Annotated in this window: 43 protein-coding genes; 15 read left to right on the top strand and 28 right to left on the bottom strand. The window is 55.2% G+C overall.

The genetic code is table 11. The features are described from left to right. Positions 1–146: 146 nt before the first annotated feature. The 4 genes from hemG to pepQ are packed head-to-tail and all read right to left on the bottom strand — an operon-like array spanning position 147 to position 4,120. Positions 147–683 (bottom strand): menaquinone-dependent protoporphyrinogen IX dehydrogenase, encoded by a 537-nt coding sequence (hemG, locus tag IFU29_RS21325; RefSeq protein ID WP_191935672.1) that lies wholly within the window; start codon positions 681–683, stop codon positions 147–149. A gap of 14 nt (positions 684–697) precedes the next feature. Next, positions 698–2,149 (bottom strand): Trk system potassium transporter TrkH, encoded by a 1,452-nt coding sequence (gene trkH, locus IFU29_RS21320; RefSeq protein WP_191935671.1) that lies wholly within the window; start codon positions 2,147–2,149, stop codon positions 698–700. A gap of 28 nt (positions 2,150–2,177) precedes the next feature. Beyond that, a complete protein-coding gene (locus IFU29_RS21315; protein ID WP_191935670.1) occupies positions 2,178–2,789 on the bottom strand; it encodes an IMPACT family protein in 612 nt (203 codons plus the stop codon). Further along, a complete protein-coding gene (gene pepQ, locus IFU29_RS21310) occupies positions 2,789–4,120 on the bottom strand; it encodes a Xaa-Pro dipeptidase (RefSeq protein ID WP_191935669.1) in 1,332 nt (443 codons plus the stop codon). The genes IFU29_RS21315 and pepQ overlap by 1 nt, the downstream gene beginning before the upstream one ends. Before the next feature lie 187 nt (positions 4,121–4,307). Between pepQ and fadB the strand changes: the two genes are divergently transcribed. Both fadB and fadA read left to right on the top strand, forming a co-directional pair. Further along, entirely contained in the window at positions 4,308–6,494 is a 2,187-nt protein-coding gene (gene fadB / locus IFU29_RS21305) for a fatty acid oxidation complex subunit alpha FadB (protein ID WP_191935668.1), read from the top strand. A gap of 10 nt (positions 6,495–6,504) precedes the next feature. Then, entirely contained in the window at positions 6,505–7,668 is a 1,164-nt protein-coding gene (gene fadA / locus IFU29_RS21300) for an acetyl-CoA C-acyltransferase FadA (RefSeq protein ID WP_191935667.1), read from the top strand. Positions 7,669–7,767: 99 nt separating this feature from the next. On the opposite strand, the gene fre is transcribed toward fadA, so the two are convergent. After that, positions 7,768–8,469, bottom strand: coding sequence for an NAD(P)H-flavin reductase (fre, locus tag IFU29_RS21295; RefSeq protein WP_191935666.1), 702 nt, complete (start codon positions 8,467–8,469; stop codon positions 7,768–7,770). A 45-nt stretch (positions 8,470–8,514) separates the two neighbouring features. Beyond that, entirely contained in the window at positions 8,515–9,999 is a 1,485-nt protein-coding gene (gene ubiD, locus IFU29_RS21290; RefSeq protein WP_062748669.1) for a 4-hydroxy-3-polyprenylbenzoate decarboxylase, read from the bottom strand. Between the two features lie 354 nt (positions 10,000–10,353). Here ubiD and rfaH point away from each other — a divergent pair, with 354 nt between their 5' ends. Then, the gene (gene rfaH / locus IFU29_RS21285; RefSeq protein ID WP_191935665.1) at positions 10,354–10,842 is read left to right on the top strand and encodes a transcription/translation regulatory transformer protein RfaH; all 489 of its coding nucleotides are present in this window, start codon (positions 10,354–10,356) and stop codon (positions 10,840–10,842) included. A gap of 41 nt (positions 10,843–10,883) precedes the next feature. Here rfaH and tatD read toward each other — a convergent pair whose 3' ends face one another. The 9 genes from tatD to udp all read right to left on the bottom strand — a co-directional run bounded on the left by tatD (position 10,884) and on the right by udp (position 18,968). Beyond that, positions 10,884–11,663, bottom strand: a complete 780-nt coding sequence (gene tatD, locus IFU29_RS21280) for a 3'-5' ssDNA/RNA exonuclease TatD (protein WP_191935674.1) — start codon at positions 11,661–11,663, stop codon at positions 10,884–10,886. Positions 11,664–11,743: 80 nt separating this feature from the next. Then, positions 11,744–12,505 (bottom strand): Sec-independent protein translocase subunit TatC, encoded by a 762-nt coding sequence (gene tatC, locus IFU29_RS21275; RefSeq protein WP_062748661.1) that lies wholly within the window; start codon positions 12,503–12,505, stop codon positions 11,744–11,746. A 2-nt stretch (positions 12,506–12,507) separates the two neighbouring features. Further along, positions 12,508–13,041 carry a Sec-independent protein translocase protein TatB gene (gene tatB, locus IFU29_RS21270; RefSeq protein ID WP_191935664.1) on the bottom strand — a complete coding sequence of 178 codons (534 nt, stop codon included), beginning with the start codon at positions 13,039–13,041 and terminating at the stop codon, positions 12,508–12,510. Between the two features lie 3 nt (positions 13,042–13,044). Beyond that, a complete protein-coding gene (gene tatA, locus IFU29_RS21265; RefSeq protein ID WP_062748656.1) occupies positions 13,045–13,296 on the bottom strand; it encodes a twin-arginine translocase TatA/TatE family subunit in 252 nt (83 codons plus the stop codon). Positions 13,297–13,415: 119 nt separating this feature from the next. Further along, positions 13,416–15,053 carry a ubiquinone biosynthesis regulatory protein kinase UbiB gene (gene ubiB / locus IFU29_RS21260; protein WP_062748654.1) on the bottom strand — a complete coding sequence of 546 codons (1,638 nt, stop codon included), beginning with the start codon at positions 15,051–15,053 and terminating at the stop codon, positions 13,416–13,418. Continuing rightward, positions 15,050–15,655 carry a ubiquinone biosynthesis protein UbiJ gene (ubiJ, locus tag IFU29_RS21255; protein WP_191935663.1) on the bottom strand — a complete coding sequence of 202 codons (606 nt, stop codon included), beginning with the start codon at positions 15,653–15,655 and terminating at the stop codon, positions 15,050–15,052. The genes ubiB and ubiJ overlap by 4 nt, the downstream gene beginning before the upstream one ends. Positions 15,656–15,667: 12 nt before the next feature. Next, a complete protein-coding gene (ubiE, locus tag IFU29_RS21250; protein WP_062748649.1) occupies positions 15,668–16,423 on the bottom strand; it encodes a bifunctional demethylmenaquinone methyltransferase/2-methoxy-6-polyprenyl-1,4-benzoquinol methylase UbiE in 756 nt (251 codons plus the stop codon). 74 nt (positions 16,424–16,497) lie between these two features. Continuing rightward, positions 16,498–18,030, bottom strand: a complete 1,533-nt coding sequence (gene rmuC / locus IFU29_RS21245) for a DNA recombination protein RmuC (protein ID WP_191935662.1) — start codon at positions 18,028–18,030, stop codon at positions 16,498–16,500. Positions 18,031–18,206: 176 nt separating this feature from the next. Continuing rightward, on the bottom strand, positions 18,207–18,968 hold the full coding sequence (udp, locus tag IFU29_RS21240; RefSeq protein WP_062748645.1) for a uridine phosphorylase: 762 nt from the start codon (positions 18,966–18,968) through the stop codon (positions 18,207–18,209). Positions 18,969–19,264: 296 nt separating this feature from the next. On the opposite strand from udp, the gene IFU29_RS21235 reads away from it, so the two are divergent. Further along, positions 19,265–20,101 carry a dienelactone hydrolase family protein gene (locus IFU29_RS21235; RefSeq protein ID WP_062748643.1) on the top strand — a complete coding sequence of 279 codons (837 nt, stop codon included), beginning with the start codon at positions 19,265–19,267 and terminating at the stop codon, positions 20,099–20,101. A 40-nt stretch (positions 20,102–20,141) separates the two neighbouring features. Here the strand turns inward: IFU29_RS21235 and metE are convergent, their stop codons facing one another. Then, a complete protein-coding gene (metE, locus tag IFU29_RS21230) occupies positions 20,142–22,430 on the bottom strand; it encodes a 5-methyltetrahydropteroyltriglutamate--homocysteine S-methyltransferase (protein WP_191935661.1) in 2,289 nt (762 codons plus the stop codon). Positions 22,431–22,565: 135 nt separating this feature from the next. On the opposite strand from metE, the gene metR reads away from it, so the two are divergent. From metR to glpQ, 4 genes are all read left to right on the top strand, one after another. Continuing rightward, the gene (gene metR / locus IFU29_RS21225) at positions 22,566–23,504 is read left to right on the top strand and encodes an HTH-type transcriptional regulator MetR (RefSeq protein WP_191935660.1); all 939 of its coding nucleotides are present in this window, start codon (positions 22,566–22,568) and stop codon (positions 23,502–23,504) included. Positions 23,505–23,634: 130 nt separating this feature from the next. Further along, entirely contained in the window at positions 23,635–24,108 is a 474-nt protein-coding gene (locus IFU29_RS21220; protein WP_191935659.1) for a DUF1456 family protein, read from the top strand. Between the two features lie 366 nt (positions 24,109–24,474). After that, positions 24,475–25,821: a glycerol-3-phosphate transporter gene (gene glpT / locus IFU29_RS21215; protein WP_191935658.1), complete on the top strand. Its 1,347-nt coding sequence runs from the start codon at positions 24,475–24,477 to the stop codon at positions 25,819–25,821. A 15-nt stretch (positions 25,822–25,836) separates the two neighbouring features. Beyond that, a complete protein-coding gene (gene glpQ / locus IFU29_RS21210; RefSeq protein WP_191935657.1) occupies positions 25,837–26,886 on the top strand; it encodes a glycerophosphodiester phosphodiesterase in 1,050 nt (349 codons plus the stop codon). A gap of 122 nt (positions 26,887–27,008) precedes the next feature. On the opposite strand, the gene yigL is transcribed toward glpQ, so the two are convergent. Together yigL and pldB are read right to left on the bottom strand one after the other, a co-directional pair. Continuing rightward, entirely contained in the window at positions 27,009–27,809 is an 801-nt protein-coding gene (gene yigL, locus IFU29_RS21205) for a sugar/pyridoxal phosphate phosphatase YigL (RefSeq protein ID WP_191935656.1), read from the bottom strand. A gap of 62 nt (positions 27,810–27,871) precedes the next feature. Further along, positions 27,872–28,864, bottom strand: a complete 993-nt coding sequence (gene pldB / locus IFU29_RS21200; protein ID WP_191935655.1) for a lysophospholipase L2 — start codon at positions 28,862–28,864, stop codon at positions 27,872–27,874. A 114-nt stretch (positions 28,865–28,978) separates the two neighbouring features. On the opposite strand from pldB, the gene rhtB reads away from it, so the two are divergent. After that, entirely contained in the window at positions 28,979–29,602 is a 624-nt protein-coding gene (gene rhtB / locus IFU29_RS21195; RefSeq protein WP_062748625.1) for a homoserine/homoserine lactone efflux protein, read from the top strand. Positions 29,603–29,701: 99 nt separating this feature from the next. Here the strand turns inward: rhtB and recQ are convergent, their stop codons facing one another. Both recQ and pldA read right to left on the bottom strand, forming a co-directional pair. Continuing rightward, positions 29,702–31,534: an ATP-dependent DNA helicase RecQ gene (gene recQ, locus IFU29_RS21190; protein WP_191935654.1), complete on the bottom strand. Its 1,833-nt coding sequence runs from the start codon at positions 31,532–31,534 to the stop codon at positions 29,702–29,704. 67 nt (positions 31,535–31,601) lie between these two features. Then, a complete protein-coding gene (pldA, locus tag IFU29_RS21185; RefSeq protein ID WP_191935653.1) occupies positions 31,602–32,480 on the bottom strand; it encodes a phospholipase A in 879 nt (292 codons plus the stop codon). A 177-nt stretch (positions 32,481–32,657) separates the two neighbouring features. On the opposite strand from pldA, the gene IFU29_RS21180 reads away from it, so the two are divergent. Together IFU29_RS21180 and rarD are read left to right on the top strand one after the other, a co-directional pair. Next, complete coding sequence (locus IFU29_RS21180) at positions 32,658–33,128, top strand: thioesterase family protein (protein WP_062748619.1); 471 nt, start codon at positions 32,658–32,660, stop codon at positions 33,126–33,128. 4 nt (positions 33,129–33,132) lie between these two features. Beyond that, complete coding sequence (gene rarD, locus IFU29_RS21175; RefSeq protein ID WP_191935652.1) at positions 33,133–34,032, top strand: EamA family transporter RarD; 900 nt, start codon at positions 33,133–33,135, stop codon at positions 34,030–34,032. A gap of 50 nt (positions 34,033–34,082) precedes the next feature. On the opposite strand, the gene corA is transcribed toward rarD, so the two are convergent. The 8 genes from corA to IFU29_RS21135 form a co-directional block, all read right to left on the bottom strand. After that, on the bottom strand, positions 34,083–35,042 hold the full coding sequence (gene corA / locus IFU29_RS21170; RefSeq protein ID WP_191935651.1) for a magnesium/cobalt transporter CorA: 960 nt from the start codon (positions 35,040–35,042) through the stop codon (positions 34,083–34,085). Between the two features lie 292 nt (positions 35,043–35,334). Next, positions 35,335–37,497 (bottom strand): DNA helicase II, encoded by a 2,163-nt coding sequence (gene uvrD / locus IFU29_RS21165; protein WP_191935650.1) that lies wholly within the window; start codon positions 37,495–37,497, stop codon positions 35,335–35,337. A gap of 60 nt (positions 37,498–37,557) precedes the next feature. Next, positions 37,558–38,274, bottom strand: coding sequence for a 5-amino-6-(5-phospho-D-ribitylamino)uracil phosphatase YigB (yigB, locus tag IFU29_RS21160; protein WP_191935649.1), 717 nt, complete (start codon positions 38,272–38,274; stop codon positions 37,558–37,560). Then, a complete protein-coding gene (xerC, locus tag IFU29_RS21155; RefSeq protein ID WP_191935648.1) occupies positions 38,274–39,182 on the bottom strand; it encodes a tyrosine recombinase XerC in 909 nt (302 codons plus the stop codon). The genes yigB and xerC overlap by 1 nt, the downstream gene beginning before the upstream one ends. After that, positions 39,179–39,886, bottom strand: a complete 708-nt coding sequence (locus IFU29_RS21150; RefSeq protein WP_191935647.1) for a DUF484 domain-containing protein — start codon at positions 39,884–39,886, stop codon at positions 39,179–39,181. Before IFU29_RS21150 ends, xerC begins: the two co-directional genes overlap by 4 nt. Beyond that, positions 39,883–40,707: a diaminopimelate epimerase gene (gene dapF / locus IFU29_RS21145; RefSeq protein ID WP_191935646.1), complete on the bottom strand. Its 825-nt coding sequence runs from the start codon at positions 40,705–40,707 to the stop codon at positions 39,883–39,885. Before dapF ends, IFU29_RS21150 begins: the two co-directional genes overlap by 4 nt. 31 nt (positions 40,708–40,738) lie before the next feature. Beyond that, entirely contained in the window at positions 40,739–40,939 is a 201-nt protein-coding gene (lptM, locus tag IFU29_RS21140; RefSeq protein ID WP_191935645.1) for an LPS translocon maturation chaperone LptM, read from the bottom strand. Positions 40,940–41,183: 244 nt separating this feature from the next. Then, a complete protein-coding gene (locus IFU29_RS21135) occupies positions 41,184–43,739 on the bottom strand; it encodes a class I adenylate cyclase (protein WP_191935644.1) in 2,556 nt (851 codons plus the stop codon). A 292-nt stretch (positions 43,740–44,031) separates the two neighbouring features. On the opposite strand from IFU29_RS21135, the gene hemC reads away from it, so the two are divergent. The 4 genes from hemC to hemY are packed head-to-tail and all read left to right on the top strand — an operon-like array spanning position 44,032 to position 48,055. Next, entirely contained in the window at positions 44,032–44,973 is a 942-nt protein-coding gene (hemC, locus tag IFU29_RS21130; protein WP_191935643.1) for a hydroxymethylbilane synthase, read from the top strand. Continuing rightward, a complete protein-coding gene (gene hemD / locus IFU29_RS21125) occupies positions 44,970–45,716 on the top strand; it encodes a uroporphyrinogen-III synthase (RefSeq protein ID WP_191935642.1) in 747 nt (248 codons plus the stop codon). Before hemC ends, hemD begins: the two co-directional genes overlap by 4 nt. 6 nt (positions 45,717–45,722) lie before the next feature. Further along, complete coding sequence (gene hemX, locus IFU29_RS21120; protein WP_191935641.1) at positions 45,723–46,862, top strand: uroporphyrinogen-III C-methyltransferase; 1,140 nt, start codon at positions 45,723–45,725, stop codon at positions 46,860–46,862. Positions 46,863–46,864: 2 nt separating this feature from the next. Beyond that, positions 46,865–48,055 carry a protoheme IX biogenesis protein HemY gene (gene hemY, locus IFU29_RS21115; protein WP_191935673.1) on the top strand — a complete coding sequence of 397 codons (1,191 nt, stop codon included), beginning with the start codon at positions 46,865–46,867 and terminating at the stop codon, positions 48,053–48,055. The last annotated feature ends 159 nt before the right edge of the window (positions 48,056–48,214 follow it).

Raw genomic sequence — 48,214 nt, 5'->3', positions numbered from 1 at the left:
GAGACTTCCTGAACCTCCTGAGCCGCTGGCCTGTAAGCCGTTGTGCCGTCTCAGTGGTTGCGCATTATAGGGAGTTCTGGACAGGTGACAAGGGTTTATTGCAAAAAAATGACTGGGCGCGTTATTTTTCAGCGAAGCGTCTTTTTTTACGACAATTTGCCTGGGAAATCAGCAAATTCATGAGCAAAACGGGCAACCTGCTGCCAGTCGGTATACTCAACTTCTTTACTGGTATCCGTTTCACCTTTAGTCATACGCATAATCAGCTTGATCATGAAACGGTCAAAGAAGCCGTAACGCGGATAGCGCAGCGCACCGGCGAATACGGCACAGCAGTCCGGTTCCCACGGAGACTGCAAAAGAAACTTACGCGTATAAGCATTTGTCTGAGGGGTACGCTTCTCGGGTTTACGAGCGGTCAGATTGACAGAGTAAAAACCACTAACGCGCTGCTGCAACGACGTAAGATGTGTTTTGACAAATTTCGCTACCGCTGGTTGGAAGTGACCATAACGAATAGAAGCACCAATGAGCACCCGATCGTACTGTGACCAGTCAATCTCGTTAACCAGCTGGATATCGAACACATCACACTCCCGCACCTCCTTCAGCTGGTTAGCAATATAGAAGGCGATTTCGCGGGTCTGACCATCACGGCTGGAAAAAAGGATTAATGCTTTCATTGTTGCACTCTCACTCATTCACGCCAGAAAGTTGGCGTAAACAGAACTAACAAGGTGAAGACTTCAAGACGCCCGAACAGCATCGTCAAAATCAGTATCCATTTGGCAGTATCATTCATTGACGTAAAGTTGTCTGCTACCACCCCAAGTCCTGGCCCAAGGTTATTCAGCGTTGCTGCAACGGCAGCAAATGCGGAGAAGTCATCAACGCCAGTGGCGATGATCGCCAGCATGCTGAGAATAAAGACCAGTGCATAGGCAGAGAAGAACCCCCACACGGCTTCGAGAATACGTTCAGGTAAGGCACGGTTACCCAATTTAATCGTGTAAACCGCATTTGGATGGACCAGTCTCTTCAGCTCACGCGACCCCTGCTTAAATAACAGTAGAATACGGATCACCTTCAGACCACCGCCGGTCGAGCCCGCACAGCCGCCAATAAAGGCCGAACAGAGTAACAATACCGGAAGGAAGAGTGGCCAGCGGGCAATACTGTCAGTCGTAAAGCCCGCCGTCGTCGCCATCGAGACCACCTGGAAGAAGGCCTGGTTAAGCGTTTCCATTCCGGTCTTGTAGACATTGTGGAACCACAGTACCAGCGTACAGATGATCACCAGCGTAATCTGCACCCCAATAAACATGCGAAATTCAGGATCGCGCCAGTAGACGCGCAGACTGCGTCCGCTCAGCAGTGAGAAGTGCAGGCCATAGTTACAGCCGGAAATCAGCAGGAAAACCGCGATGATGGTATTAATAGTGGGGCTGTTGAAGTAGCCTACGCTGGCGTCATGGGTGGAAAACCCCCCTATGGCAATGGTCGAGAAACTGTGCCCAATCGCATCAAACATCGGCATGCCTGCCATCCACAGAGCCAGCGCACAGGCGACCGTCAGCAGGACATAGATCAGCCAGAGGGTTTTCGCCGTTTCCGCAATACGCGGCCGCATCTTGTTATCCTTCAGCGGCCCGGGCATTTCAGCACGATAAAGCTGCATTCCGCCGACGCCCAGAATAGGCAAAATCGCCACGGCCAGCACAATGATCCCCATCCCACCGAGCCATTGCAGCATCTGCCGGTAAAACAGAATTGCCTTTGGCAATGAGTCCAGTCCCACCAGCGTGGTCGCTCCGGTCGTTGTCAGGCCGGAGAAAGACTCAAAGAACGCATCCGTAATGGACAAGTTAGGCTGCTCAGAAAAAATGAACGGCATGGCACCCACGCTGCCCAGTACCGTCCAGAACAGCACGACAATCAGGAATCCTTCTCTTGGCTTCAGCTCACTTTTCTTTTTACGATTCGGCCACCACAGCAAGGTGCCAATCATCAGTGCCATGAAAAACGTCTGAGTAAATGCTCGCCCTGCACCATCGCGGTAAATCAATGCCACCAGCCCGGGCACGATCATGGTGCCTGAGAACAAGATGACCAGTAAACCCACTATGCGGGTGATGGCGCGAAAATGCATTCTGCCGTTCCTTTCCTGACATGAAGTGTTATTTGAGCGAGGCTAACTGCAAAGCGCCCCGGCTAAAGTCTGACAGATTTTGTCTGAACCCGGCCACCTGTGCATGAGGTAAGGCAAGGTGAAGCGTTATATTCTGCAAAAAATCCGTATTGAGTACCTGGCCGTCGAAACGCGCCACCATACGTTCAATCTCCCCCAACTGAGCATAATCACAGACGAGGCTAAAAGGCAGCATGGGAACTTTAATTTTGCGGGGCAGTAAACGCAGCGCCTGCTGTACCCCACCGCCATAGGCTTTGACCAGCCCACCGGTACCCAACTGGATGCCACCATAATAGCGCACGACCACCGCCGTAATTTCGCCAATGTTGTTGCCCATCAGTTGGGCCAGCATGGGCTTACCCGCCGTACCCGAAGGTTCCCCGTCATCGGAGAACCCAAGCTGTTGCGAATCATCCGGTGCGCCGGCCACAAAAGCCCAGCAATGATGCCGGGCCGTGGGATGCTGTTGTTTAACCTGCTGAACGAAGCCCCTCGCTGCCTCCACGCCTTCTGTATGCGCGAGCAGCGTGATAAAGCGGCTTTTTTTTATCTCTTCGCTGAAGCTAAAGTCCTCAGCAGGAATGTCGTAAGCGTCCATCAGTCCAGATGCAGATCGCGCGTCATGTTTTCCACGCCGTTAGCCTGGATCACCACGTTATCTTCGATTCGAATCCCGCCGTAAGGCTTAAGAGCATCAATTTTTGCCCAGTCAAAGTGCTGGCTGAACTTACCAGAACGCCACGGTGCCAGCAGAGAGTCGATAAAGTAAATACCCGGTTCAATCGTCAGCACCATGCCAGGCTCCAGCATTCGGGTACAGCGCAGATACGGATACTGCGCGGGAGCCGCCAGATGGGTTCCCCTGTCGTCCTGCATAAAGCCTGCGACATCGTGTACCTGAAGCCCCAGCGGATGGCCAATACCGTGTGGCATAAACGGCCCGGTAAGATCCTCTTTAACCATCGCTTCTGCACTCATTCCCTGCACCAGTTGGTGCTTCAGCAGCAGGCTGGCAATACGATAGTGCATCTGCTGATGATACTCGGTATAGCGCACACCCGCTTTCAGGGTGGCGATTAACGCAAGCTCTTCGGCGTTCATATCGCGGATAAGCTGCGCATATTCACTTTTATCACTGGCCGCATAGGTACGGGTCAGGTCAGCAGCATAGCCGTTATATTCGGCCCCGGCGTCGATCAGGAAGCTACGACTCTGCTCGGGAGGTTGATGGTCAAGCCGGGTGTAGTGCAATACCGCCGCATGTTCATTAAGAGCAATGATATTACCGTAGGGGACATCCGTATCCCGGTGGCCGGTGGCACTGAGATAAGCAACATTAATATCGAACTCGCTCATCCCGGACAGAAAAGCTTCCTTCGCGGCACGGTGGCCGGTCACGGCCGTCTTTTGCGCCTGACGCATACAGTACAGCTCGTAACCGGTTTTATAAGCGCGATGATAGTGCAGGAAGTCGATCACGCCCTGCGGGTTAATCGCCTCGGCCTTTAGCCCAAGCTGAGTCGCTCGCGCAGGGACCGGACCGATATACGCAACGTTCTGCCGCTGCGCAGGAAGCTGCTGTGCAATATCATCCGCGTTTTTCAGTGCAATAATGTCGATTTCACCGGTCCAGAAACTGTGAGGTAACGGCTCGACGTTATGCCAGTAATCAACCGGTGAATAGAACCAGAGCCTGGGTTTATTCACGCCATCGATCCACAACCAGCAATTCGGTACCTGAGTCACCGGCACCCACGCCTTAAACTGCGGATTGACCTTAAACGGATAGGTGTGATCGTCGAGAAATACCGTCAGTAATTCCCCGGAATGAATCAGCATGGCATCAAGATTGTGCCGTGCCAGCACCTGCTGAGCGCGCTGCTGTAACGTATTCACATGCTGCTGATAAAGCGTAACCAGTGACTCCATTATCCTGCCTCCGATATCACGAAATTGTCGGCATCTTATCACAGCCTGCAGGGGGATGGCGTTTTGCCGCAGTTGTGATCTTGTTTGCAAATCGACAACGTATCGTTTGCAAATAATTAACACGGCTTCCACACTCACGATCATCTGGTATGACCAGATCCCTTTTATCGCAGCTCAGGAGACAGACATGCTCTACCAAGGCGAAACCCTTTCCCTCGACTGGCTGGAAGACGGCATTGCCGAACTGGTATTTGACGCGCCCGGCTCGGTGAACAAGCTGGATACAAAGACAGTGGCCAGCCTCGGTGAAGCCCTCTCTGTGCTGGAACAGCAGCCCGGGCTGCGCGGTGTACTACTGAGTTCGCGTAAGCCTGCGTTTATTGTCGGGGCCGATATTACCGAGTTTCTTTCGCTGTTTACGGCCAGTGAGGAAAAACTGGCCCAGTGGCTGACCTATGCCAACAGCATCTTCAACCGCCTGGAAGACCTGCCGGTTCCCACCGTTTCTGCCATCAGCGGCTATGCGCTGGGTGGCGGTTGTGAATGCGTACTGGCAACGGACTTCCGCATTGCGACCCCTGATGCACGCATTGGTCTGCCAGAGACGAAACTCGGCATTATGCCAGGCTTTGGCGGCTCGGTTCGTCTTCCCCGTCTGTTGGGCGCTGACAGCGCACTGGAAATTATTGCCGCCGGTAAGGATATCGATGGCTCTGAGGCGTTGAAAGTAGGACTGGTCGATGCCGTTGTGGTGGCAGATAAGCTGCAGGCGGCGGCACTGTCCGTATTGAAAGAGGCCATTTCAGGCAGGCAACCGTGGCGTGAGCGCCGCCAGCCAAAGCTGGAACCGTTAAAACTGAGCAAAATTGAAGCCGCCATGAGCTTCACGACAGCCACGGCGATGGTGATGCAGACCGCCGGAAAACACTATCCGGCTCCCGTGACTGCCGTCAAAACCATTGAAGCTGCTGCCCGTCTGGGCCGAGACGAAGCCCTGAGACTGGAAACGGCGGCCTTTGTGCCACTGGCACGCTCCAGTGTGGCGCGTGCGCTGGTAGGTATTTTCCTTAACGATCAGGCCGTCAAAGCCAGCGCAAAAAAACTCACCCGCGATGTGGAAACACCGAAACGGGCCGCCGTGCTGGGTGCAGGGATTATGGGGGGCGGTATTGCCTACCAGTCAGCCTGGAAAGGCGTACCGGTTATCCTGAAAGACATCAGTGAGCAATCACTGGCGCTGGGAATGGGCGAGGCCGCTAAATTGCTGAACAGGCAGCTGACGCGCGGCAAGATCGACGGGATGAAGCTGGCTGGCGTGATTGGCACGATCCAACCCACCCTGCACTATGCTGGCTTTGAGGGTGTCGATGTGGTGGTCGAAGCGGTAGTGGAAAATCCACAGATTAAAGCCGCCGTGCTGGCGGAAGCAGAAAGCCACATCCGACCCGATGCTATCCTGGCCTCGAACACCTCAACCATCCCCATTAGCCAGTTAGCCAAGGCATTAACCCGCCCGGAAAACTTCTGCGGGATGCACTTCTTTAATCCTGTGCCGCGTATGCCGCTGGTTGAGGTGATCCGTGGGGAGAAAACCGCCGGGTCCACCATTGCCAAAGTGGTGGCCTGGGCCAGCAAAATGGGGAAAACGCCCATTGTGGTCAACGACTGCCCGGGATTCTTTGTCAATCGCGTGCTGTTCCCCTACTTCGCCGGCTTCAGTCTGCTGCTGCGCGACGGGGCGGACTTCCGCCAGATTGATAAAGTGATGGAAAAACAGTTTGGCTGGCCAATGGGCCCTTCCTGGCTGCTGGACGTCGTGGGTATTGATACGGCGCATCACGCTCAGCAAGTGATGGCGGAAGGTTATCCAGATCGTATGCAGAAAGCTTACCGTGATGCTGTCGACGTACTGTTTGACGCTAAACGTTTCGGCCAGAAAAATCAGCAGGGTTTCTGGCGCTGGGAAACCGATGCCAAAGGCAAGGCAAAAAAAGTCGCCGACGCGGAGACCGACCGCCTGCTGGAAGGCGTCTGTCAGCCCAAGCGGATCTTCAGCGATGAGGAAATTATCGCCCGCATGATGATCCCGATGATCAACGAAGTGGTTCGCTGTCTGGAGGAAGGGGTGATTGCCAGTCCGGCAGAAGCCGATATGGCGCTGGTCTATGGTCTGGGGTTCCCGCCGTTCCATGGAGGAGCATTCCGCTATCTCGACATGCTCGGGAGTGCAACATTTGTCGCCATGACCGAACCTTTTACCTCTCTTGGTGCGCTTTATCAGGTACCGGACACATTACGCGAAAAAGCGGCACAGGGGGGAAGCTGGTATCCCCTGGCAGCCCCGCTCGACGATTTATCTCTGAAAACGGCGTGAGGAAAAAAAAATGGAAAAAGTTGTCATCGTTGATGCCATCCGTACGCCGATGGGACGATCAAAAGGCGGTGCGTTTCGTCATGTACGGGCGGAAGATCTCTCTGCCCATTTAATGCGCAGCCTGCTGAGCCGTAACCCGGCGCTGAATGCCGCAGCCCTGGATGATATTTACTGGGGCTGTGTACAGCAAACACTGGAGCAGGGCTTTAATATTGCCCGTAACGCCGCACTGCTGGCAGAAATCCCCCACAGCGTGCCTGCAACGACGGTCAACCGCCTGTGCGGCTCGTCGATGCAGGCACTGCACGACGCTGCCCGTGCGATTATGGTGGGTGATGCCCGTTCCTGCCTGATTGGCGGCGTTGAGCATATGGGACACGTCCCGATGAACCACGGCGTGGACTTTCACCCCGGTCTGAGCCGCAGCGTGGCGAAGGCCGCAGGTATGATGGGCCTGACGGCTGAAATGCTGGCGAAAATTCACGGTATCAGTCGGGAAATGCAGGATCAGTTTGCAGCGCGCTCGCATCAGCGGGCATGGGCTGCGACGGAAGCCGGGCACTTTGCCCGCGAGATCGTACCGGTGTCAGGTCACGATGCCGACGGCGTGTTGAAACGCTATGACACCGATGAGGTGATCCGTCCGGATACGACGGTAGAGAGCCTGGCAGCACTGCGTCCGGCCTTTGATCCAGTCAGAGGGACCGTGACTGCAGGGACAAGTTCAGCCCTTTCCGACGGTGCCGCAGCGATGCTGGTGATGAGTGAGTCGTTAGCGCAGGAGCTGGGCCTGAAGGCCCGCGCACGGATCCGCGCCATGGCCGTCGTGGGCTGCGATCCCTCCATTATGGGATATGGACCGGTTCCGGCTTCACAGCTTGCATTAAAACGTGCCGGTCTGACTATCAGCGATATCGGAGTCTTCGAACTGAATGAGGCTTTTGCCGCGCAGACCCTGCCGTGCATTAAAGACCTGGGGCTGATGGAGAAACTTGACGAGAAGGTCAATCTGAACGGCGGAGCCATCGCGCTGGGCCATCCACTGGGCTGTTCCGGGGCACGTATCAGTACCACCCTGCTCAATCTGATGGAAAGGAAGGATGCCCAGTTCGGTCTGGCGACCATGTGCATTGGGCTGGGACAGGGGATCGCTACCGTATTCGAACGGGTTTAATACGTTGATCTGGAAGTACTATTGCATGTTATTACCGCCTGTCAGGGGCGGTTTTTTTGCTGACAAGAAACGCAGGGGCAGCGGGACTGCCCCTGACGGTCAGATAAAGGCAAACGCATCGCCAAACATACGGGCTTCCTGCGCACCCCGTTCAGCACAGAAGCGCTCACGGGCAATTTTTGCCATCTCGAAACGACCCGCAATATAGATATCGTGATCGGCCAGAGAGCCATAATCCTGCATTACGGCGGTCAGAACCGTACCGTTACGACCGGTGAACCCCTCTTCAGGTTGTTCAACCACCGGAATGACACTCAGGTTAGGATGCTTAATCGCCAGCGCATTCAGTTCATCCAGATCGTACAGGTGCTTCAACTCCCGTCCGCCCCAGTAGATCGCAATATGCCGATCGGGCTGCTGCGACAGTGCGGTCAGCAGAATAGAGCGCGCGTAGGAAAAGCCGGTGCCGCCAGCAATCAGAACCAGCGGGCGGTCGTTCTCTTCACGCAGCCAGGCATCACCGTGGGGAATATCGACGGTGATCTCGCGCTGCTGTTGAATACGTTCCATCACCGCCATGGCATAGAGATTCAGTTCAGAGGCCCCGATGTGCAGCTCAATGATGTCTTTTTCCATGGGCGTTGAAGCCAGAGAGAATGGACGCTTGTCACGCTCATCCATCACGACCATCAAATATTGACCCGCTTTAAAGCTGAAATCAGCTTCCGGGATCAGTCTTACGCGGTACACGGTATCGGTAATCGCCTCTACTGAGGTCACTTTACAGCTTAAGGTTGTCATGCGTTCCCTCTGTCGGGTCGTCATTATCATTTGACCACCTGCGCGTCAGCGCGCAGGTGTATCACTCAAGATGCCTAACTCATCCCAAATCGCATCAATGCGTGCGGTGACGGCAGGATCCTTACGGATCGGCGTACCCCACTCGCGCTGGGTTTCACCCGGCCATTTATTGGTGGCATCAAGCCCCATTTTTGAGCCAAGGCCAGAGACCGGCGACGCAAAATCCAGGTAATCAATCGGCGTATTTTCTATCAGCACCGTATCACGTGCCGGATCCATTCGCGTGGTGATTGCCCAGATAACATCGTTCCAGTCGCGTGCATTAATGTCATCATCGCAAACGATAACAAATTTGGTGTACATAAACTGTCGCAGGAACGACCAGACGCCCATCATGACGCGTTTAGCGTGCCCGGCATACTGTTTCTTGATGGTCACAACCGCAAGCCGATAGGAGCATCCTTCCGGCGGCAGATAGAAATCCACGATTTCCGGGAACTGCTTTTGCAGGATCGGCACAAAGACTTCATTCAGCGCGACGCCCAGTACGGCAGGCTCATCCGGTGGACGCCCGGTAAAGGTCGAATGATAAATCGCATCACGGCGCTGGGTGATATGCGTGATGGTAAACACCGGGAAACTGTCCACTTCATTATAGTAGCCCGTGTGGTCACCGTAGGGTCCTTCAGGGGCCATTTCACCGGGTTCAATATACCCTTCCAACACGATTTCCGCGCTGGCGGGTACTTCCAGGTCGTTGGAAACGCACTTCACCACTTCCGTTTTGGTTCCGCGCAGCAGACCGGCGAAAGCATATTCTGACAGCGTATCGGGCACCGGCGTCACTGCCGCCAGAATGGTCGCCGGGTCAGCCCCCAGGGCTACAGAGACGGGGAAGCGCTCCCCGGGGTGCTGCTGGCACCACTCCTGGAAATCCAGCGCACCGCCACGGTGTGAGAGCCAGCGCATGATCAACTTGTTTTTGCCAATCACCTGCTGACGGTAGATCCCCAGGTTCTGTCGTTCTTTCAGCGGCCCACGGGTGACGGTCAGTCCCCATGTGACCAGGGGGGCGGCATCATCCGGCCAGCATTTCATGACCGGGATACGGCTTAAATCAACGTCATCTCCCTGCCAGATTTGCTCCTGACAGGGGGCACTGCGCAGCCGTTTCGTCGGCATGTTCAGCACCTGCTTCCACTGCGGCATTTTATCGAAGAAGTCGCGGAAACCACGCGGAGGTTCAGGCTCTTTAAGGAATGCCAGCAGACGGCCAACGTCACGCAGCGCTTTAACATCCTCCTGGCCCATTCCCATCGCGACGCGGTCCGGTGTACCAAAGAGATTACACAGAACCGGCATGCTGTAACCTTTTGGGTTCTCAAACAGCAGTGCAGGGCCACCGGCACGCAGCGTGCGGTCGGCAATTTCGGTCATTTCCAGATCGGGATCGATCTCTTGTTTGATGCGTTTTAATTCCCCACGCTGTTCAAGCAGAGAAAGGAAGTCGCGTAAGTCGTGGTATTTCATGACTTTCCATCAGTACGGTCAGTGAGAAGGCCATTATAGTGCCGATCTCTGCCAGGGGGGTAGTTTTGTTACCAGGTTTACGCCACAGCCAAAAATCAGGCTGCTTCCAGACCGCGCTGCCGGTGGATCTCAGCCATCAGAGCCGCCGGTGGCTATAACGCAGATCGGGAAGCACTATTTATCGGTACGAAAAGGTTATTACCCGATCCGATAATTACTGCTAATTTGAAGTTATCCCGACAGCAGCCGGTTGAATAAGGCAGCAGGTGAAAACGAACGGATACCGCCAATCTCGCTATATCTATCTTAGCGATTTTGATATCCTTATCGACCAGATAATTGGAAAGCGATGTTATGGAATCCTGGTATTTACTTTACTGCAAACGAGGTCAGCTGCTGCGAGCAAAGGAGCATCTTGAGCGCCAGGCCGTACACTGCCTGAGCCCGATGATTGCTTTAGAGAAAACCGTGCGTGGCAAACGTACCCGGGTGGATGAGCCGTTATTCCCTAATTACCTGTTCATTGAATTCGATCCCGAATCCATTCATACCACGACCATTAGTGCGACGCGTGGCGTCAGTCATTTTGTCCGTTTTGGTAACCAACCTGCTACTGTACCTTTGGATGTTATTACCGCCCTGCAGAGCGATCCGGTTGATGTGGTCATCGACAGTGAACTGCCGCAGCCGGGTGACGCCGTGCTTATTACTGAAGGGGCATTTGAAGGACTGAAAGCCATATTTACCGAGCCGGATGGTGAAGCCCGCTCAATGTTATTGCTGAACCTGCTCAATAAGCAGGTGGTACGCAGCATAGGTAACCGCCAGTTCCAGAAGCTGTAACGGAAAGCGATCGGGGAGCAATGGTGCCCCCTCTGACCGGCTTAAAGACGAAACAGTTTCCGCGCATTTAATGCCGTTTGTTCTGCCAGCTCACCGGCATCCTCCCCACGCAACAGCGCCACCTGCTGTACAATATGCGGTAAAAAGCAGGGTTCATTGCGACGTGAAGCCGGGCGTGGATGCATATCTCTTGGCAATAACCACGGCGCATCGGTTTCCAGCAGCAGACGATCTGCCGGGATTAACGGCATCAGCTCCCGCAACGCCTGTCCCCGCCGCTCATCACATACCCAGCCGGTAATGCCAATGGATAATCCCATCGCCAGACAGGCCTCCAGCTCCTCGCGCGTTCCGGTAAAACAGTGCAGCACAGAAGCAGGCAGCTGAGGCAGCCAGGGAGCCAGAATGGCGATAAACCGTTCATGGGCTTCGCGACAGTGTAGGAACACCGGCAGCGACAGCTCGGCCGCCAGCGCCAGCTGAGCATTAAAGGCATATTCCTGCTGGTCAGGTTCTGAGAAATTGCGGTTGAAATCAAGCCCACACTCGCCGATGGCAACAACCCGATCGTTTTCAGCCAGCCGGCGCAGCGTGGCGGCAGTTTCCGCCGACCACTCGCTGGCATGATGAGGATGAACACCCGCCGTTGACCAGCAATAGTCCGGGTGCTGCTGCGCAAGGCTGCGGGCCTGCTGACTTTCCAGCGCGTTGGTGCCCGTAATTAACATGCCGGTGACACCCGCCTCGCGCGCACGTTTAACCACCTTTTCACGATCTTTTGCGAACTGCGTGCTGGTCAGGTTTACACCAATATCAAACATAGTTTCATCCATACAGTAACCGCCCTGACGGGCGGTTAATCAATTCAAACTGTTCTGCCGTGGCAGCCGTTCGCGCAACGTTACTCTGATTCTGCGTCCTGCTCTGCATCTTCATCGCGGCGGTTTTTGCCAACGTAGAAACGGGAAACAAACACCCCCACCTCAAACAGGCAATACATCGGAATGGCCAACAGCGTCTGGGAAAAGATATCCGGCGGTGTCAGCAACATGCCAACCACAAAGGCCCCTACCAGCACATACGGGCGTTTCTCACGCAGGTCTTCCGGAGTGGTGACCCCCGTCCAGCACAACAGTACGATAGCAATCGGTACTTCAAACGACACGCCAAACGCCATAAATAACGTCATCACAAAATCGAGATAGTTATTAATGTCGGTGGCAATCTGTACACCCTGTGGCGCCGTCTTGGAAAAGAAACTAAACGCCAGCGGGAAGACAATAAAGTAGGCGAAAGCCATCCCCAGGTAGAATAGGAATGAACTGGAAAACAGCAGTGGCATAACCAGCTTGCGCTCATGACGATACAGCGCAGGGGCGACAAAGGCCCAGACCTGGTAAAGAATGACCGGCACTGACAGGAACAGTGAAACAATGATCGTCAGCTTAATCGGCGTAAAGAACGGAGAGGCCACATCCGTTGCGATCATGCTGGCCCCGGCAGGTAACTGTTTGATCAGCGGGGCCGAGACAAGCTGGTAAATGTCGTTAGAGAAATACACCAGACACAAAAAAATGGCCAGAACAGCGATGATGCTGTTCAGCAGGCGCTTACGTAGCTCAATCAGATGACTGATAAGCGGTTGGGTATCATCAACAGCCATGTTTATCGTTCATCGCTTGGTTGTCCAGGGGGTACGGATGCACGCGGAGCGGCGGACGCTGGCGGCTCCTGAGGTTCCGGCGGAGGTGAAGAGGCAGACTGGGTGACCGTTACCGGTGCCTGTGCTGGCGCACTGGCCTGGTGGTCCGCTGCCGCAGGGGTCACACCATCATGCGATTCCTGCGGATCTTTCACTAACGGATTATGGATAGTGTGCGCTTCATCGTCGGCTTTTTCATTTTCGCCCAGGTAAGAACGCTTCATCGAATCGGCCGTCTGCTTCAATTCCTCTACCGAGGCTTTAAGCTCAGGAGAAAGGCTGTCTTTGCTGGCCTGTTCAATTTTCTTCAGACCGTCCTGCAGCTCCTGAATCTTCAGCTCCTGAGCCAGTTCATTCTGAACGCTGGTTGCAAGAGAACGCAGCGCACGGATCCAGCCCATCACCGTTCTGACTGCTACGGGTAAACGCTGCGGGCCCAGTACGACCAGGCCAATAACGAATACCAGTACCAGTTCACTAAAGCCTATGTCGAACACGGTTTATACCTTGTCGTTCTTGACGTCTTCTTTCTTTGCTTCTGTATGCTGTTGATCAGCCAGTTTGGCATTGAAGTCAGCATCGTTAGCGTTCGCTTTGTCTTTCTCTTTATCGTCTTCATCGCTCATCGCTTTTTTAAAGCCTTTGATGGACGAACCGAGATCAGACCCCAGGGAACGGAGCTTTTTGGTGCCGAACAGCAGGACGACGAGTACGGCGATGATTAACAAGTGTGGAAGTGTAATGCCACCCATTATTACCTCTGATATCAATAATTGATGCGAGTTTCGAGTATATAACAGCTTATGTCGTGCTGACGATGTACAAACCACACCCCCCGCGCAATAAGCTGCCTATTTACCTTTCATGACAATCAGTTTGTTCTGCGCCAGCCAACCAGCCAGGCAACAACGCCTGCGGCCATCAGTCCGGCAGAGAACACGTCCCATTCCGGGCGCGACAGCAGGATTGCCGTCCCACTGAGCAACAATGTTGCGCCGACACCAAAGAGATAACGTGACTGATGCTGCTTAGCACGCTCCCCTTTCAGATCGTTCGCCAGCCGGTCAACGCTGTGCCGTAAATGCTTGTGCTGACGCAGGCTGTCATAAAACAGCTCGGGCAGCTCAGGCAGTTTTTCCGCCCAGAATGGCGCTTTTTCTTTCAGTGCCCGCACGATGGCAGGGATACCGACCTGATCTTTAATCCAGTCTTCCAGGAACGGTTTGGCCGTCTTCCACAAATCCAGCTGTGGATAGAGCTGGCGACCGACGCCCTCAACATACAGCAGCGTTTTTTGCAGCAAAACCAGCTGAGGCTGGACTTCCATATTAAAGCGACGTGCCGTATTGAACAGGTTGAGCAGCACATGTCCGAACGAAATTTCGGCCAGCGGCTTCTCAAAAATAGGTTCACACACGGTGCGTATAGCGAACTCAAAATCTTCCACGTTGGTATCCGGCGGCACCCAGCCCGAATCAACGTGAAGCTCGGCGACTTTGCGGTAGTCACGATTAAAGAAGGCAATGAAGTTTTCAGCCAGGTAGCGTTTATCTTCTTTGTTCAGTGACCCCACGATGCCGCAGTCGATGCCGATATATTGCGGGTCTTCCGGGTGTTCATAGCTGACAAAAATGTTCCCCGGGTGCATATCCGCATGGAAGAAGCTGTCACGGAACACCTGGGTAAAGAACACCTGCACACCGCGCTCAGCCAGCAGTTTCATATTGACACCATGCTGTTCCAGCGTCACCACGTCGGAAATGGGAATGCCGTAAATACGCTCCATTACCATCATGTTTTCCGTGCAGTAGTCTGAATACACTTCCGGCACGTAAAGCATGCGGCTGCTGTCAAAGTTACGTCTGAGCTGGATCGCATTCGCCGCTTCACGCAGCAGGTTCAGTTCATCAAGCAGTGTCTTTTCGTAATCCGCGACCACTTCCCGTGGCCGCAAACGTCGCCCGTCAGGCAGCAAACGCGGCACCCAGCGTGCCAGGCGATAAATCAGCCGCATATCCGCTTTTATCACCGGTAAAATGTCAGGGCGAATCACTTTGATCACCACTTCACGACCGTTTTCTTTCAGCGTGGCGGTATGAACCTGGGCGATGGAGGCGGAGGCCAGCGGGACGATATTAAAATCGTCGAACTGGGTTTCGATCGGCGCACCCAGTGACTGTTCGATCAGTTTAAGGGCTTTTTTACCGTCAAATGGCGCAACACGATCCTGCAACATGGCCAGTTGATCGGCGATCAGCGGCGGGAACAGGTCGCGCCGGGTCGACATCATCTGACCAAACTTAATCCACACCGGCCCCAACTGCTCAAGCGCCAGGCGTAAACGCTCACCCAGTGGCCTGTCTTTATGGCGATTAGGCATCCAGAACAGGCATTTACGGCCGAAGCGTAATGGCAGTGTGAGGCGTATTTTGGGGATCAGTTCATCCAGGCCATAGCTGAGGAAAACCCGAATAATCAGATAAAGACGACGCAGTTCACCAAAGGTCATTTGGCCTCCATCTGGTTAAGGCGTGCGTCCAGCGCATCCAGTGAACGGGACACGGCATCCACTTCTTCAGCAAACCAGGCCAGCTCAAGGGAGCCGGGTGCCACACGCCACTCTTCAGTCAGCGTTTGTGACAGGTAGTTCTGCTTGCGCTGCACATCACGGCGTACGGCATTGAAGCCGCGACGGGCAAACTGAGTCATCCCCTGAGCAGCAATATCGCCGGTCCAGGGGGCAAGATATTCGGCAGGATCGAGTTCAGCCAGGTCAAGGAGCGCGGAAAACTGCTGCACCACCTGGAGATCACCGTCAACGTCGAGTTCACCGCTGCGTATCAGCGTGGTCAGTTGCTGACGGTCACGCAGTTTTGACAGCGTAGAAAAGCGTGTTTTCACCGTACAGTCCGGCGTATCACCCCACTCACCTATCACATCAACCTGCTGTTCACTGAAAATAAAAATCAGGGGCTGCTTCAGCTCAGCCAGCAAGATGGCCAGACTGCGACCATTGAGACGTTGACGCGCCGCCTTAAGGCCACGATCGCGGTAGAGCAGATGATTGAGCGCGGTCTCCAGACTGGCAGTTAATAGCGGCGTTAATGTCATGCGTTTCCCTGCTTAAAACTTGAATCCGCGGTGCAAGGCAACGATGCCGCCCGTCAGATTGTGATACGTCGTATTTTCAAAGCCCACATCCATCATCATCTGCTTCAGGGTTTCCTGATCGGGATGCATACGGATGGATTCAGCCAGATAGCGATAGCTGCCGGCGTCTTTTGCCACCATTTCACCAATGCGCGGCAAAATGTGGAAGGAGTAAGCATCGTAGGCTTTGCTCAGGGGTTCGAACTGCGGCTTGGAGAACTCCAGCACCAGCAGACGCCCGCCTGGCTTAAGCACGCGAAACATCGAGGCCAGGGCCTTCTCTTTTTCGGTGACGTTACGCAGGCCGAACGCAATGGTAATACAGTCAAAGTAGTTATCGGGGAACGGCAGGGCTTCTGCATTCGCCTGAACATAATTCACATTACCGATAATGCCTTTGTTACGCAGCTTATCGCGGCCCACCTTCAGCATTGAGCTGTTGATATCCGCCAGTACCACCTCACCGGTTTCCCCCACCAGACGCGAGAATTTTGCGGTGAGATCGCCCGTGCCACCGGCCAGGTCCAGCACTCGCTGCCCGCGGCGCACGCCGCTGGAATCAATGGTGAAACGCTTCCAGATACGGTGAATACCGAATGACATCAGGTCATTCATCAGATCATATTTGGCCGCAACGGAATGGAAAACATCAGCCACCATATCGGCCTTTTCGTCTTTCGCAACCGTGCGATAGCCAAAGTGGGTAGTGTCCTTTGATTCATCTGCCATTTGTTTTGCCTGCTCTACAATCAAATATTTGCCAAGTGTACCAGAGTCATGAAGACCAGGCACTTGCCGAAGGTTTATTCATTGACGCGGCGAGTGAGGGCATCTGCCGCAAACTCCGGCTTGTCAGCAGGCGAGTCGTCGTCCTCGTCTCCCTCGTCATCAGCTTCAGGCAGCGCCTGCCCCACCAGCCGGGGGTTGATCGGACGCTTCACTTCAACGCCCATCTGACGGAACCCTTCGGTCTGGGCAATCAGATTACCGCGCCCTTCCGACAATTTTTTCATTGCCTGGCGGTAGCTGTCCTGAGCCTTATCAAGGTTCTGACCGATTGCACTCATATCATCGACAAACAGGCGCATTTTGTCATACAGCCTGGCGGCGCGATCGGCAATACGCTGGGCGTGGCGGCTTTGATGTTCATAACGCCACAGATTATTAATCGTGCGCAGCGCCACCAGCAGCGTGGTCGGACTCACCAGCATGATATTCTGATTCAGCGCCTCGTTGATCAGCTCCGGCTGCCGATCGATGGCCAGCAGGAATGCCGGTTCAACCGGGATAAACATCAACACATAATCCAGTGAACGTAAACCAGGTAATTGTTGGTAATCTTTTCGACTCAGCAGCCGCAAGTGCCCGCGTATCGCGGCAATATGCTCGCTAATGGCCAGCTCACGTGCGGCGTCGTCCTCGCCGTTAAAATAGCGTTCGTAGGCGACCAGCGTCATTTTTGCATCGATCACCACATCTTTGCCCTGGGGTAGCCGCACTATCACATCCGGCTGCATTCGCCCTTTCTGTTCAAGCTGAATATTCACCTGGGTTTCATACTCATGGCCTTCCCGCAGCCCGGACGCTTCCAGTACCCGGCTAAGGATCACCTCACCCCAGTTCCCCTGGGTTTTGTTATCCCCTTTCAGCGCTTTCGTCAGGTTTATCGCTTCCTGTGCCATCTGAGCATTGAGCTGTTGCAGGTTACGAATTTCATGCGCGAGGGTATGCCGCTCACGCGCCTCCTGCCCAAAGCCTTCCTGTACCTGACGGCGGAAACCCTCCAGCTGTTCACGCAGCGGTGTGATCAGACCGTGCAGGCTTTGCCGGTTTTGTTCATCCACCCGCCGGCCGCTGTTCTCAAAGATACGGTTCGCCAGGTTTTCAAATTGCGCATTAAGGCGTTGTTCACTATTAACCAACAGGCGCTGCTTTTCTTCGGCCGCCATCCGCGTCTCTTCCAGCCGGATAGTGACTTCCCGCAGTTCGGCTTCCTGAGACGCATTAATTTCCAGCTGATTTCGCAGTTCCCGGGTCAATTGCTCTGCTTCCCCACGCCAGTGATCGAGCTGATGCAGCTTCTCACCGGCGGCCGCCAGCGAACCGTGCAGCTGACGCAGCTCCTGTTCATTCTGTTTCTGCGTGTGGAGGTGAGCATCCAGTAACTGCTGCTGGCGCTGAAGTCCGGACTGAGCCTGTTCAGCTGCCTGCTGCTGTAGACGACGTTCCGTTTCGGCCTTCGCCAGCTGTTGCTGGCTGCGGATCCCGGCTATCAGCCAGCCAGCCAGTAACCCGACCAGGCCAATCCCCGCGCCATAAATGATTGATACATCCACCTTACTTCTCCTGCTGAAACCCTGACAGGGGAAAAATAGAGGCGCACTGTATGAATGTCCAGATAAAAAGCAGCGGTCTGGTCTGTAAACGCAGAATTATCGAGAGGGATCTGAATTCAGAGGCAGGAAAACGGGAGAGTAAAGGCCGTGCCACAGCACGGCCAAAGCATAAGCTATCAGATCAGGCGACGTGCGGCCTCGACGACGATTTTAACGGCATCGCTTTCGGTACGTTTCATGGTTTCCGCATCAGGGATTTCCTGCTGGGTGCGGTTCACAATCACCCCGGCCACCATCCCGGCGCGCAGGCCCTGGCTGGCGCACATGGTCAGCAGCGTTGCAGACTCCATCTCGTAGTTCAGTACGCCCATCTGCTGCCACTCTTTCATTGAGTTCTGGAAGCGGCTCACTACGCGTCCGGAGAAGGTGTCGTAGCGTTCCTGGCCCGGATAGAAGGTATCCGACGAGGCGGTGATACCAATATGGGTGGTGGCACCCGCCGCTTTCGCGGCCTCCACCAGCGCCGTGGTGCAGGTAAAGTCGGCGACGGCCGGGAATTCCAGTGGAGCAAAGTGCAGGCTGGCCCCGTCGAGGCGAACGGAACCGGTGGTCACCAGCACGTCACCGACATTAATACCCGGCTGGATCGCACCGGTGGTCCCGACGCGCAGGAAGGTCCGCACACCCAACTGCGCCAGTTCCTCCACCGCAATGGAGGTCGACGGGCCGCCGATGCCGGTGGAACAGACGATCACTGGCGTGCCAGACAGTTCAGCACGCCAGGTAGTGAATTCACGGTGTGAGGCCAGGTGGACAGGATTGTCCATCAGGGCGGCAATTTTCTTCACGCGCTCCGGGTCACCCGGCACGATGGCCAGCGTGGCGCCCTGAAGGTCGGCTTTAGTTAAGCCAAGATGGAAAACGTCAGACTGTGCCATTTGAAACTCCTGTCACGGGAAGAGGGAAGAATGAACTTAAGACTACTGTAAGGAAATCCGTCGCACTTTTATGTGATAAGCGTCGACAATACAAATGAAAATTACATTGATTACATTATAAATAGTGACACCCATCACATCATACAACCCAGCCTGACCGCTTTCACACGCCTGACCCTGTCGTTTGGGGTGATCTGATGATAAGAGATACCAGAGGTGATGTCTGACCCCGGCGCATTTCGGGCTATAGTTAAACCCTTAATGCCGATCGTATTTGTGCACGCATGGAGAGGATAATGAAAACCGACGATAACACGACGCAAGAACAGAACAATAACGGCTTCGCGCCAGCCACGCTTCCCACTGCCGCCACTACGATTACCACGGACAGCGCGGATATTCTTTCGGGTGAGACGTCAATTCCGACCCAGGGTGAGAACATGCCTGCCTTCCATGCAAAACCGCGTCATGCCGAAGGGCTGCTGCCGGTGGTGCTGGTGATTCAGGAGATCTTTGGGGTTCACGAACATATCCGCGATATCTGCCGTCGTCTGGCGGCTGAAGGTTACCTTGCGGTAGCGCCTGAACTCTATTTTCGCCAGGGCGACCCGGCGGACTATAACGATATTCCGACCTTGTTCAGTGAACTGGTGAGTCAGGTTCCGGATACTCAGGTGCTGGCCGATCTTGACCATGTTGCCAACTGGGCATCCCGTCATGGCGGTGATATGCGCAATATGGCCGCTACCGGCTTTTGCTGGGGGGGACGAATTACCTGGCTGTACGCCGCACACAATCCCCAGCTTAAAGCGGCGGTAGCCTGGTACGGCAAACTGGTGGGTGAAAAAACCATGAAACAGCAGAAACAGCCAGTCGATATCGCGGTGGATCTTAACTCCCCGGTGCTGGGCCTGTACGGCGGCAAAGACGACAGCATTCCGCAGGAGAGTGTGGAAACCATGCGCCAGGCACTGCGGGCGGCCAATGCCACGGCGGAAATTATCGTTTATCCTGATGCCGGCCATGCCTTTAATGCCGACTATCGCCCGAGCTACCATGCCGAATCCGCTCAGGACGGCTGGCAGCGTATGCTGGCCTGGTTTAAGCAGCATGGCGTTGCGCCAAAAGCGTAAAAAAACAGGGGCGCCATGCGCCCCTCGTTGATAACCGCCATCACAACACCGGGAATGATGCGCTCTGTGCATTACGCAGGTTGTGCGCCGCTTTGACCATGTTGGCCAGTGCCTGACGGGTTTCAGTCCAGCCGCGGGTTTTCAGGCCGCAGTCCGGGTTCACCCACAGTCGCTCAGGCGGAATGCGCTGTGCGGCCTTGCGTAGTAGTGCTTCCATCCACGCCACATCAGGCACGTTCGGCGAGTGAATGTCGTACACCCCGGGGCCGATGTCATTCGGATACTCAAACTCCTCAAACGACTCCAGCAGTTCCATATCCGAACGTGAGGTTTCGATGGTGATCACATCCGCATCCAGGGCGGCAATGGACTCCATGATGTCATTGAACTCGCAGTAACACATATGGGTGTGGATCTGGGTGTCATCCTTCGCCACGGCGGCGTTGAGGCGGAAGGCGTCTACCGCCCATGCCAGATAGGCAGACCAGTCGGAACGGTGCAGCGGTAACCCTTCGCGCAGGGCCGGTTCGTCGATCTGAATAATACCAATGCCGGCGTTTTCAAGATCTACCACTTCATCACGCAGCGCCAGTGCAATCTGTTTAGCAATGGTTTCCCGGGACACATCTTCGCGAGGGAACGACCAGCACAGAATGGTGACCGGACCGGTCAGCATGCCTTTCACCGGTTTATCAGTCAGGGACTGTGCGTATTTCGCCCACTCAACGGTGATCGCGTCAGGACGGCTGACGTCACCGATAATCACCGGCGGTTTCACACAGCGTGAACCGTAGCTTTGCACCCAGCCATTCTGGGTGAAGATGAACCCGTCGAGGTTTTCACCAAAATACTCCACCATATCGTTACGCTCTGCCTCTCCGTGAACCAGCACGTCCAGCCCCAGTCGCTCCTGCTCTGCAATCGCCTGTCTGATGTGGCTGGCGATGCCGGTACGATAGTGGCTGCCGTCCAGTCTTCCCTGTTTAAAATCAAGCCGCAGGCCGCGAATTTCAGTGGTTTGTGGGAAAGAACCGATAGTGGTGGTGGGCCAGGCTGGCAGCTGAAAACGCTGGCGCTGGGCATGCGCACGTACCGGATAGGGGCTGTTACGCTGGCTGTCTCGGGCCGTAATAGCGGCCAGGCGCTGACCCACTGCCGCATTGTGTACGCGGGAGGAGTGCTGACGGGCACGGATCGGCGCGCTCCAGGCTTCCAGGGAGCCAGGATCATTATGATTCAGGGCGTTACTTAACAGCGACAGCTCGGCACACTTTTGCAGGGCAAACGCGAACCAGCTTTTCACTTCATCATCGAGACGGGTTTCGACGCTGAGGTCAATGGGGCTGTGCAGCAGCGAACAGGACGATCCGATCCACAGCTGTTTGCGCGTGGCCACCAGCGGCTGCAGGCGCTCAAACCAGCGGCTCAGGTCGGCACGCCAGACATTACGGCCGTTAATCACACCAACGGAGAGTACCCAGTCTGCCGGCACCGTACGGTTCAGTACCGTGATGTCGTCTTTGCCGTGAACCAGGTCAACGTGCAGGCCCTGTACCGGCAGCGCGGTAATGGTGTCGAGGTTCTGACCGATGCTGTCAAAGTAGGTGGTCAGCAGCAGTCGCGTCTCCCCCTGCAGGGCAGTGTAAGCAGGTTTAAAGGCCGCCAGCCACTCAGGGGGCAGCTCCAGCGCCAGGGCAGGCTCGTCGATCTGCACCCATTCAATACCCCGCTTAGCCAGTTCGGCCAGCACCTGCTGGTAGACCGGCAGAATATCGTTCAGCAGGCTCAGGCGGTCAAAAGCGTCCCCTTTCACCTTGCCCAGCCACAGATAGGTCACCGGACCAAGCAAAACGGGTTTCACGTTATGTCCCAACGCCAGTGCTTCATCCACTTCCTCCAGCAGCTGGGCCCAGGTCAGTCTGAACTGCTGGCCCTGAACAAACTCCGGAACCATATAGTGATAGTTCGTGTTAAACCATTTGGTCATTTCTGCCGCTGCCGCCGGTTCACCGGTCGGCGCACGGCCACGCCCGATCCGGAATAGCGTATCAAGGTCAACTGAGCCATCTTTATTCTGATGACGCGACGGAACGTTACCCAGCAGCAGGCTGGTGGTCAGAACATGATCGTACCAGGCAAAATCGCCCACTGGCAGCAGGTTAACGCCGGCGTCTTTCTGCTGTTGCCAGTGGCGGGCACGCAGTTCGCGGCCGGTGGCCAGCAGCGCTTCCCGCGAGCTGTTGCCTGCCCAGTAGCTTTCCTGCGCTTTTTTCAGTTCGCGACGCAGACCAACGCGGGGGAAGCCGAGAGTATGGTTAAGAATCGTCATCAGTTGTGCCTCGTTAGTTAACCTATGCTGCACCAGTCAGTGCATTTAGCCATCCAGATGTTTACACCGCTATATTGTGCAGGTACTGTATTATCCACAAGCGCAAAATATTCACCGTCGATGTGAAGGACTCTCATGATCGAACTTAAACACCTGCGGACGTTGCAGGCCCTGCGAACAACGGGTTCGCTTGCCGCAGCAGCGGCTCAGCTGCATCAAACGCAGTCAGCGTTATCTCATCAGTTCAGTGACCTGGAGCAGCGTCTGGGTTTCCGGCTGTTTGTGCGTAAAAGCCAGCCTCTGCGTTTTACCCCCCAGGGCGACATACTGTTGCAGCTGGCGGAGCAGGTGTTGCCCCAAATCCAGCAGGCGCTGCAGGCCTGCCATGAACCTCACCAGACCACGCTGCGTATCGCGATCGAATGCCATAGCTGCATTCAGTGGCTGACCCCCGCGCTGAACAATTTCCGCCAGAGTTGGCCGCAGGTAGTGATGGATTTCAAATCGGGGGTGACGTTCGACCCGCAACCTGCCCTTCAGCAGGGGGAACTCGATGTGGTACTGACATCGGATATTTTGCCGCGCAGCGGGTTGTTCTATGCGCCGATGTTTGATTTTGAGGTACGCCTGGTGCTGGCACCTGACCACCCTCTGGCGCAGAAAGACCATATTTCCCCCGAGGACCTGGCCCGGGAAGTGTTGCTGATCTATCCGGTACAGCGACAGCGCCTGGATATCTGGCGGCATTTCCTGCAGCCCGCCGGCGTCAGCCCGACGCTGAAAAGCGTGGATAATACGCTGCTGCTGATCCAGATGGTTTCAGCGCAGATGGGGATTGCCGCGCTGCCACACTGGGTAGTGGAGAGTTTCGAGCATCAGGGACTGGTGGTCACCAAGGCGCTGGGGGAAGGGCTCTGGAGCCGCCTGTACGCTGCAGTACGCGACGGTGAACAGCGCCAGCCGGTCGTGGAGGCCTTTATTCGTTCTGCCCGCCAGCACGCCTGCGATCATCTGCCACGGGTGCGCGATGCTTCGCGCCCTGGCATTCCACACCCTTCCGTCAGCCATCCGTAGGTTTTCGGCGTCAGCGCAGCGCTGGCGGAGAGGAGGGCTCAGGTCAGACCCATCCGCTATCGCAGATGCAGCCTGAGGTATGACGGGTTATACTGCGCGCACTGCAATTGTTTCACTACAGAGAGACCCTATGACCAATAACGATGTCCTGCGCAGCGTGCGTTACATGCTGAATTTAAGCGATGCTAAAGTGGTAAGCATTCTGGCGCTGGCAGAGAGCGAAGTGACCGAAGCCGAAGTACACAGCTTCCTGAAAAAAGAGGATGAAGCCGGCTTCCGCCCCTGCCCCGATGTCATCATGGGTTATTTTCTCAATGGCCTTATTTTTGAGCGTCGCGGGAAAAGTGAAGATGCCCCCGCGCCTTCAATTGAACGTAAAATGACCAACAATATTCTGATGAAGAAGCTGCGTGTGGCCTTTGACCTGAAAACCACTGATATTCTGGAACTGCTGAAAAGTGCAGACTTTGCGGTTGGACAGTCCGAGATTGGTGCGATCTTCCGTAAACCCGGGCATAAAAATTATCGTGAGTGTGGCGACCAGATCCTGCGTAATTTCCTTAAGGGCCTGACCATGAAAATCCGCCCGGCCAAAAAAGTCTAAGTTCTTCATGACAGATTAACGTCACCTGATGGCGTTAATCTTTGCGCTCATCAGCGAACCCGCCACCTTCCTTTTAGAACATTTTCACTCATCAAACGAAAGCCACACTCACTGTGCGGAATTACTTTTGTGACTATAATCACACTTTATAGTTTCATGGTGAAAATAAATCACCATTTTGTGATGTAGATATAGCCATTCCGTCATAAAACTGTAACATTTGCGCCTTTCTTCACAGTCAGCTTTTCTGATAACGACTACGCTATGCGCGAAATAGAACATTTACCCCTGATGACTCGGGTTAATGTTTCCTTTATCTGCGCATTCGAAGCCGGATAACAGACTTTCGAGCCATGGGAGGCCAAAATGTTAAGTTTTTTCAAACCCGCTGCACATCAGCCCCGCGTTGATGACAGCCGCGTTGATCCGTTATATCGCAAGCTACGTTGGCAGATCTTTCTGGGGATATTCTTCGGTTATGCTGCCTATTATCTGGTGCGTAAAAACTTCACCCTGGCAATGCCCTACCTGGTTGAACAGGGCTTCTCACGCGGTGATCTGGGCTTTGCGCTGTCCGGTATCTCTATCGCCTACGGTTTTTCAAAATTCATCATGGGTTCGGTGTCTGATCGCTCCAACCCACGCGTTTTCCTGCCTGCCGGTCTGATCCTGGCCGCTGCCGTGATGCTGTTTATGGGCTTCGTCCCCTGGGCCACATCCAGCATTATGGTGATGTTTGTTCTGTTATTCCTCTGCGGATGGTTCCAGGGAATGGGCTGGCCACCGTGCGGTCGTACTATGGTGCACTGGTGGTCACAGAAAGAACGCGGCGGCATCGTTTCCGTCTGGAACTGTGCGCATAACGTCGGTGGCGGCATCCCGCCACTGCTGTTCCTGCTGGGTATGGCCTGGTTTAACGACTGGAAAGCGGCGCTGTATATGCCTGCCTTCGGGGCCATTCTCATTGCGATTATTGCCTTTGCGCTGATGCGTGATACGCCGCAGTCCTGTGGCCTGCCACCGATCGAAGAGTATAAAAATGATTACCCGCCTGACTACGATGAGAAACATGAAAACGAGCTGACCGCAAAGCAGATCTTTATGCAGTACATTCTGCCGAACAAGCTGCTGTGGTATATCGCCCTGGCCAACGTGTTTGTTTATCTGCTGCGCTACGGCATTCTTGACTGGTCACCGACCTACCTGAAAGAAGTGAAACACTTCACGCTGGATAAATCCTCGTGGGCTTACTTCTTCTACGAATACGCAGGTATTCCCGGCACGCTGCTGTGTGGCTGGATGTCCGATAAGGTCTTCAAAGGTAACCGTGGTGCCACCGGCGTATTCTTTATGGTACTGGTGACCATCGCCACTGTGGTGTACTGGATGAACCCGGCAGGCAATCCTGGCGTGGATATGGCCTGCATGATGGTGATTGGCTTCCTGATCTATGGTCCGGTAATGCTGATTGGCCTGCATGCCCTTGAGCTGGCACCGAAAAAAGCAGCGGGTACCGCCGCTGGCTTCACCGGTCTGTTTGGCTACCTCGGGGGCTCCGTTGCCGCCAGCGCTATCGTCGGTTACACCGTCGATTACTTTGGCTGGGACGGCGGCTTTATCATCATGATCGGCGGCTGTGTGCTGGCAGTGATCCTGCTGGCGATGACCATGATGAGCGAGAAAAAACACAAACAGGGACTGAACTCACTCTGATCGGGACGGGTAATTATGTTGAAAAACGTTATCGCAACCGTGTTACTGACCACCTCACTCGCGGCGACAGCCGCGAGTACCTCGCCGCTGGTGATTGCTCATCGCGGTGCCAGTGGCTACCTGCCCGAGCACAGCCTGCCGGCGAAAGCGATGGCTTACGCGCAGGGGGCTGACTATCTTGAGCAGGATTTGGTGATGACCAAAGACGATCGCCTGGTGGTGCTGCATGACCACTATCTCGATCGGGTGACCGATGTTGCCAGCCGCTTTCCGCACCGTGCGCGGGCCGACGGACGTTATTACGCGATTGATTTTACTCTAGCCGAGATAAAAAGCCTGGCCTTCACGGAAGGCTTCAGCATAGAACAGGGTAAAAAAGTCCAGACCTTCCCGGGGCGTTTCCCGATGGATAAATCAGACTTCCGCGTCCACACCTTCGAGGAGGAACTGGAGTTTATCCAGGGGCTGAACCACTCAACGGGCAGGAACATCGGTATTTATACTGAGATTAAAGCCCCGTGGTTCCACCGTAAAGAAGGAAAGGATATCTCGGCAAAAGTGCTGGATGTGCTGAAGCAGTACGGCTACACCGGCAAAAACGATAAAGTTTTTTTACAGTGCTTTGACTTTAACGAAGTGAAGCGTATCAAGACCGAACTGGAGCCGCAGCGCGGTATGAACCTGAAACTGGTCCAGCTGATCGCCTATACCAAATGGGACGAAACGCAGGAGCAGAGAAACGGTCAGTGGGTAAACTACGATTACGACTGGATGTTTAAACCGGGCGCGATGAAAACTCTTGCGCAGTACGCCGACGGTATCGGACCTGACTACCATATGCTGGTGGCTGACGGTGCTAAAACAGGCAAGGTCACGCTAACCGGCATGGTGCAGGAGGCCCACCAGAATCATCTGGTGGTACACCCTTATACCGTTCGGGCAGACCAGTTACCGCCCTACGTCAGCAACGTCGACCAGCTCTACGACCTGCTGTACAACAAAGCCGGAGTCGATGGACTGTTTACTGACTTCCCGGATAAGGCTGTTCACTTCCTGAAACGCTAAACCACCGGGCCGATCGAAACAGTGGATCGGCCCGCAAGGTTGACCGGAAAAAGGGCCGACCGCTACCGCTCAGTATTGCTGGCCGGACAGCGGGATGCCCTGCTTCTGTATCTGCCGCCCCATCAGACGTTAAATAATGTCCGCAGGTAGTTGGGTACGGCCTGGTCCGCATTCGAACCGATCACTTCCAGCTCAGGCAGGATATCTTTCAGGCGCTGGTGAGAGTTACTCATGATGCAGCCTTTGCCCGCCATACTGAGCATCTCTTTATCATTCATGCCATCCCCGAACGCGATGCACTCCTGCAGCGAGTAACCCAGTGATTTAGAGACCGCGTCCAGCGCATGTCCTTTCGACACGCCGCCGGCCATCACTTCCAGACAGGTTGGCAGTGAGAAGCTGACGTTCACCCGATCGCCCCAGCGCGCCATCAGCGCCTGCTCAAGCGGGACCAGCAGTTCAGGGATCGCACAGGTAAAGAACACCTTGCTGATGCCGTCGGTCGCCAGTTGCCCGGGCTGATAAACCTGGTAGTTGAAGTCAGACTCGCGGAAAAAATCCATCTCATCCGGGCGGTGGCGGTTCAGAAACCACTCTTCATCCCGGTACACGTTGGTATAAATATCCGGGTTGCTGTGCTGCAGAGCAAACAGCTCAAGCGCAATATCTTCATCAAGATTATGGCTGAATACCAGCTCACCCGCCGTGTTGTGCACGCGCGCGCCGTTAGAGGTGATCATATAGGCATCAATACCCAGGCTATCGCGCATTTGGGCCACGTCAATATAGTGGCGGCCCGTAGCGAAGATAAAATGTATGCCTTTGCGGGTCAGCAACTGCAACGTCTCGCGAGCATAGGAAGAGAGCGTGTGGTCGGGTGACAGCAGCGTGCCATCCAGGTCTGAAGCAACAATACGGTACATAACACCTCTGGTTAATATTTTCTGACGGGCAGCATCACCCACCGGTATAGCATTCTGCCCGCTCAGGGGTGGCGGGAAAAAAAGGCCAGGATGGCATCCAGCGCTCTGGCGCGCATGCTGTCTTTCTCGAACAGGATCTCATGGCGGGCCCCCTCAATCACCATCGGTCTGCCGCCTTCACAGGGCTGACCTGCAGCCACCATCGTCTGACAGAACAAATCCTGCGCACGGTTATCAACGACTTTATCGTCAGCAGCCTGCAGCAGCAGCAGGGGCGTCGATATCTGCGCCGCCTGGCTTAGAATACTGTGCCCGGCACGCACCCCTTCGCGCACCCAGTGATAGGTCGGGCCACCCACCCGCAGTCCCGGGTCGTCGGCATAAAAGCGCAGATTACGGCGATAGCGTTCGCGACTGTGCGTAAGTTCATTGATGGCAAACGGTCGGGCATGCCATTTCCCGGTGCCCAGCGCATAGCCTTCGCGCATAGCCGGGTATTTTTCCGCCCAGTTAAGGATCGAATGGGCCATCCATAAGGGCATGGGCAGGAAAATACCGAACATCGGTGACGCGAGCGCCACGGCATTAAACGCCGCAGGCTGTCGTGCCAGCATCAGGGCCAGTATTGCCCCGCCCATCGAATGGGCCAGCGCATAGCGATGGCGGTAGTGACGGGCCACAATCTCTTTCAGATAGAGCGTTTCCAGATCATCGACATAATCTTCAAACTCGACGACATGACCACGGTGTGAATCCTGCAGCAGACGCCCCGATCGCCCCTGCCCCCGATGATCCATAATGATCACATCGTAGCCACTGTGGAACAGATCATAGGCCAGCTCCGGGTATTTCACATAGCTTTCAATACGCCCCGGGCAAAGCAGGATAACTTTATCGTGTTGCGGCGAGATGAAGCGCACATAGCGGATCGGCACGTTTTCGACACCCGCAAATTCGTCCTCTTCGCGCAGCTTCCAGAAATCCAGCAACGGGCCGGTAGCAAAAGCCGCGAAGGCTTTTTCGCGCGTCAGCCAGTTGTGTTTATGATGTTCCATCGGACTTTTTCCAGAAGGGGTATTGCCCTAAAAAAAGGAGCAGGGTTCCCCATAGCGCCATGTTCAACAATAACGTATTGTGTCACAAATGAGCGTTTTTCGGGAGCTTTACCCATGACCATCGAATGGTGGCTGACCTATCTGTTAACAACCTGTATTTTAAGTTTGTCGCCGGGCTCCGGGGCTATCAATACCATGAGTACCGGGATCAGCCACGGCTACCGTGGTGCCGTCGCGTCAATTTCCGGCCTTCAGGTCGGCTTGTCGCTGCACATTGTGCTGGTAGGCATTGGTCTGGGTGCACTGTTTTCACAATCACTCCTGGCCTTTGAGATCCTGAAGTGGGCAGGAGCCGCCTATCTGGTCTGGCTGGGCATCCAGCAGTGGCGTTCTGCCGGGGCAATCGACCTGAACGCAGTGGCAAAAGCGATGCCACGCCGCAGGCTGTTCAAACGCGCTGTGCTGGTGAACCTGACGAACCCGAAAAGCATTGTGTTTCTGGCCGCGCTGTTCCCGCAGTTTATCCTGCCACACCAGCCGCAGGCGATGCAGTACCTGGTGCTGGGCATCACCACCGTGGTGGTCGATATTATCGTGATGATCGGTTATGCCACGCTGGCGACGCGCATTGCGGTGTGGATCAAAGGTCCGCATCAGATGAAATTGCTTAACCGGATATTTGGGGGTTTGTTTATTGCGGTGGGGGCACTGCTGGCGTCGGCACGCAGAATCGCCTGACAACAAGGGCCGACCGGAAAAGAAGGTCGGCCCCTACGGGATATCATGGAGAACGGTTGAATCGACATCACGACCGGAAAAATTGGCCCGGATTAATAATTAATCCTCGTCCACACCGTCGACATGCTCTTTGATCATCACCAGGAATGGCTTGCCAAAGCGCTCCAGCTTCTTCTGTCCGACCCCGTTCACACTCAGCATTTCTGACGCCGTCAGCGGCATCTGTTCAGCCATTTCAATCAGTGTCGCATCGTTAAATACCACGTACGGCGGGACATTCACATCATCCGCTATCGACTTACGCAGCTTACGCAGTTTTGCAAACAGCTTGCGGTCATAGCTACCGGCATAGGATTTCTGGCTGCTGTTACGAGGCTTAATGGTGACCAGGCGCGGTACGGCCAGCATCAGCGGCACTTCGCCGCGCAGCGTCGGGCGCGCAGCTTCCGTCAGCTGTAAAGCCGAATGCATGGCGATATTTTGCGTCACCAGCCCCAGATGAATCAGCTGGCGCAGCACGCTGGTCCAGTGCTCGTGGCTCTGTTCACGCCCAATGCCATACACCGGTAATTTATCGTGCTGCATGTCACGAATTCGCTGGTTATTCGCCCCGCGCAGGATCTCGACGATATAGCCCATGCCGAAGCGCTGTCCAACACGATAGATACAGGAGAGTGCTTTTTGTGCCTCCACCAGACCATCATAACGGCGCGGCGGATCGAGGCAGATATCGCAGTTGTCACAGGCCTGCTGCCGGCCTTCACCAAAGTAGTTCAGCAACACCAGGCGACGGCAGGTCTGCGCTTCTGCAAAGGCTCCCATTGCATTCAGCTTATGCCGCTCAATATCCTGCAGCGGCCCCGGCGCTTTCTCCTCAAGGCACTTACGCAGCCAGGCCATATCAGCCGGATCGTACAGCAGCAGCGCCTCGGCAGGCAGACCATCACGCCCGGCACGGCCGGTTTCCTGATAGTAGGATTCAATGTTGCGCGGGATATCGAAGTGCACCACAAAACGTACGTTGGGTTTGTTGATCCCCATACCAAAAGCCACGGTCGCGACGACGATTTGCAGGTCATCACGCTGGAAGGCTTCCTGTACGTGGGCGCGATGCGCGTTATCCATACCGGCATGATAAGCCCCAACGCTGAGGCCACGGCTTTGCAGTCGGGCGGCGGTGTCTTCCACCTTTGCCCGGCTGTTACAGTAAATGATGCCGCACTTACCGCGCTGATCCTGCACGTAGCGCAGCAGCTGTTCGGTCGGTTTGAATTTTTCCACCAGCGTGTAACGAATATTCGGCCGGTCAAAGCTGCTGATCTGGATCAGCGGATCGTCCAGCTGCAGCAGTCGGGCGATATCGTTACGGGTGGTTTCATCAGCGGTGGCGGTCAGTGCCATCACCGGCACATCAGGCAGCCGCTGACGCAGCTGACCCAGTGCACCGTATTCAGGGCGGAAATCATGCCCCCACTGGGAAATACAGTGGGCTTCATCCACCGCCAGCATGGCCGGGTTCCAGTGCATCAGCTGCTCAAGGAAGTTGTCCATCATCAGGCGCTCAGGGGCGATGTAGAGCAGGCGGATTCTGCCAGTGCGGCACCCGGCCATCACCTCTTGCTGCTCTTCACGATTTTGCGTCGAGTTAAGGCACGCAGCCGATACACCGTTGGCCAGCAGCTGATCCACCTGATCTTTCATCAGGGAGATCAGCGGTGACACCACCAGCGTCAGACCTTCGCGCACCAGCGCAGGGATCTGATAGCAGAGGGATTTTCCTCCGCCGGTCGGCATCACCACCAGACAGTCTCGCCCGTTCAGCGACTCCTGAATGATGTTCTGTTGTCCAGGGCGAAACTGCTGATAGCCGAAGGTCTCACGTAATACCTGCTCTGCCAGCGTTTCTTTATTGATCACTGCTGCCGTAGACACATCGTCCCCAAATCTGTAATAACAAAAATTCTGGCCGGGTCGCTTGCACTCCCCGGTCACGACAACCTTAGAACAGGTCGTTGAGCGTCACGCCAACGCCGACGCGCGTTTGACGGTGGTTATAGTCGATGAGTGACTCGCCGTAACCACTGAATACCTGCGTGTAGAAACGCACATGATCGGTCAGCGGATAACTCCAGCCCAGTTCAGCGCCACCGTAGCCGCTGTTCCAGTTGTAGTTGCTTCTTACGCTGAAGATACTGTCACCCATCTGGTAACCGACTGTCAGGCGATAATACCCCATGTATTTGGTGATATCAGGGTTATCATCGTTATTTTCGCTTTCTGGAAGACGGAACCAGGGTTTCGCTTCCACCATCCAGTTTCCATTCTGCGCCATCAGGCGGGCATATACCCGGTTCCAGCTTCGTGACGTGGGATCTGAACGTCCGTTAGACTGATGATTAAGGCCCGTTTCCACATCGCGCAGCGTCCAGCCGGCAAAGCTGTAGTCCGTTGCCCAGCCGAGGAAGATCTGCGGCTCGTAGTTGGTTTCGCGAAACGGCGATGAGGCTCCCCGGTTGGAAAGCTGCCACCAGGAGCGCTGTGTATAGGATGCCGCCAGCACAGAGTTATCACCGAGAATGCCGCGCCATAACGGGAAGGCCAGGCTTAACTGGAACTTCACTTCATCGTGTTTGGCTTTGTTTCCCCAGTCGTAAGACTCGATCGCTTCCTTGTTAATATTGCTGGTATCGGTATACAGCAGATAGTTGTTTTCATAAGGAAAAAGGATAAAGGGGTTGTCATGCTTCTCCAGTAAGTTGGCGATAATACTGCCACGTACGGCTGGCTGGTCATGCACTTCTTTTACCGTAGCTTCCTGCGCCAGTACTAACGTCGGAAACAGAATTGCTGACGCCAGCAATCCTTTCAGCAGAGCCATAGCGATCTCCCAGAGAGGCAAATTGAATAAGTGAATAAAAAGCACGCCATTCTACACAGAAAAATCCTGAGAGATTAGTGCTGATTTGCGAAAGTGGAAAGCACGGGTAACGAAGCATAATATATACATTCCATTAACCTGATTTTCTTTCATTTTGTTTTACAGGAAGACCCGATAATGTCAGCAGTACCTATGGATCAGACTGCCGCTCGTCGCCTGATCGGTGAGATTTTTGTCTATCATATGCCCTTTAACCGTGCGCTGGGGCTGGCGCTGGATCGCCTGGAGTCGGACTACGCCGAACTGAGCCTGGCAAACCAGACGATGCTGGTCGGTAACGCTGCGCAAAAAATTCTGCACGGGGGCGTGATTGCTTCCGTACTGGATGTCGCCGCTGGCCTGGTGTGCGTCACCGCGGCGCTGACGCGTCAGGAAAGCATCACAGAAGAGGAGCTGCGGCAGCGTTTATCGCGTATGGGCACCATCGATCTGCGGGTGGATTATCTGCGCCCCGGTCGCGGAGAGCGTTTCATTGCCAGCAGCAGTCTGCTGCGCGGCGGGAATAAAGTGTCGGTTGCCCGCGTGGAACTGCATAACGACGCTGGCGTTCATATTGCCAGCGCCACCGCCACTTACATGATTGGTTAACTGAATGAACCCACAGCAGACGCGTCAGGGCATTATATTTGCGCTGGGAGCCTATTTTATCTGGGGGATTGCCCCAGTCTATTTCAAGTTGATCCAGCAGGTGGCACCCGGCGAGATCATGACTCACCGGGTAATCTGGTCATTTTTCTTTATGCTGGTATTGCTCACCGTCAGTCGTAACTGGCGCAGCGTGCGCACGCTGCTTCAACATCCCAGAAAAGTGCTGTTGCTGGCGCTTTCCGCGGTAGTGGTTTGCAGTAACTGGTTGCTGTACATATGGGCGGTCAATAACCACCATATGCTGGAGGCCAGCCTGGGGTATTTTATTAATCCGCTGTTAAACGTGCTGGTAGGGATGCTGTTTCTTGGTGAACGTTTCCGCCGCCTGCAGTGGCTGGCCGTGACGCTGGCTGCCTGCGGGGTGCTGATACAGGTGTGGCAGTTTGGCTCGGTACCCGTCATCGCGCTCGGCCTGGCCATCAGCTTCTCGTTTTATGGGCTACTGCGCAAAAAAATTGCCGTCGACGCCCAGACAGGGATGCTGATTGAAACCAGCTGGCTTCTTCTTCCTGCAGCCGTTTACCTGTTTGCTCTCACCGACAGCGCGACCAGCCATCTGGGTAACAACCCGATGAGTCTGAACCTGTTACTGGCAGCGGCAGGCGTGATTACCACCGTTCCTCTGCTGCTGTTTACCGCAGCTTGTACCCGTCTGAAGCTCTCCACCGTCGGCTTTTTCCAGTATCTGGGGCCAACGCTGATGTTTCTGCTGGCGGTGCTGTTCTACGGCGAGCAGATGACGCCGGATAAACTTGTCACCTTTGGTTTTATCTGGGCCGCTCTGGCACTGTTTATCGCTGACGCCCTGTGGTCCCTGCGGCGGCAAACCGCACAACACGTCTGAATTCTGGTATAAAAAAATCGCCCCATGGGGCGATTTTTTTCTGATGACGCTTACAGCCAGTTCTTGCGCTTAAAGTAGGCGTAAGGGGCCAGACCGGCCAGGATCATCAGGGTAATCGCGCCAGGATAACCAAAACTCCACTTCAGTTCAGGCATAAACTCAAAGTTCATGCCGTAACTGGACGCCACCAGCGTAGGCGGCAGAAACACGACGGAAACCACCGAGAAGATTTTGATAATGCGGTTCTGTTCGATGTTGATAAAGCCCATCGCCGCCTGCATCAGGAAGTTGACCTTCTGGAACAGCGATTCGTTGTGCGGCAGCAGGGATTCGATATCGCGCAAAATCTCACGCGCCTGCTCCAGCTGATTGCCCGGCAGTCGCGCCTTGCGCACCAGGAAGTTCAGGGCGCGCTGAGTATCCATCAGACACAGGCGCACTTTCCAGCCGATATCTTCCAGCTCTGCCAGCGTCGACAGCGCCTCATCAAAGGCATCGCCCTGCTGCCCTTCCATAATCACGCGGCTCAGCTTTTCCAGGTCGCTGTAGATATTCTCGATCTCATCTGCCAGCTGTTCAATTTTGGTTTCGAACAGGTCGAGCAGCAGCTCATAGGCATTACCGTCGGTGAGCACCTGGTTACGGGCTCTCATGCGGTAAAGGCGAAACGCCGGAAGCTCACGTTCGCGCAGCGTATAGAGGCGCCCTTCACGAATAGTAAACGCCACCGTTGAGTTACCGGCGTGGTCGTCAGCATCTTCATAAAAGAAGAAGGAGTGGATGTGCAGGCCGTCTTCATCTTCAAAGAAACGCGCCGAGGCCTCGATATCTTCCAGTTCAGGACGGGTTGCCAGGCTCTGACCCAGCTCGGTTTGCACCCGATCTCGTTCAGCTTCTTCCGGTTCGATCAAATCCACCCAGACGGAACCGGTCAGCTCGTCCCTGGCTTCACTCTCATCCAGTTCAAGGCGGGTCAGGCGATTTTGGTCGAGTTTAAATGCGCTCAACATAAGCTGTACTCCCAATTCACAGTAACAAAATGGGACAGAGCGCTTGAACACGGGAAACAGATGTTTCTGTCAGCGATCACCACTGACTCAGAGCGACGGGAAGGACGGTCGCCAACAACCACGAAGGCTATCGGCAGAAGAGGATAGCCTTAGGAGTTGCACCTGGAATGCAGGTCAATGAGCCAGTATGTACTGGGTGTGTCCAAGGCGAATGTCCTCTTAGGGTAATGGTGGGCGCATGTTACGCTGAGACTAAAAAGGCGTCAAGCAGGGCCATGCGCCCTTCAGTCCATCACATGGCTTCCAGTTTGGCATAGGCTGCCACCAGCCACTTGATGCCCTGCCCCTGGAAGGCCACCTGTAAACGACTGTGTTCGCCGCTGCCTTCCAGGTTGACGATAGTCCCCTCACCAAACTTGGCGTGGTGTACCCGCTGGCCGAGGGCGAAACCGCTGTCATTTTTAGCCACCGGCGTCCCCATTCGCTGATGATTGACCGGACGGCTGACGCTGGCACGCAGGCGGACTTCCTCTACGCACGCTTCCGGTAGCTCACCGATAAAACGTGACGGACGATGATACACTTCCTTACCATAAAGCCGGCGGGTTTCAGCATAGGTCAGCGTCAGCTTCTGCATCGCACGGGTCACGCCAACATAGGCCAGACGGCGCTCTTCTTCCAGGCGTCCACCCTCATCCAGCGACATCTGGCTGGGGAACATGCCCTCTTCCATTCCGACGATAAAGACCTGCATAAACTCCAGCCCTTTGGCCGCATGCATGGTCATCAGCTGTACGGCATCCTGCCATTTGTCCGCCTGGCCTTCACCGGCTTCCAGGGCAGCATGGGACAGAAACGCCTGGAGCGGCATCAGATCCTGATCTTCGTCCTGATAAGCGTATTGCCGCGTGGCGTTGACCAGTTCCTCAAGGTTTTCAATACGCGCCTGGCCTTTCTCGCCTTTCTCCTGCTCATACATCAGCCACAGGCCGGAATCTTTAATGACCCGATCGGTCTGGACGTGCAGGGGCATCTCGGCCGTTTCCTGTGCCAGTGAGTCGACCAGCTCAGTGAAACGCTGCAGCGCAGAGGCCGCGCGTCCGGCCAGCGCTTTCTCCTGCAGCAGCACGCGCGTGGTTTGCCACAGCGTCAGCTGGCGTTCGCGTGAGGTCTGCCGGACCACGTCGAGCGTACGATCACCAATCCCCCGCGTGGGCGTATTCACCACGCGCTCGAAGGCGGCATCATCGTTGCGGTTGGAGATCAGACGCAGGTAGGCCAGTGCATCTTTGATTTCCTGACGTTCGAAGAAGCGCATCCCGCCGTAAATCCGGTACGGCATGCTGGTTTGCAGCAGGGCCTCTTCCAGGACACGCGACTGGGCGTTACTGCGATACAGAATGGCACAGTCGTTCAGCGCGCCGCCATTCTCCATCCACACTTTGATGCGGTTAACCACGAACCGGGCTTCATCCAGCTCGTTGAACGCACAATAGATGGCAATCGGTTCACCGTCGCTGTCTTCCGTCCACAGCTCTTTACCCAACCGCCCGCTGTTATTGGCGATCAGGGCATTGGCGGCTTTCAGAATATTGTTGGTCGAGCGGTAGTTTTGCTCAAGACGGATGGTTTCTGCACCGGGAAAATCCTTGAGGAAGCGCTGGATATTTTCCACCTGCGCGCCACGCCAGCCATAGATAGACTGGTCATCGTCTCCCACGATAATCACTTTACCCGTGTCACCCGCTAACATACGGATCCACGCATACTGGATGTTGTTGGTATCCTGGAATTCGTCGACGAGGATATTGGTAAAGCGCTCACGATAATGATTAAGGATATGCGGCTTGTTCAGCCACAGCTCATGCGCGCGCAGTAACAGTTCGGCAAAATCCACCAGCCCGGCGCGATCGCAGGCTTCCTGATAGGCCTGATAAATACGCAGCCAGGTCTGCTCTATCGGATTCCCGTAGCTTTCAATATGTTTCGGACGAAGACCTTCGTCTTTTTTGCCGTTGATGTACCACATCCCCTGCCGTGCGGGCCACTGCTTCTCATCCAGATTCATCGCTTTGATCAGCCGCTTGAGCAGCCGCAGCTGATCTTCGCTGTCGAGGATCTGAAAGTCCTGCGGCAGATTCGCATCCAGGTGATGCGCACGCAGAAGGCGGTGGGCCAGGCCGTGGAAGGTGCCGATCCACATCCCGCCCTGGCTGGTGCCGATCAGCTGTTCAATGCGGTGGCGCATCTCTGCCGCCGCTTTGTTGGTGAAGGTCACCGCCATGATCGAATAGGGGGAGCAGTTCTCCACGGCCATCAGCCAGGCAATGCGATGAACCAGCACGCGGGTTTTACCACTCCCTGCGCCGGCCAGCACCAGCAGGTTACTGCGCGGCGCGGCCACGGCTTCGCGTTGTTTGTCATTCAAGCTGTCGAGCAGGTCTGAAACGTCCATAAGGCACCGTCGGGGATCGGGGGCAGCATCAGGCCGCCCACTGGATATTTAACCAGCTTATTATATCAGCGCAGTCAGCGATGCCAACTGCGAAATTTCCAGCGTCGGCAGCAGCCGGGAATCTTTGCTCTGCATCAGGTTAGCCCGATGCGGGTTAATCCAGCACGCCTGCATCCCACAGCGTATGGCCCCCGCGACGTCGGTGATAAGGTCATCCCCGACGTGCAGAATGTGCTCTGGCGCCAGGTTTAACCGCCCGGCGGCGGCCTGATACATATCCTGATAGGGCTTGGCGCGGCCATCCGGCCCGGCCCGCAGGGTGAAACGGAAGTACTGATCCAGGCCACACAGGTGCGGTTCCGCGTTACCGTTGGTGATGGCCACCAGGGGAATACGCTGTGCCAGCGCCGCCAGCGTCGCGTGCGTCTCTTGGGGAATGTCGATCTCGCTGCGCCAGCGGGCAAACACGGCCATCACGTCACGGGAACCTTCCACCGCCTGCGCGGAGGTGAGACCCACATCCAGCATCGACTGTTCTACGGCACGACGCCGCCATTCGCTGACGTCGTGGTAAATGTCGGGTTCAGCCGCCAGCAGGCGGTCACGCACCTGCTGATACTGCAGCACGCTGAAGTCGTTCAGAGCAGGATGATACGCCTGTAGTGCGCTGTGGGACTCCTCGGTGGTGCGGCGGATCACAGGAAGATTGTCATACAGCGTGTCATCAAGATCGAAAGTCATGGCCGCGACAGGGCGTAAAGGTCGGTAGAAGTGCATCAGGATTTTCCTCGTTTTGCACGGGGATGGGCGGCATCGTAAACCGACGCCAGGTGTTGAAAGTCAAGATGGGTGTAGATTTGCGTGGTGGTCAGGTTGGCATGCCCCAGCAGCTCCTGTACCGCCCGTAAATCCCCGCTCGATTCAAGCATATGTGTGGCGAAAGAATGGCGCAGTTTGTGGGGATGAACGTGGCTGGACAGCCCCTGTTTCACACCCCATTCGGCAAACCTTTTTTGTACGTTACGTGCCGAGATCCGTTTGCCCTGCTTTGACAGGAATAACGCCTCATCATCCGGTACAAACAACTCACGCAGCGCCAGCCAGTGACCGATCCAGCGTACGGCCGTTCCACCCACCGGCAGGCGACGCTCTTTGCTCCCCTTGCCGATGACCCACACCTCTCCCGAGTCCAGATCGAGATGATTAAGGTCAATCCCCACCAGCTCCGACAAACGCAAACCCGCCCCGTACATCACCTCCAGCATGGCGCGATCGCGAACGGCCAGCGGATCGTTGAGGTCGATATCCAGCAGTTTATTCACTTCATCGACATCAATATTTTTCGGTAAGTGCCGGGGGGCCCTCGGCGTGGCAACACCTTTCGCCGGATTGGCCTGAATAACGCCCTGGCTAATCAACCAGTCAAGGAAGCTGCGTAATGCGGAAAGGCGAAGCGCCAGGCTGGCGGGCTTCAGCCCGCTGCGGCTGCTGCGGGCTGCCAGAGAGCGAACCCGGGCTGCATCCAGCCGGGGCCAGTCACTCACTTTCAGTTCGTCCAGCAGGGTAACGACCGCACTGAGCTGACGGTGATAGCTGGTCAGCGTCAGCGGACTGAGCTGGCGCTCAACCTTCAGGTAACGCAGAAACCCCTCTACGGCTGGCAGCAGGGGCGATTCACTGTTCACGCCCGTTCGACCCAACGTGACAGCAGCTGTGGCAGCATCAGCGAGAGATGCTGTAACAGCACGGTACCCATCCCGGACTGATAATGCTGATTGTCCCGGCTGCTGAAAATCAGCACGCCCAGATCGCCCTCTTCGCCCAGCAACGACATCGCGACCGAGCCGATGGCCCTGGCCTGAGGGAGCAGTAGCAATAATTCAGGACCGTTGAGGCTGCCCAGATAGTGGTTTTGCTTACCCAGACGCTGAATACGTACCGGTTCAAACGCCTGACGCGACAGGGCAAGCTGCGTAAAGTCGGACGGGGCACCAATGTGCCATTTTTCACTGAACAGGCGAATATTAGCCCCGGCCAGACCAAACTCTCGCGCCCAGCGGTGCAGGCGATTAAGCATGTCGTGCAAGCTGGTGGCCGCCGCCAGTCGTCCCTGCAGGGCAAAGAGGCGATCAAATAGCTGCTGATTCGCACTGGCCTGCTCCATCAGCAGCGTAATATCTTCTTCTAACTGCTGAATGTGATTGCGCTGGCGCGCTAACTGCCACTCCACCAGCGACACCGCTCCACGTACCGGATGCGGAACCACCATCTGCTCGACCTGACGGGCATTGCGAATAAAGAAGTCTGGATTTTGCAGCAGGAACTCGCTGACCGTTCGGTCGTCCAGTAATACCTCACCCGCTTCCTGCTGTTCTCCAACATTTTTCATAGATGAATAAATCCGTCATAGACGTGAGTGGCAGGACCGGTCATATACAGGGGATGACCGAGCCCTTTCCAGGCGATATTTAACGTGCCACCGGGTAGATCAACACGCACATTTTCACTTAACAGCGTCTGCTGAATGCCCACAGCCACTGCGGCACAGGCACCACTGCCACAGGCCTGCGTTTCACCCGCCCCGCGTTCATAAACACGCAGCCGGATGTGCTCACGACTGACGACTTCCATGAAGCCAACGTTAACACGCTCGGGAAAGCGTTCGTGGCTCTCAAGCACCGGGCCCAGCGTTTCAACCGTGGCCGTTTTAACGCTTTCAACCTGTAAAACGCAGTGTGGATTACCCATCGACACGACGCCGCACATAACAGTTTGCTCGGCAGCGCGCATCAGATAGATATTTTCGGCTTTATTCGCACGGAACGGAACCTGCTGAGGTTCAAAATTAGGTTCGCCCATATTCACGCGCACCAGTTCATCCTGATCGACGCTGAGGATCATGCGGCCCGTTTGCGTGCTGACGCGAATTTCACTTTTATTGGTCAGCCCCTTCAGGCGAACAAAACGGGCAAAACAACGCGCCCCGTTGCCGCACTGCGACACTTCGCTGCCGTCGGCGTTAAAGATGCGGTAATGAAAATCAAGATCCGGATCGTAAGGCGGCTCTACGATCAGGAGCTGATCAAAGCCGATCCCCAGATGACGATCGGCCAGACGACGGATAAGCTCTGGGGAAAAATAGACATTTTGCGTGACGGCATCAACCACCATGAAGTCGTTACCGAGACCGTGCATTTTTGAGAACTGCATTTTCTGCTCCGCCGGGTGCGTCATTGTTTTATTACTGGGCCGGTTGCACACTCTGACCACGGGTCGAAGCAGGTGTCTGCTCTGACGTGACGGATGGCGTTGTTGGGGTGGCCTGCTGCACCTGCGGTTTAGCCTGCTCATCTTTAGGGAAATAGAGCGGGCCTTTCAGGCCACATCCCGTCAGGCTGACCGCCGTCAACACCAGAGCCAGCTGGATAAGTTTTTTCTTCATTCTTGTTCTACTCGTTAAAGATACCTGTTGCCATCTATCATCGCAGGTGAAGTCCGAAAAGCAACAGGAAAAGCGCAATCCCTGCTGGTACGTTCTCATTCAGCCGTCTGAATGCAGGCAGGGGATCAGGAAGGTCGGCAGGCCAGTTATCATGTCACGTTTACCCCCGATAATGCGGTCAGGTAAACGCCATGCTGTTGTTCGCACAATAATATTATTTCGATGAGATTGAAGCGTAAAAATACTAATGCATCTGATAGCGTCGGGCATACTCGTCGCTGGCCGCATCATCCGGTAGAGCGGCACAGAGCTGGGTCAGCGTCTGACTGCGGAAAGGGATCACCTGGAAACGTTCATCCGCCTGCACAATCTGATAGAACTGTGGCAGGTTGAAATTGATGAAACTCGACCCGTAGGTGAAGCGGTCATGGGAGGAGGAGTAGAAACGGCTGACATCCCTTACCAGCTCCTCTTTACTGCCTTCACAATGGTGATAGACCTCTACGCGGTTCGTTTCGTCGAGGATATAGATATTGAAACCGTGATCGTCCAGCGTATCTTCAAAGAAGAACTGGATAATGCCTTCACTGGCATAGCCATTAACAACAGCAGGCAGACGGACCTGATCCGTTTCTACCTTCAGCGACAGGCCGTGCAGTTTGTTATTTGAAATCGCCCCGTAAAACTCAACGGCATTTTCCAGCCTCTGCACGGAGACACTCAGACGTTCGAAGAACAGTCCCCACGTCTGGCCAGCTACGCGCAGTGCTTTGAACCGTCCCGGCTCCTGGCGGGTGCTGGAGAGTCGAAGCTCCACACATTCAGAGACCAGCTGCTGTACACGGGTACGGATCAACCCGCGCAGGTGCTGACTGTAGCAAAATACCTCTACAGAGTCCGGCGGCGAGGCATCCTGATGCATTTTCCCGAGAATGGTTTTCAGCGCCTCAATCATCGACTGCTCGCCGTTAAAGTGCAGCGTACGCACTTCATTCCAGGAATTGCGGTACAGCAGGTCAATACTGCCCACCAGGCACTGCTGCTGCTGGCCAAAGCTGAACACGTCCAGTTTGCGGAAATCAAAATGCACCACCTGATTACGAAACGCGGCCGTCGGGTCGTATTCGAGGTTAACAATAATCGCCAGATGGCGGATCTCACACGGGCTGTAAAGCGCCTTGGGCGTCGGTGAAGGCAGACGCAGCGGGAAATGGTGCGAGACATCAGCGACCAGTTCCTGCAAGCGGGCCAGATCGCAAATGTCATTTCCTTTGATATGCAGCCGCGTTTTGCTGGTCAGCAGGCCGTTAAACCATGCCCAGGCCACCAGCTTATTCAGATAACGATTATATTCCAGCGGCTGATGACTGATGATCGAACTCATATCCGGCGACTGGTTATACAGATACCATCCAGCGCGATTGGCGCGACCGTTAGGAACATGGATAAAGGTGAGATGCGATTCTGAAAGATCGGGGGAAATTTGCGGATTCAGCAGTGTCACTTTCCCCGGCAGCGCCTCAAAGGCAGCGTACAGTTTACGCGTCAGTACCCCAATATCCTGTGGGCTGGCACTCACGCTTAAATTGTTACGGCGGGCAAAGCGGATCAGGTTGCGATAGCTCTGCATCATCGCGTCCAGCAGTTCGTTGTGCGCTTCACGCACCTGGCTGATTTTCCAGTCTGCACGGCTGTCCAGCATCGTCAGACGCTCATGATCCCATCCCCACTCTTTTACCTGCTGGCTGAGGATCTCCCGACGCCAGCCCGACTCTTCCGTGCTGACCGACAGTTTTTCACAGACTTTCAGATAGAAGCAGCGGCGCACCAGATCAAGACGCGCATGGTCATCAATGCTGGTCAGATAATGAGTAACGCGCTCCAGCATCATGCAGTAGGGATCGAGACCGTAAGAAACAATCTCACCGTCGTGCAGACGCTGTTTAATATCCATCGCCAGCAGATGCGTCGCCGGATACTCCCAGGAGTAAGCTTCCAGCAGCAGCGTCTTCAAAACGGCTTTATAAGGGGAGTCGATGCTTTTATACAACTGCCACAGACTGGCACCGAAGTACTCTTCTGCTGACAGCGTACCAAGGCCCCCCAGATCCAACCATTCGTTTGGCGTCAGCACGCCCTGCTGATACAGCGACATGACGTAGTCGTCGTAGTGCTCTTCCTCTTCGCGCGGTACCATATTCCACAGAATACGTTTTCCGGCCATGCGCACGGCCGTGCGGTAAAACTCATCCAGCAGCAGGATGTGCTGGGTGGAACCACAGTCCTCTCCTCCCAAGCTGCCGCTTTCATTATGGCGGAAGCGGTTTTCATCAATCAGGAAGAAGCTCACCTCAACACCCATCGAGGCACACCACTTTTGCAAAAGCGTGCATTTTTTTTGCAGGCTGAGCCGCTCATCATTATCCAGCCATGACTGGTGGCATACCCAGATATCGAGATCGGAGGTAAAGTTCTGGCCGATGGAGGAGGTACTGCCCATTGAATAAACACCGGTAATCGGCATTTCGCCCTGCGGAGGCATGGCGGCAAACGATCCAGATTTATCTTCTAGATCAGTAAGATAGGATATCTGGTTATCATCAGGCGTGTAGAAGCTGATGCCATGGGGGACGTTACCTGCAAAGTAACCGGGCATCAAAGGGTGATGATAATGTAATAAGGTTGGCAGCAGACTGTAAACCTGTTGGAAAGCAGGCCCCATGGCAGCCAGTGCGCGGTCAACGCGCAGCTGGTTAATCGCATCCAGTCTCTGTTTCAGTGTCTCAATGTAGAGGTACAAGACGTCTCGCCTGATTATCCCAGTGCCTACACCCTTCTTTGACTGATAAGGGTATATAAAAGTTCGCTATCCGACATCTGCCGCTTGCTTTAAAAATAGTCGTGCAGATTATTGTCGGAAACGTGATCAATCTAACACCTGGCAGATTGACCGTAAAGAAAGATGCGCCAGTTAACAGTTTAGCACATTTTACGACCAACCCACTGCATTACGTCCGTGTACCGCCGTTTAACTGACAGCCTTCCCGGTTCAATGATAGGATAATCAGTGAACGATCAAAACGGTATCAAGCATGTTAGACAAAATTTTAAGAATTGCCACCCGTCAAAGTCCCCTGGCTTTATGGCAGGCGGAATATGTACAACAGCGTTTAATCAGCTGTCACCCCGGCCTGCGTGTTGAGCTGGTTCCTATGGTGACGCGCGGTGATGTGATCCTCGATACGCCGCTGGCCAAGGTTGGCGGTAAGGGCCTGTTCGTTAAAGAACTGGAACAGGCGATGCTTTCAGATCGCGCCGATATTGCCGTGCACTCGATGAAAGATGTGCCGGTTGCTTTTCCTCAGGGGCTGGGATTAGTCACTATTTGTGAGCGCGAAGACCCACATGATGCTTTTGTGTCCCATCATTACGCATCAGTGGATGCCTTGCCACAGGGTGCCATTGTCGGGACTTCCAGCCTGCGGCGTCAGTGCCAGATTAGTGCCCGCCGACCAGACCTGGTGATCCGCTCACTGCGCGGTAACGTCGGTACCCGTTTGGGGAAACTGGATGCGGGAGAATATGATGCCATTATTCTCGCCGTTGCCGGGCTGAAGCGGCTGGGTCTGGGAGAACGTATTCGTCAGATCATGCCCGCAGAGGAGTCACTCCCCGCCGTAGGACAGGGCGCGGTCGGTATTGAGTGTCGGCTGGACGACAGTTGGGTCATCGGATTACTGTCCGCATTAAACGACGACGACACGGCCTGCCGGGTCAGGGCTGAACGGGCAATGAATACCCGACTGGAAGGGGGCTGCCAGGTGCCGATCGGCAGCTATGCCGTACTGGAAGGCGATCAACTCTGGTTACGGGGACTGGTAGGCTCTCCGGACGGCAGTCAGATGGTTAAAGGCGAACGACGCGGCCCACGCACCGATGCCGAAAAGATGGGTATCTCACTGGCTGAAGAGTTGCTGGATAAGGGTGCCCGTGAAATTCTGGCTGAGGTTTATCAGGGGAATCCGCCCGCATGAGCATCCTGGTAACCCGTCCGTCACCGGCTGGAGATGAGCTGGTAAGCCGTCTGCGCGCGCGTGGACAGGTTGCCTGGGCTTTCCCACTGATTGAGTTTACCCCAGGAACCCAGCTGGACATCCTGCCTGCAAAACTGAGTACTCTGACCGCAGGAGACCTGGTTTTTATTCTGTCTCAACATGCCATCCACTACGCTCACCCGGCTTTATCTCTCGCTGGTATGACATGGCCCGCTGGGCTGAACTATTATGCTATAGGTCGCAGCACGGCGCTGGCTTTGCACGCCGTCAGTGGTCATGAGGTGGTGTGGCCCCATGAGCAGGAAACCAGCGAGGTTCTGATCCGCATACCGGCTCTTCAGTCCGTGGCCGGTAAGCGCGCCCTTATTCTACGCGGTAACGGTGGACGGGAGTTGCTGGCAGAAACTATGCTTGCCCGGGGTGCGCAGGTAGAATTTATTGAGTGCTATCAGCGCTGTGAAAAAAATTATCATGGTGCAGAAGAAGGCCGGCGCTGGCGTAACTACGGTATTCAAACCCTGGTGGTCACCAGTGGCGAAATGCTGCAGCAGCTTTACAGCCTCTTTCCTGATGTCGATCGGGATGAATGGCTTTTACACTGTCGACTGGTTGTCGTCAGTCAACGTTTGGCTACTCTGGCCCGCAACCTGGGCTGGGCGGACATTGGTGTCGCCGGGGGTGCCGATAATGACGCGTTACTACGCGCACTTAATATGGGATGAACCATTATGACGGAACACAAAGATTCCTCCGCCATGGTTGAAGAGACTACCCCCGTGGTCGATACCTCAACACCTGAACCACAACCACCGCGTAAAGCGAAGAACAGTGGAACGGTACTGGGTGTTGTGGCAATCGCTATTGCGCTGGCCGTGGGTGCTGGCCTCTATATGTATGGACAACATCAGGCGCAACAACAGGCTGCGGCAAGCCAGGCCCTGGCCTCTCAACTTTCTGACCTGCAGCAGTCAGCGGTGAGCGACAACCAGTCGCTGGTTAAGCAACTGGCGGTGCAAACCAGCGCGCTGGATACTGCGCGTCAGCAGCAGGCAGCGATGAGTCAGCAATTGGATGAGCTGAAACAGAAAGTGGCGACGATTTCCGGCAGCGATGCGCAAACCTGGATGCTGGCACAGGCTGATTATCTGGTCAAAATGGCCGGTCGCAAGCTGTGGAGCGATCAGGACGTGACCACCGCCGCCGCCTTGCTGAAAAGTGCGGATGCCAGCCTTGCCGACATGAACGATCCCAGCCTGATCGACGTCCGCCGGGCGCTGACCCAGGATATCAGTACGCTGTCGGCGCTCAGTCAGGTCGACTATGACGGTATTATTCTGAAACTGAATCAACTGTCCAACGACGTAGATAATCTGCGTATCGCCGATAACGACAGTGATAATGCGCCGATGGATTCAGACAGCGGAGAGCTCTCTTCCTCCTTACGTGAGTGGCGTCAGAACCTGGTTAAAAGCTGGCATAACTTTATGGACGATTTCATCACTATCCGTCGCCGTGATGCTACCGCCGAACCGATGATGGCACCCGATCAGGATATTTATCTGCGTGAAAATATCCGTTCGCGACTGCTGATTGCAGCACAGGCTGTCCCCCGCCATCAGGATGAAATTTATAAACAGTCTATTGATACCGTATCCGCATGGACACGCGCCTGGTTTGACAGCAATGATGCCAGCACCAGGGCCTTCCTCAGCCAGCTGGATGAGCTGAGCCAGCAAAGTGTATCGATGGATGTGCCCGAAGCACTGCAGAGCCAGCCGCTGCTGGATAAGCTGATGGAAACCCGCGTACGTAACCTGCTGGCCCAGCCAGCGGCACCGTCTGCCACATCCCAGCAACAGGGAGAATAATGATGCTTAAAGTTCTTCTTCTGTTTCTGCTGTGTATGGCGGGTATTGTCCTTGGCCCGCTGATGGCAGGCCATCAGGGTTACGTGCTGATCCGCACCGATAACTGGGATATCAAAACCAGCGTCACGGCCATGGTGATCATGATGGTGCTGGCGATGATCGTCATTCTGGCTATCGAGTGGCTTTTGCGCCGCCTTTTCCGTACCGGAGCGCGTACCCGTGGCTGGTTTAACGGGCGTAAACGCCGCAGCGCCCACAAGCAGACCAATGCCGCGCTTATCAAGCTGGCCGAAGGTGACTATCAGCAGGTAGAGAAACTGCTGTCGCGCCATGCGGATCATGCGGAACAACCGGTCGTCAACTATCTGCTGGCGGCAGAAGCCGCGCAGCAGCGCGGGGATGAGATCCGCGCCAATCAGCACCTTGAGCGTGCAACCGAGCTGAACAAGGGCGATCCGCTTCCGGTGGAAATCACCCGCGTGCGCATTCAGCTGGCCCGCAATGAAGATCATGCGGCACGTCACGGTATCGACCGTCTGCTGGAAATTGCCCCGCGTCATCCTGAAGTCCTGCGTCTGGCAGAACAGGCCTATCTGCGTACGCATGCCTGGAGTGCCTTACTGGATATTCTTCCTGCGATGGAAAAAATCAGGCTTGGCGATGAAGCTCATCGTCTCAGTCTGCAACAGCAGGCCTGGCTGGGTCTGATGAGCCAGGCGATGGCCGATCAGGGTAGCGACGGTCTTAAGCGCTGGTGGCAGAATCAGAGCCGGAAAACCCGACAGGAGCCGGCTTTACAGGTGGCAATGGCGGATCATCTTATCGTCTGCGACGATCACGATACCGCGCAGCAGATTGTACTGGAAGGTCTGAAGCGCCAGTACGATGAACGTCTGGTACTGCTGATGCCCCGACTGAAAACCGGTAACCCGGAGCAGCTGGAAAAAGCGCTGCGCCAGCAAATCAAACAGCATGGTGCGACGCCGCTGTTGCACAGCACCCTGGGACAATTGCTGATGCAGCATGGCGAATGGGAGCAGGCAGAAGAAGCTTTCCGCGCGGCGTTGCAGCAGCGCCCGGATGCCTTTGACTATGCGTGGCTGGCGGATACGCTGGATCGGCAGCACAAGCCGGAAGAAGCGGCAACGATGCGCCGTGACGGACTGTTGCTGACGCTGAAAAACAATCCCTGAGTGCTGAAACCTGTAAAAAAACCGGGCCTGTTGCCCGGTTTTTTTATGCCTGCGGCAGGAAGGCGGCAAGCGCGAGGATCCCCGGGAGCTGACACCGGTCAGTGACCGGGGTGAGCACGCGCAGCCAACGCATCTGCAGCGCGAAAGATGACGCTTAGT

Origin of the sequence: Erwinia persicina (assembly GCF_014838825.1) — a bacterium.
Classification (GTDB): domain Bacteria; phylum Pseudomonadota; class Gammaproteobacteria; order Enterobacterales; family Enterobacteriaceae; genus Erwinia; species Erwinia persicina_A.
The sequence above is the reverse complement of the archived record's forward strand: the minus strand, read 5'-3'. Positions and strand labels throughout refer to the sequence as shown.

Bases quoted from the DNA above. Each gene is read 5' to 3' on its own strand.
- fadB (WP_191935668.1), top strand. From the start codon at position 4,308: ATGCTCTACCAAGGCGAAACCCTTTCCCTCGACTGGCTGGAAGACGGC.
- glpQ (WP_191935657.1), top strand. From the start codon at position 25,837: ATGTTGAAAAACGTTATCGCAACCGTGTTACTGACCACCTCACTCGCG.
- yigB (WP_191935649.1), bottom strand. From the start codon at position 38,274: ATGCACTTCTACCGACCTTTACGCCCTGTCGCGGCCATGACTTTCGAT.
- tatD (WP_191935674.1), bottom strand. From the start codon at position 11,663: ATGTTTGATATTGGTGTAAACCTGACCAGCACGCAGTTCGCAAAAGAT.
- ubiD (WP_062748669.1), bottom strand. From the start codon at position 9,999: ATGAAATACCACGACTTACGCGACTTCCTTTCTCTGCTTGAACAGCGT.
- IFU29_RS21150 (WP_191935647.1), bottom strand. From the start codon at position 39,886: ATGAAAAATGTTGGAGAACAGCAGGAAGCGGGTGAGGTATTACTGGAC.
- hemG (WP_191935672.1), bottom strand. From the start codon at position 683: ATGAAAGCATTAATCCTTTTTTCCAGCCGTGATGGTCAGACCCGCGAA.
- pldB (WP_191935655.1), bottom strand. From the start codon at position 28,864: ATGGAACATCATAAACACAACTGGCTGACGCGCGAAAAAGCCTTCGCG.
- hemX (WP_191935641.1), top strand. From the start codon at position 45,723: ATGACGGAACACAAAGATTCCTCCGCCATGGTTGAAGAGACTACCCCC.
- IFU29_RS21235 (WP_062748643.1), top strand. From the start codon at position 19,265: ATGAAAACCGACGATAACACGACGCAAGAACAGAACAATAACGGCTTC.
- trkH (WP_191935671.1), bottom strand. From the start codon at position 2,149: ATGCATTTTCGCGCCATCACCCGCATAGTGGGTTTACTGGTCATCTTG.
- lptM (WP_191935645.1), bottom strand. From the start codon at position 40,939: ATGAAGAAAAAACTTATCCAGCTGGCTCTGGTGTTGACGGCGGTCAGC.
- IFU29_RS21180 (WP_062748619.1), top strand. From the start codon at position 32,658: ATGTCAGCAGTACCTATGGATCAGACTGCCGCTCGTCGCCTGATCGGT.
- IFU29_RS21220 (WP_191935659.1), top strand. From the start codon at position 23,635: ATGACCAATAACGATGTCCTGCGCAGCGTGCGTTACATGCTGAATTTA.
- dapF (WP_191935646.1), bottom strand. From the start codon at position 40,707: ATGCAGTTCTCAAAAATGCACGGTCTCGGTAACGACTTCATGGTGGTT.
- yigL (WP_191935656.1), bottom strand. From the start codon at position 27,809: ATGTACCGTATTGTTGCTTCAGACCTGGATGGCACGCTGCTGTCACCC.
- metE (WP_191935661.1), bottom strand. From the start codon at position 22,430: ATGACGATTCTTAACCATACTCTCGGCTTCCCCCGCGTTGGTCTGCGT.
- tatA (WP_062748656.1), bottom strand. From the start codon at position 13,296: ATGGGTGGCATTACACTTCCACACTTGTTAATCATCGCCGTACTCGTC.
- hemD (WP_191935642.1), top strand. From the start codon at position 44,970: ATGAGCATCCTGGTAACCCGTCCGTCACCGGCTGGAGATGAGCTGGTA.
- pepQ (WP_191935669.1), bottom strand. From the start codon at position 4,120: ATGGAGTCACTGGTTACGCTTTATCAGCAGCATGTGAATACGTTACAG.
- ubiE (WP_062748649.1), bottom strand. From the start codon at position 16,423: ATGGCAGATGAATCAAAGGACACTACCCACTTTGGCTATCGCACGGTT.
- metR (WP_191935660.1), top strand. From the start codon at position 22,566: ATGATCGAACTTAAACACCTGCGGACGTTGCAGGCCCTGCGAACAACG.
- udp (WP_062748645.1), bottom strand. From the start codon at position 18,968: ATGGCACAGTCTGACGTTTTCCATCTTGGCTTAACTAAAGCCGACCTT.
- tatC (WP_062748661.1), bottom strand. From the start codon at position 12,505: ATGGCTGTTGATGATACCCAACCGCTTATCAGTCATCTGATTGAGCTA.
- fadA (WP_191935667.1), top strand. From the start codon at position 6,505: ATGGAAAAAGTTGTCATCGTTGATGCCATCCGTACGCCGATGGGACGA.
- ubiJ (WP_191935663.1), bottom strand. From the start codon at position 15,655: ATGACATTAACGCCGCTATTAACTGCCAGTCTGGAGACCGCGCTCAAT.
- hemC (WP_191935643.1), top strand. From the start codon at position 44,032: ATGTTAGACAAAATTTTAAGAATTGCCACCCGTCAAAGTCCCCTGGCT.
- hemY (WP_191935673.1), top strand. From the start codon at position 46,865: ATGCTTAAAGTTCTTCTTCTGTTTCTGCTGTGTATGGCGGGTATTGTC.
- glpT (WP_191935658.1), top strand. From the start codon at position 24,475: ATGTTAAGTTTTTTCAAACCCGCTGCACATCAGCCCCGCGTTGATGAC.
- corA (WP_191935651.1), bottom strand. From the start codon at position 35,042: ATGTTGAGCGCATTTAAACTCGACCAAAATCGCCTGACCCGCCTTGAA.
- rhtB (WP_062748625.1), top strand. From the start codon at position 28,979: ATGACCATCGAATGGTGGCTGACCTATCTGTTAACAACCTGTATTTTA.
- rfaH (WP_191935665.1), top strand. From the start codon at position 10,354: ATGGAATCCTGGTATTTACTTTACTGCAAACGAGGTCAGCTGCTGCGA.
- pldA (WP_191935653.1), bottom strand. From the start codon at position 32,480: ATGGCTCTGCTGAAAGGATTGCTGGCGTCAGCAATTCTGTTTCCGACG.
- rarD (WP_191935652.1), top strand. From the start codon at position 33,133: ATGAACCCACAGCAGACGCGTCAGGGCATTATATTTGCGCTGGGAGCC.
- IFU29_RS21315 (WP_191935670.1), bottom strand. From the start codon at position 2,789: ATGGACGCTTACGACATTCCTGCTGAGGACTTTAGCTTCAGCGAAGAG.
- fre (WP_191935666.1), bottom strand. From the start codon at position 8,469: ATGACAACCTTAAGCTGTAAAGTGACCTCAGTAGAGGCGATTACCGAT.
- ubiB (WP_062748654.1), bottom strand. From the start codon at position 15,053: ATGACCTTTGGTGAACTGCGTCGTCTTTATCTGATTATTCGGGTTTTC.
- uvrD (WP_191935650.1), bottom strand. From the start codon at position 37,497: ATGGACGTTTCAGACCTGCTCGACAGCTTGAATGACAAACAACGCGAA.